General features: G+C 50.3%; 41 protein-coding genes, 3 tRNA genes and 1 pseudogene. 20 read left to right on the forward strand and 25 right to left on the reverse strand.

What is annotated here, in order from left to right; translation table 11 throughout:
• Nucleotides 1-183, reverse strand: a 183-nt coding sequence (locus tag F566_RS0109395) for a transposase (protein ID WP_020405105.1), incomplete at its 3' end; no start/stop codon positions are given.
• A 42-nt stretch (nucleotides 184-225) separates the two neighbouring features.
• Between F566_RS0109395 and F566_RS0109400 the strand changes: the two genes are divergently transcribed.
• Nucleotides 226-1,629, forward strand: coding sequence for a methyl-accepting chemotaxis protein (locus tag F566_RS0109400; protein WP_157496719.1), 1,404 nt, complete (start codon nucleotides 226-228; stop codon nucleotides 1,627-1,629).
• A gap of 26 nt (nucleotides 1,630-1,655) precedes the next feature.
• Here F566_RS0109400 and F566_RS0109405 read toward each other — a convergent pair whose 3' ends face one another.
• The gene (locus tag F566_RS0109405; RefSeq protein ID WP_020406737.1) at nucleotides 1,656-2,561 is read right to left on the reverse strand and encodes a universal stress protein; all 906 of its coding nucleotides are present in this window, start codon (nucleotides 2,559-2,561) and stop codon (nucleotides 1,656-1,658) included.
• A 195-nt stretch (nucleotides 2,562-2,756) separates the two neighbouring features.
• Here F566_RS0109405 and F566_RS0109410 point away from each other — a divergent pair.
• Nucleotides 2,757-2,832, forward strand: a tRNA-Asn gene (locus F566_RS0109410).
• 8 nt (nucleotides 2,833-2,840) lie between these two features.
• Nucleotides 2,841-2,917 (forward strand) — tRNA-Pro (locus F566_RS0109415).
• Nucleotides 2,918-3,137: 220 nt separating this feature from the next.
• Here the strand turns inward: F566_RS0109415 and F566_RS0109420 are convergent.
• Nucleotides 3,138-4,442 carry a M18 family aminopeptidase gene (locus F566_RS0109420; protein WP_020406738.1) on the reverse strand — a complete coding sequence of 435 codons (1,305 nt, stop codon included), beginning with the start codon at nucleotides 4,440-4,442 and terminating at the stop codon, nucleotides 3,138-3,140.
• A 191-nt stretch (nucleotides 4,443-4,633) separates the two neighbouring features.
• Nucleotides 4,634-8,860, reverse strand: a complete 4,227-nt coding sequence (locus tag F566_RS0109425) for a hypothetical protein (RefSeq protein ID WP_020406739.1) — start codon at nucleotides 8,858-8,860, stop codon at nucleotides 4,634-4,636.
• 208 nt (nucleotides 8,861-9,068) lie between these two features.
• Between F566_RS0109425 and F566_RS0109430 the strand changes: the two genes are divergently transcribed.
• The 3 genes from F566_RS0109430 to F566_RS0109440 all read left to right on the forward strand — a co-directional run bounded on the left by F566_RS0109430 (nucleotide 9,069) and on the right by F566_RS0109440 (nucleotide 11,065).
• On the forward strand, nucleotides 9,069-9,560 hold the full coding sequence (locus F566_RS0109430) for a hypothetical protein (RefSeq protein ID WP_020406740.1): 492 nt from the start codon (nucleotides 9,069-9,071) through the stop codon (nucleotides 9,558-9,560).
• 174 nt (nucleotides 9,561-9,734) lie between these two features.
• Entirely contained in the window at nucleotides 9,735-10,307 is a 573-nt protein-coding gene (locus F566_RS0109435) for a hypothetical protein (RefSeq protein WP_020406741.1), read from the forward strand.
• A gap of 143 nt (nucleotides 10,308-10,450) precedes the next feature.
• Nucleotides 10,451-11,065, forward strand: coding sequence for a porin family protein (locus F566_RS0109440; protein ID WP_020406742.1), 615 nt, complete (start codon nucleotides 10,451-10,453; stop codon nucleotides 11,063-11,065).
• 97 nt (nucleotides 11,066-11,162) lie between these two features.
• Here F566_RS0109440 and rlmKL read toward each other — a convergent pair whose 3' ends face one another.
• Complete coding sequence (gene rlmKL, locus F566_RS0109450; protein WP_020406743.1) at nucleotides 11,163-13,358, reverse strand: bifunctional 23S rRNA (guanine(2069)-N(7))-methyltransferase RlmK/23S rRNA (guanine(2445)-N(2))-methyltransferase RlmL; 2,196 nt, start codon at nucleotides 13,356-13,358, stop codon at nucleotides 11,163-11,165.
• Nucleotides 13,359-13,788: 430 nt separating this feature from the next.
• On the opposite strand from rlmKL, the gene rmf reads away from it, so the two are divergent.
• Nucleotides 13,789-13,998, forward strand: a complete 210-nt coding sequence (gene rmf, locus F566_RS36275) for a ribosome modulation factor (RefSeq protein ID WP_026179888.1) — start codon at nucleotides 13,789-13,791, stop codon at nucleotides 13,996-13,998.
• A gap of 124 nt (nucleotides 13,999-14,122) precedes the next feature.
• Here rmf and F566_RS0109460 read toward each other — a convergent pair whose 3' ends face one another.
• Together F566_RS0109460 and F566_RS32425 are read right to left on the reverse strand one after the other, a co-directional pair.
• Entirely contained in the window at nucleotides 14,123-15,145 is a 1,023-nt protein-coding gene (locus F566_RS0109460) for a quinone-dependent dihydroorotate dehydrogenase (protein ID WP_020406745.1), read from the reverse strand.
• A gap of 647 nt (nucleotides 15,146-15,792) precedes the next feature.
• Nucleotides 15,793-16,059, reverse strand: coding sequence for a PilZ domain-containing protein (locus tag F566_RS32425; RefSeq protein ID WP_020406746.1), 267 nt, complete (start codon nucleotides 16,057-16,059; stop codon nucleotides 15,793-15,795).
• Between the two features lie 256 nt (nucleotides 16,060-16,315).
• Here F566_RS32425 and F566_RS0109470 point away from each other — a divergent pair, with 256 nt between their 5' ends.
• Complete coding sequence (locus F566_RS0109470; RefSeq protein ID WP_020406747.1) at nucleotides 16,316-17,518, forward strand: cation diffusion facilitator family transporter; 1,203 nt, start codon at nucleotides 16,316-16,318, stop codon at nucleotides 17,516-17,518.
• Between the two features lie 18 nt (nucleotides 17,519-17,536).
• Here F566_RS0109470 and F566_RS0109475 read toward each other — a convergent pair whose 3' ends face one another.
• The 4 genes from F566_RS0109475 to uvrB form a co-directional block, all read right to left on the reverse strand.
• Nucleotides 17,537-18,367: a DUF4126 family protein gene (locus tag F566_RS0109475; protein ID WP_020406748.1), complete on the reverse strand. Its 831-nt coding sequence runs from the start codon at nucleotides 18,365-18,367 to the stop codon at nucleotides 17,537-17,539.
• A 251-nt stretch (nucleotides 18,368-18,618) separates the two neighbouring features.
• Complete coding sequence (locus F566_RS0109480) at nucleotides 18,619-19,380, reverse strand: sulfite exporter TauE/SafE family protein (RefSeq protein ID WP_020406749.1); 762 nt, start codon at nucleotides 19,378-19,380, stop codon at nucleotides 18,619-18,621.
• 52 nt (nucleotides 19,381-19,432) lie between these two features.
• The gene (locus tag F566_RS0109485) at nucleotides 19,433-20,920 is read right to left on the reverse strand and encodes a DNA recombination protein RmuC (RefSeq protein ID WP_020406750.1); all 1,488 of its coding nucleotides are present in this window, start codon (nucleotides 20,918-20,920) and stop codon (nucleotides 19,433-19,435) included.
• Between the two features lie 127 nt (nucleotides 20,921-21,047).
• Entirely contained in the window at nucleotides 21,048-23,072 is a 2,025-nt protein-coding gene (gene uvrB / locus F566_RS0109490; protein WP_211210643.1) for an excinuclease ABC subunit UvrB, read from the reverse strand.
• Between the two features lie 164 nt (nucleotides 23,073-23,236).
• Between uvrB and F566_RS0109495 the strand changes: the two genes are divergently transcribed.
• The 10 genes from F566_RS0109495 to F566_RS0109540 all read left to right on the forward strand — a co-directional run bounded on the left by F566_RS0109495 (nucleotide 23,237) and on the right by F566_RS0109540 (nucleotide 34,918).
• Nucleotides 23,237-24,430, forward strand: a complete 1,194-nt coding sequence (locus tag F566_RS0109495; protein WP_342662540.1) for a pyridoxal phosphate-dependent aminotransferase — start codon at nucleotides 23,237-23,239, stop codon at nucleotides 24,428-24,430.
• Between the two features lie 99 nt (nucleotides 24,431-24,529).
• A tRNA-Asn gene (locus F566_RS0109500) sits at nucleotides 24,530-24,605 on the forward strand.
• Nucleotides 24,606-25,125: 520 nt separating this feature from the next.
• Nucleotides 25,126-25,881 (forward strand): response regulator, encoded by a 756-nt coding sequence (locus tag F566_RS35360; RefSeq protein WP_020406753.1) that lies wholly within the window; start codon nucleotides 25,126-25,128, stop codon nucleotides 25,879-25,881.
• Between the two features lie 3 nt (nucleotides 25,882-25,884).
• Nucleotides 25,885-26,247 carry a response regulator gene (locus F566_RS0109510; protein WP_020406754.1) on the forward strand — a complete coding sequence of 121 codons (363 nt, stop codon included), beginning with the start codon at nucleotides 25,885-25,887 and terminating at the stop codon, nucleotides 26,245-26,247.
• Between the two features lie 27 nt (nucleotides 26,248-26,274).
• A complete protein-coding gene (locus F566_RS0109515) occupies nucleotides 26,275-26,883 on the forward strand; it encodes a chemotaxis protein CheW (protein WP_020406755.1) in 609 nt (202 codons plus the stop codon).
• Between the two features lie 148 nt (nucleotides 26,884-27,031).
• A complete protein-coding gene (locus F566_RS0109520; protein ID WP_020406756.1) occupies nucleotides 27,032-28,276 on the forward strand; it encodes an ABC transporter substrate-binding protein in 1,245 nt (414 codons plus the stop codon).
• Nucleotides 28,277-28,304: 28 nt separating this feature from the next.
• Nucleotides 28,305-30,281: a methyl-accepting chemotaxis protein gene (locus F566_RS0109525; RefSeq protein WP_020406757.1), complete on the forward strand. Its 1,977-nt coding sequence runs from the start codon at nucleotides 28,305-28,307 to the stop codon at nucleotides 30,279-30,281.
• Nucleotides 30,282-30,379: 98 nt separating this feature from the next.
• Complete coding sequence (locus F566_RS0109530) at nucleotides 30,380-33,958, forward strand: hybrid sensor histidine kinase/response regulator (RefSeq protein ID WP_020406758.1); 3,579 nt, start codon at nucleotides 30,380-30,382, stop codon at nucleotides 33,956-33,958.
• Nucleotides 33,955-34,449 carry a hypothetical protein gene (locus F566_RS0109535; RefSeq protein ID WP_020406759.1) on the forward strand — a complete coding sequence of 165 codons (495 nt, stop codon included), beginning with the start codon at nucleotides 33,955-33,957 and terminating at the stop codon, nucleotides 34,447-34,449. The genes F566_RS0109530 and F566_RS0109535 overlap by 4 nt, the downstream gene beginning before the upstream one ends.
• The gene (locus tag F566_RS0109540) at nucleotides 34,379-34,918 is read left to right on the forward strand and encodes a CheW domain-containing protein (protein WP_157496720.1); all 540 of its coding nucleotides are present in this window, start codon (nucleotides 34,379-34,381) and stop codon (nucleotides 34,916-34,918) included. The genes F566_RS0109535 and F566_RS0109540 overlap by 71 nt, the downstream gene beginning before the upstream one ends.
• A gap of 21 nt (nucleotides 34,919-34,939) precedes the next feature.
• On the opposite strand, the gene pyrF is transcribed toward F566_RS0109540, so the two are convergent.
• The 13 genes from pyrF to F566_RS0109610 form a co-directional block, all read right to left on the reverse strand.
• Entirely contained in the window at nucleotides 34,940-35,647 is a 708-nt protein-coding gene (gene pyrF / locus F566_RS0109545; protein WP_020406761.1) for an orotidine-5'-phosphate decarboxylase, read from the reverse strand.
• A 94-nt stretch (nucleotides 35,648-35,741) separates the two neighbouring features.
• On the reverse strand, nucleotides 35,742-36,902 hold the full coding sequence (gene lapB, locus F566_RS0109550) for a lipopolysaccharide assembly protein LapB (protein ID WP_020406762.1): 1,161 nt from the start codon (nucleotides 36,900-36,902) through the stop codon (nucleotides 35,742-35,744).
• Nucleotides 36,903-36,907: 5 nt separating this feature from the next.
• Complete coding sequence (locus tag F566_RS32435; protein ID WP_020406763.1) at nucleotides 36,908-37,183, reverse strand: LapA family protein; 276 nt, start codon at nucleotides 37,181-37,183, stop codon at nucleotides 36,908-36,910.
• 112 nt (nucleotides 37,184-37,295) lie between these two features.
• On the reverse strand, nucleotides 37,296-37,592 hold the full coding sequence (locus F566_RS0109560) for an integration host factor subunit beta (RefSeq protein ID WP_020406764.1): 297 nt from the start codon (nucleotides 37,590-37,592) through the stop codon (nucleotides 37,296-37,298).
• A 131-nt stretch (nucleotides 37,593-37,723) separates the two neighbouring features.
• On the reverse strand, nucleotides 37,724-39,403 hold the full coding sequence (gene rpsA / locus F566_RS0109565; RefSeq protein ID WP_020406765.1) for a 30S ribosomal protein S1: 1,680 nt from the start codon (nucleotides 39,401-39,403) through the stop codon (nucleotides 37,724-37,726).
• Between the two features lie 147 nt (nucleotides 39,404-39,550).
• Nucleotides 39,551-40,240, reverse strand: a complete 690-nt coding sequence (gene cmk / locus F566_RS0109570; protein ID WP_020406766.1) for a (d)CMP kinase — start codon at nucleotides 40,238-40,240, stop codon at nucleotides 39,551-39,553.
• Entirely contained in the window at nucleotides 40,237-42,447 is a 2,211-nt protein-coding gene (locus F566_RS0109575) for a bifunctional prephenate dehydrogenase/3-phosphoshikimate 1-carboxyvinyltransferase (protein WP_020406767.1), read from the reverse strand. The genes cmk and F566_RS0109575 overlap by 4 nt, the downstream gene beginning before the upstream one ends.
• An 88-nt stretch (nucleotides 42,448-42,535) precedes the next feature.
• Entirely contained in the window at nucleotides 42,536-43,636 is a 1,101-nt protein-coding gene (hisC, locus tag F566_RS0109585; protein ID WP_020406769.1) for a histidinol-phosphate transaminase, read from the reverse strand.
• Nucleotides 43,637-43,810: 174 nt separating this feature from the next.
• Nucleotides 43,811-44,908 (reverse strand): prephenate dehydratase, encoded by a 1,098-nt coding sequence (gene pheA, locus F566_RS0109590; RefSeq protein ID WP_020406770.1) that lies wholly within the window; start codon nucleotides 44,906-44,908, stop codon nucleotides 43,811-43,813.
• Between the two features lie 45 nt (nucleotides 44,909-44,953).
• Nucleotides 44,954-47,590 carry a DNA gyrase subunit A gene (gene gyrA / locus F566_RS0109595; RefSeq protein ID WP_020406771.1) on the reverse strand — a complete coding sequence of 879 codons (2,637 nt, stop codon included), beginning with the start codon at nucleotides 47,588-47,590 and terminating at the stop codon, nucleotides 44,954-44,956.
• Between the two features lie 523 nt (nucleotides 47,591-48,113).
• Nucleotides 48,114-48,545 carry a CBS domain-containing protein gene (locus F566_RS0109600; protein ID WP_020406772.1) on the reverse strand — a complete coding sequence of 144 codons (432 nt, stop codon included), beginning with the start codon at nucleotides 48,543-48,545 and terminating at the stop codon, nucleotides 48,114-48,116.
• Between the two features lie 172 nt (nucleotides 48,546-48,717).
• A complete protein-coding gene (purU, locus tag F566_RS0109605; RefSeq protein WP_020406773.1) occupies nucleotides 48,718-49,572 on the reverse strand; it encodes a formyltetrahydrofolate deformylase in 855 nt (284 codons plus the stop codon).
• Between the two features lie 230 nt (nucleotides 49,573-49,802).
• Nucleotides 49,803-51,326 carry a fumarate hydratase gene (locus tag F566_RS0109610; RefSeq protein WP_020406774.1) on the reverse strand — a complete coding sequence of 508 codons (1,524 nt, stop codon included), beginning with the start codon at nucleotides 51,324-51,326 and terminating at the stop codon, nucleotides 49,803-49,805.
• Nucleotides 51,327-51,824: 498 nt separating this feature from the next.
• Here F566_RS0109610 and F566_RS0109615 point away from each other — a divergent pair, with 498 nt between their 5' ends.
• Nucleotides 51,825-53,948 carry a hypothetical protein gene (locus tag F566_RS0109615; RefSeq protein WP_026179890.1) on the forward strand — a complete coding sequence of 708 codons (2,124 nt, stop codon included), beginning with the start codon at nucleotides 51,825-51,827 and terminating at the stop codon, nucleotides 53,946-53,948.
• Between the two features lie 53 nt (nucleotides 53,949-54,001).
• Nucleotides 54,002-54,649 (forward strand): hypothetical protein, encoded by a 648-nt coding sequence (locus F566_RS0109620; RefSeq protein WP_026179891.1) that lies wholly within the window; start codon nucleotides 54,002-54,004, stop codon nucleotides 54,647-54,649.
• 75 nt (nucleotides 54,650-54,724) lie between these two features.
• Here the strand turns inward: F566_RS0109620 and F566_RS36280 are convergent.
• Nucleotides 54,725-55,001: pseudogene (locus F566_RS36280) on the reverse strand (IS4 family transposase); the annotation flags it as partial.

A 55,001-nucleotide genomic window follows, 5' to 3' on the forward strand; every position in this document is an offset into this window, starting at 1 on the left:
AGAGCCGAGTTTCTTCGCGTCGCTGATCCAGCGTCGAACCAGATTGGCATTGAGCCCGTTATCCAGAGCGATGGCAGAAACAGAGACCCCCGGCTGTTGGCAGGCAGCAATAATCTTAGCTTTAAATTCTGCGGAATATTGGCGACGTTTTCTGGAGGAGCGAGGTGCGCTTATGACAATCATAACAAGTGTCCACTAAAAAATAAGTGGACACTATCCAGTCAGTTGGTAGCGCGCTCAAGATGGGGTTACCGGACGCTTACGATTGACGCCTATCTGATGGAACTCTACGGCGCACAAAATGCGGTTTTGGACCTGCAGGACAGGCTACGCAAAGAAGATCATGTCCGGTGGATCAAAGAGATTGATACCAACCTCTCCCAACTGGCCGCGGACACCCAGCGAGTCTTCGAACTGGTCAGGCAACAACAGGATATTCTGCAGCAACAAATTACACCGCTGACTCAAAGAGTTCTGTCAGATGTTGCCAGTGAACAAGAAATGATTTGGGGAGATTTAAGCGAAGCCAGCAACAAGATCCGGGACGCTCTGACCAATGAGATTGCGACCATCATGATCTTTTCAGTCGCCATTATTGTGATTGCAGTTGTCCTTACCCTGATCATTTCACGTTTTATCACCAGCCCCATCAAGGCAGTCGTAAGCACGATGGAAGACATTGCTCAGGGCGGCGGCGACCTCACCAAACGACTGAATTACGTCGGAACCGACGAACTCGGCAGGTTGTCAGATGCTTTTAACCGGTTTGTGGAATTAATCCGCAATATCTGCACTGGAATCAATACCACCACCTCAGACCTTGGGGAGTCCTCCCATCAGTTGCAAAACGCCGCGTCCCTGGGCGAAGCCAGCCTCAAACGCCAGCAGGCAGAGTTCCAGACAGTTGTGAGCGCAACGGAAATTATTTCTCACAGTTTCCGGGATATTGCAGAACAGACAGCCCGATTGCAGGAGATTGCCAACTCCATTGCCAGCGAATCGAGCGAGGGACAAACTTTGCTGAACGACAATACCACTATGCTGAACCAACTGGCTGACCAAATGCAGATGTCTGCCTCCACCATGGAACGCCTGGCGACCAGTAGCGCTAAGATTTCTGAAGTTCTGCTGGTCATCAACAGCATTGCCGAACAAACCAATCTACTGGCCCTTAACGCCGCGATAGAGGCGGCTCGGGCGGGAGATCATGGCAGGGGCTTTGCGGTGGTCGCCGATGAAGTCAGGCAACTGGCCATGCGCACCCGGGACTCTACTGATGAAATCCGTGTCATCATGGAGGAACTGCAGAAAGATGCCCAACAAGCCGCCAGCATGATGACACAAAGTAACGAAATGACTCAGGACAGCCTGAATCAGATTCAGCAACTGGGCACATCCGTTACACACACGAACGACCAGATTGGCAATGCCACCGCATTAATAGAACAGGTTGCCCGAACCACCGATGAGCAGGCCAAGCACGCGGAGGGAATTGCCAACAGCATGCATACTTTGGAAGAGCTGCTGGAGGAGAGCTGGAAACAGGTCAACACCACCTCGGAAAACAGCTCAAATATCAATCAGCTGGCCGGACAACTGGAAACCAACGTATCCAGGTTCAAAACCTGATCAGAGCTCCAGCTCGATCAGAATCGCTACTTAACAACGAGCACGTCGCACTGAATGTGCTCCAGTACACGCTCTGCCGTACTACCAATAAACAGCCGGTCGAATCCATCCCGGCTGACTGCCCCCATCACAAGGATATCGACCCCTTCCCGGTTGACACAATCGGGAAGGAACCTCTCTGGAGCGCCTTCCTCGAAATAGACTTTTGTGGTGGCTTCAACGTGCTGCTCCAATAATCTGTCCAATGCCTGTTGGTGTTCCGCCTGCACCTGATCCCGATAGCTTTCATAGTCCGAGACGACAGTATCAAACTCCAGCAACATACCGGTTGGAATCGGCTCATAAGCATGCCCCACACTGAGCGTTGACGGAAGATTGCATGAAACTTTGTGCGCCAGTTCCAGTATTTTGGGATTAAGTTTTTCGGCCTCTTCACTAAATGATAATGGATCCACCGCGGCCATCAGCTCAAGGTGACTTCCCCAATCATGCTCTTCCCGCACAAACCAGAGCGGTACATTCGCCTCCCGGATCAGGTGCCAGTCCGTATTGGTAAAGAGTGCCCGATTAAGCAAAGAGTGATGATGAGTAGCCTTGATTATGATATCTGCCTGAATCTGTTCCGCCCGTGTCAGAATCGCTGTATACAGCGGTCTCTCCCAGCAAACATGAACCGACGCGGTCACTCCCTCTTCCTCCAGTTTTTCAGCCACGCCTCCCAATACTCGACGACGCTTTGACAGAAACGCCTCTCGAGCCTCATGAAGTGCATGAGTATCAAAAGGATAGCTGGATTCCAGCGCGGTTCTGAATTCCGCCTCGAACAATTCAACTCTGGCGCCAAATGCTCTTGCTATGCGAATACAACGCCCAATGATCGGCTGATCAGTCTTGGTGGGGTCCATCACCACCAGAATGGTATTAATCTCCATAACGACCCCTCCACAATATTGGGAAGCATTCTGAAAAACAGTCTCATCAAAGCTTATTTTTCAACCAGTTATAGTCTTTTACGAGCCAAAATCCAGCACCGGATGAAAAAAATAGCATTTGTTTGTTTAATTAAGCATAGAAAAGGTTGACGGGATTAGTCCAAATCATTATTATTCCGGCCTCGAAATTGACGTTCCCCGATAGCTCAGTTGGTAGAGCAAATGACTGTTAATCATTGGGTCGCTGGTTCGAGTCCAGCTCGGGGAGCCATTTCTCTACGGGGTATAGCGCAGTCTGGTAGCGCGCCTGCTTTGGGAGCAGGATGTCGGGAGTTCGAATCTCTCTACCCCGACCACTTTCTTCTTTCCTAGTTTGTATTTAATTCCCTAATTAGTCTTTAACCCAAAGACAGCTTATCAATACAATATCTTCTGACGACCACCTGCCGTTACACGCGCTGCAGTAAAAGCTCAGCAATTTTCCATTGCAATAACATCCACTATCCGCTCGCGCCTTAATAAAGACAACCAACAAAAGACAGGGCGCACAAAAACGTGCACCCCATCTCCGATTCGCTATACCATCGGCAGACTCTCTGTATTGAAGAACGCCTGGGAAACCTTGAACAGATGATAGGCATCATCGGTGCCACACATCTCCCGAATGGAGTGCATCGCCCACTGAGGAGCCCCGATATCCAGCGTTTTCACACCCAGTTCAGCAGCCGTCAGCGGACCAATGGTACTTCCACAAGCCATATCCGTTCTCACCACAAAGACTTGATACGGCACCCCCAATTGTTCACTTAATTGTCGGTAAAAGCTGCTGGTTACGCTATTGGTGGCATAGCGTTGATTGGCGTTCACCTTAATGACCGGCCCCTGATTGAGAACTGGCCCATGATTATCATCATGCCTGTCCATAAAGTTGGGATGAATACCGTGAGCATTGTCTGCCGAGAACATAACCGACCGACTCAAAGTCTGCCCAAGCCGTCCCTCTTCTTCCGTCAACCTGAGCAGGAGAGATCTCAAAAATGGCCCTGAAGCCCCTTCAGCAGAAGTGCTTCCCACTTCTTCATGGTCGTTACATACCAATACTGCCGGGTAGTCTCCATTGCTGGCCAGCAATGCCTGCATCCCGGTATAACAGCTCAGCAGATTGTCCAGACGCGCGGAAGTAATAAACTGCTCACTCATTCCCACCAGACTTGCCCCCTGAACATCATACAAACAGAGTTCAAAATCCAACACCCTGACCACATCCGCAGCATCATGCTCTTCTCTGACCCGATCCAATAAAAGCTGCCTGAAATCAACTTTCTGATCTTCTCCCACCTGCATAAGAACAGCAGGTAGCTGAGTTTGGGGGTTCACCGTTCGGCTATTATTGGCCTCACGATCCAAATGAATCGCCAGACTCGGAATAGTGGCAACCGGGCGCTGCCAATCAATCAGAAGGTTGCGGATATTACCGTTCGAATCCAGACAGGTTACCCGACCCGCTATGGACAAATCCCGGTCAAACCAGGGATTTAACAACGCCCCGCCGTACACCTCAACGCCCAATTGAAGATAACCTTTGCGATGAATTTCAGGCTGAGGCTTGAGCTTCAAGCAAGGACTGTCAGTGTGCGCCCCAAACAAGCGCACCCCGGTAAGCTCCATCGGTGTTTTGATTCCGGAAAACGCAACAATGGATGAACCATTACGAATCACAAAATAACGCCCGCCCGGCTTCAGCGACCACTCATGAGACTCATCCAATCGCTTAAAACCTTCTGCCTGCAGACGTTCTGCCATAGTGGCTACAGCATGAAAAGGTGTGGGGGAAGCATTAAGGAATTTGAGCAATTCCTGATTAAACTGTTCTTTTTTCATCAAATCACTACCAAATTTCAAAGCAGGACAAAGTGATCTCTGGATCACGGAGCGAGACTAGACCTTGTAAACGCCGCCTGACCATTGGGTGTATCAGCGCCAGATCAATCTCCATTCCCAAAACAAACTCTCGGAGACCTGCGACAATGCGGTGCTCAGTTTAACCAGCCACCGGTTAATTCGCCAGAAAGTTACCCGTCATTATCTGACCCTGGCTTATTCAAGGGTTTGTCAGGGTCCGGGCTTTCCGCGCCAGTGGCTTCACTTTGAGCTGATTCAGGGTCCGTTGACGAAGGCCCGCCACCCCCGAATACATCTTTATTCGAATCTTTTTCAAGCTCAGGGGAACTTAATGATACCTCCTTAGTGCCGACTCCATCTCCTACTTCAAGCGACTCACTAAACTTCTGCCACCCCCATTGCAGCCAGTTCAGCATGGCAAATGCCAACCATAGCGCCCACAACAGAATTGCCAGACGGTATAACATGACAGGCACCACAATAACCCGAGCATCAGGCAAGCCGCCCTCAGCCACATCAGCGTACCAACGCATCACATTCATGGAGGAGCCGTTACCTGCAACATAATCCATAGGCCGGCCAATCAGTCCCTGCGGAATACTACTGACAACCCATCCAATGGTGAGCAGAGTCAACAACACCAACCAGACCTGATACCCCCTGCGAAGCCATTTTCCCCGCGACATGGTCAGGCCTTTACGGTATTGCAGAGAATAAAACCAGACCACCAGTATCAACAGCCCCTGAACCCAGCCCAAAGTAGCTCCCAGGGCCAGAATCACCCAGGATACCCGGCCCAGGGGATTTCCCTGGTGACCACCTAAAAACCAGGCCACGGCAAGCGTGACAAACAACACCCCCCAAAACAACACTGCCGGGCCTAGCGCCGGACCACCGGTCCATACAGGCCATACCGCACCAGGCAAAACAGTTGTCAGGTTAATGTTGCTTGAGGCGACCGGCAACTGCAGTTCAGGTGTAGAGTACTCCCAACCAGATTCACCAAGTGGCATGGTCCAGACAACCTGGAGAGTCTCGTGTCCGTAGCCAAGAACAACGTCCACCTCCCCAGAGTTGTTACCACGAGGAATGTCTTCGCCACTGAGAATAACGCTCTGCAGCTCAGCCCCTGAAGGCAAATCAAATCGAAACCGTTGGCTCTTGGAGCTGCGAAGCTGAATACTCAAATCCACTCTTTTGGATTTGCTCCTGATATCCTGATGCAGATCTACGCGATCAACCGTTAACAACTGCCCGGATACTGGCACCGGCTGACTCACCTCCAGCAAGACAGACTCACCGGGACGCGGCTGCCAACGAGGCTGCCAGACTCCCCTGGAAACAATCTGGTAAGGCGCCAGCCCTGAGAAATTCAGCCGCCAATGAGGACTGACCGACACTTCCCAGTGCTCGCTCCAGGGCACACTGACAGGCGCCATCAGATCAATCCGGTCAACACCGGACAAGGTTGACTCCCACTCAATCTGAGAGGACAGATCAGGCAGCGTAAAATGCGCATATCCGTCTTTTGCTGAGGCAGCCCCCTTTACCACACTCTCCCCCGGCAACAGCGGCACAGCCAGAGATACAGCTCCCCGCAATGGCGCGATACGACTTACCCGGGTTCTGACCCGCCATCGGAGCCCAAGCTCGATAATTCTCTCAACCCGGACAAAAGCAGGCGCCGATTCCTGAAATAACGAATGCCGACTTTCTGCTCTCCGCTGACTGACAGAGGTTCTTTCAAATCCAAGCTCAGAGCCTTGCATCCCCTGCTCATTCGCCCCACTCATTACCCAATCTGTCACCTGACTGGTAAATCGCTGGGGCTGAAGAGGAAAAAACAGCTTGAACTGATCCTTCTCCCGCACACTCCCTTCAAGCACCAGTTCATGCACTCCGGCTTCAACCGACACCATCCAGTTTCCAACAGCCCCCTCCCCCTTGGCTGCCGACAATGCCGTCGCAAACTTCACTTCGCGACCATCAAGAAATACCCGCTTAGGCACCCAGTACCCAGCTTTGGCAGGCACTGGAATAACCACCTCCTCCAGCGCACTTAACTCCATTGATACCGTGAGGCTGTATCCATCAAGAACCAGCTCCACACTATTCAGATCCGCACAATCTGGCATACACTCTGGCGCCTGAGTCAAGCGGCTCTGCAACTCCCCCAACAACTCCGGGGAAGGAAAGTTGTTTGCCATGGCCTCCTGAGAAAACAACGGCAGGAAAAGCAAAGCACAGACAAGCAGAATAGGAACGCTACCAGCCCCCTCAGAGGGTGTAGAGGGTGGCTCAGGCTGTAAATCGGAAGGACGCCGCCTGTGGCCCAGCAGCACCACTACCAATCCGACCAGAAGACCAACATGAATCACCCGGACCAACCGGGTCTGCGCAGGAGTCAGAACCATTAATTTTGCCGCCTGCCCCTCCGTCATTCCCCCATTCCAACTCAGACTGATAGTACGCCAGCGCCAGTCAGGAATACCCGGACCTGTCTGCCATGGCTCATCCAGCAGGCTTTGGGACATGTCCCGCTTTTCCATTTTGGCTGGTGCCATAGGTGCCTGGTAGAGCTGTCTGGCCGAGGAAAGTTCGTTAGATTCGGCTACCGAGCCCTCATAAAGCGGCTCATGGGCCGGCTCATATTCCTGCTCAACCTGCCCCACCATTTCCAGTTGCGGATATATACTCATGCGCAGTTGACTCACACTGTAGTTCAGCAGCAACGCTACCACCGCCAGGAAGGCTCCCCAGCGCCAAATGTTCAGCACACCCCGCCAGAGAGGATGATCCACGACCCGCAACAGTGCCAACGGAATCAATACTGCCAACCAGACTACCACTGGCGATGAAATCTCGTGATAGGCAAAAGCCAATCCTATCGCAGCCGCCCCTCCTGCCAGCCACCCCTCCATTCGCCAAAAGGCAGCAACAATGAGCAACCAGAGAAACACATCCCATAAAGTCCACTGATCCAGCCAACTTCCCTGACTTCTGTCAGCCCCGGTCACGGCCACCGGCCACCATCCCGGAGGCAAATTGGCCCGAGTGTTAATATACTCAAAGTCCCCACTCTCCAACCACCCAGAGGCGGGCAAAGTGATCGACCAGCCATTCTTGATCACCGGCATAGTACTAACCGCTTCGAGGGTGGTCTGCTGATGACGCACCTCTGCTCCCCGCAGTCCTGCTCCGGAAAGCTGGGTAATCAGCTGTGGCTTTCCATCCACTTTGGTATGACCGAGCACAAAAGGCGCCGCCTGCTCCAGGCGCCAATCGCGACTTATCTGCCCCTGCAATGAGTCTCTCCAGAACCACCGATCCGCCGCAAAAGACAACCAGATTTCCGAATCCTGCCGCAGCCGGTTCTCTCCTGTTTGCTGCTGCCCCCGACTCAACTCCCTCAGATAAAGCCTGTCGCCATCACCAAGACGATATGCAGGCAAAGATTTCCACGCTTCTGGCAGCGTGGTTTGCTGCGGATCAACAGCCTCCCCCTCTATGGCAATTCGACGCAGATCAGGTCGGCTTTGAACCACCCATATTTCCTGCGTCGGCCAGCCACTGGCAGCATCAATTCGAGGGCGAAAGACATTCAATCGATTGTGTTGACGAAAACTGGATTTAACCTGCCATATCCCAGGCCGAACCTGCATTCTCAGAGCACCACTGTCTTCAATTCGGGCCGGCAACGGCGACTGAAAATCCACCAGGGTCCAACCCGGTAGCTGTAGCGTCTGCAGCATGACTTCCCGCTCACTACCGGACACTTCCAGCTGTATTACCACCTCCATATTCTTGGGCTCGCTATCGACCAGCTTACGATACACCCGCGCTGTGAGGTTTTCAGTCTGAGGCTCGGTGCGGACCTGTTCCCTGACTAACCACAGTCGGTTTCTTTCATCGATATAAACACGCCCTTCCAATTCTTTGTCTGGCTTGAGGTCGATCATGGCAAAGGAAAGAGGTAAGCGAATACTCTGAGGCAACGCTGACCATCGGATCACTCCCTTGATGGTATGCGTTCCAGAATCAAGACGAACATAAGGAACCCCCTGCCGACTCACCACCGGCGCCCGATTCCCACCGACCCGGACTTCCTGGGGCCAGAGTTCGTCTGTTCCCGGTAGCGATTGCCAACCTTCTTCCAGCATCCTGACGGAAAACTGAAACCGCAGGCGCTGAACATCAATATTCAAGGATGCAGCTCCCACCCAGGTACAAACTTTCCGCTCGGCGCTATGGTAGAGAGGAGTGCAATCCAGGTTTTCAACCCTGTCCAACACCCAGGATGTCCAGGGCTGAAGCGGTGCAGGCACCAGTGCCTTGGCATATACCGACGGAATCAGGAGAAGTAGTACGAGTAATATAACCAACCTGGCGATGAGCATGCCTGATATCCCTAATCATTATCAGCTAAGGAGAAAACCCGGAAGGGTACTGCCTTGTTCCGGCAATAGGTCGGGCACAATCACCCTCCTAATTTCATGTACTTATACTATTGCACAGACTCGGCTACCGATGAAACCTCAACAGACTCTAGCCAAATCACTATGAACAAATATAATGTAGGGTCAATCACTTACTGAGCTCCGCCACATGAATGAACCAGCCCTGTTTATCGATATCGAAGCGAGTAGTCCTGACGAGGACGGCTACCCGATCTGTATTGCCTGGTCAACCGAAGACGGCGTCATCAACACGGCATTGATCATTCCGGAGGACGACTGGGTCGACTGGGACTTCAGCTACCAGCACAGCCACGGCCTGACCCGGGAGCACCTGTTCGATCAGGGCGACACAGCTTTGGATGTCGTTAAAGCATTGGCCCAGGATCTGGGTGACATGACCGTCTATGTGGACGGCCTTGATCTTGATGAAGATTGGCTGATCAGGTTATTCGACAGCTTTGAAATGGAGCTGCCATTTAACATCCAGCCATTTACCCGCTTCCCTCCAGGCTTGGGGTTTGAGGAATTCCTTCGTTACCGCGAGGAATTACTGCAGGAGCATGGAATCTCTGGTTTTAATGCCGAGAACAATGTCTACGTGATGCTGCAGATCGCCAATCAGTGTCAGACACTGGAGTAGAGCTAACGCAACCCTGTCCACCTGAGGACCTCGCTGGCAAGCGAGGGCTACATTATTCTGACTGGTTAACAAAGTCGACAAATGTATACGCTGTTCCCCTTGTTGAAGACTGTGATCACTGCTAATTTTTTGAAACAGGCTGATTCAGGGTGACTCCGATCATATGGAATCAACATGGAAATAACACAACAAAATAATTCCGATCTGATCTGGGATATTGATCGGATGCGCGACCGGGACTGGGCACAAAAGTTTGTGCTGCAGTTTGAAAATGTCCTTTGCGTTTTTTCCGGAACCGTTGGCCAGATCTACACCAACTACAGCATGCACTTCCCTGAAGACTACAACCGTAACCTGGTGATACTGCCCAATCCGTACGCATTCCATGACACCTTCAACCATGTTAACGAAGAATCCGTCACCGCAACCGGTTTTCACATCATCCCAGGTAAGGTCATCAACAAGCAGGGTTTACTGATGCTGATCAAACCCAAGGATCCGGATGCGCCAGCCAAGCCTATTCCCATGAATCGGGCGATGCAGGTGCTGAACAGCATGCGCACTGAAGATGATCCATTTTTACCGGTATTGGTCAAAGGCGATCTCAAACCGTTTCAGGACAAGGTTCCCTGCCTGCATTTACACCGACTAAGACTCCCTTTCCTGTCTCCTCGCATTACCGGATTTGAAAAGAAGGAACTTAAAAGAGTCATCCAAACCAAAATGCAGGCACTGGCAAAGATGTAACCCTCCCGGCCTTCCGCACCCAGCCGGAAGGCCACGACTCTACCCGTTTGAATTGTGACGTTTTTCCGTGACGGACGTGCCAGCATCCGTCAGAATGCCGAGGATAATAACGACGAAACCTCACTTCAAGGACACCCACTTTAATGAAAACACTTTCAGCCAACCTGGCACTGTGGCCACTCTTGGCGGGCATGCTGACGCTAAGCACCCAAGCTGGGGCAGAAGTCTCTAAAGAGGATCTGACTTATATCGGCGTCAACTGGACTCAACTGGAGTTCGAGCGCATCCTTGGCCATCGCAAGGGCACAGCCTATGCCGGCACCCTGGTCCTGGGGACTTATATCACAGATTACGTCAAAACCGAGTTTCGGGCCGGATTGGGAGTAAGTGATGACGAGATCAACAGCTCAACCAGGACCGACGCCTTTGGCCAACAGGAATATATCTCCATTGGCGTGGAGGATTACTACAGTTGGTATATGGGCGCCCAGTACCCTGCCACCGATTACATGACGGTATTCGCACAGTTTGGATTTACGCATATGATCGGTAAAGTTGAGTACCCCGACCCTGACCAGCCTAGAAGACTGCCGGACGATCTCACCGACAGCTCATTCAGCATGAGCTACATCCTGGGTGCAGATATACGCATATATGGGGATTTCTGGGGAACCCTGGAATACGGCCGATTGCACCGGGACTCAATTACCGACATCCGCACCAATCAGATGAGCGCTGGCATCAAATACGAATTTTAGCGTCTTGGATCAGGCAGAGTCTGGCCCTGGTTAAAGCGACGACCGGGGCTGTTCTGCTGATCCCTCAGCCTGCACAGCTCCAGCCCCATGCCTTAACTCATATCTCGCTTCGGTGCCGTATAAACCAGCACTGATGTATGCGTCGGTTCCGCTCAAAATCTTCCGGCAGACTCTCCCGGGTTTTATCTTCAACCTGATAGTTTTTCTCAATATCAGCGTCCATTTTGAAGCGTCGATAGTTGTTAGAAAATATCAGCAAACCACCTTCCGATACCAAAGCCATGGTCTTCTTGATCAACGCCACATGATCCCGCTGAATATCCAAGACAGAATCCATTTTCTTGGAATTTGAAAATGTCGGCGGATCAAGAAATACCAGATCATAAACCCCCTGACCTTTTTCCCGGTCAAGCCACTCCATGACATTATCGCGAACAAAACGATGATTTTTACCGGCAAGGTGGTTTAGCGCAAAGTTTCGCTCCGCCCAGCTGAGATAAGTCTGGGACAGATCGACACTGGTTGTGGCAACCGCCCCACCATGAGCCGCATGCACAGAGGCACTGGCGGTATAACAAAACAGATTGAGAAACCGCTTGCCACGAGCATGTTTCTGAATCCAGTAACGCATGGGACGATGATCCAGGAAAAGACCGGTATCCAGATAATCGGACAGGTTCACCCAAAACTTACAACCATGCTCCAGAACCCCCAGCTCACGATGACTGCGGTCCACCTTTTCATACTGCTCTGCGCCCTTTTGTTTTTTCCGCTGCTTCAGAAAAACGGCTGACTTCGGAATACCGCACACATCCGGCACCACTTCCAGCACGTCGAGTAGACGCTGATGGGCCTTATTTTCATCCACGGACTTTGGCGGCGCATATTCCTGAATACAGACTGCGCCGTTATACCAGTCAATCGCAACCGCATATTCGGGCATATCCGCATCATAAAGCCGGTAGGCTTCCAGGTTTTCCTTTGCCGCCCATTTACGGCGTTTTTTCAGATTCTTGGCAAGACGATTGGCAAACATCTGTGCCTGCTCGGAAAAAATACGTTTTTCGCCCTGAACCTGGGCCTCTTCATGGGACGGAAGGTTCTGGGTATACACATCAAACAGAAACAGCGTTGTCGGCAATTTGCCGTTAAAAAGCTTGTACTGCTTGTTAGCCCTTACCCCCAACTCTCTGGCAAGGTTTGCATTGGAGGTGAATATGCCTGCTCTCCAACCATGGAACTCACGCTTCAACTGCCGGCCCAGATTCTGGTACAGCGCTCGTAGCTCAAGCTCCTGCCCCAACCTTTCCCCATAAGGAGGATTAGATAGCAACAACTTAAATACAGATTCTGCCGGCCCGTCAGAATCAGTGTTATGTGGTGGGGTCGCTTTGATAGCATCCCCTTTACTGAAAGTCACCCAGCGATCCAATCCCGCCCGCGACAGATTACGTTTGGCGGCCTGGATCGCCTTAGGGTTGAGATCAGTGCCCGCAATGGTGCCGGCCCAGCGCCGCTTACCAATAACTGCACGCTCTTGTGCCGCCCCAAGCTCTTTTATCCAACATTCTTTGGTAAACCAAGGTGCTTTCAGAAAGGCAAACTGAGGGCGAATCAATCCAGGCGCAATATCCAATGCCATCAAGGCAGCTTCAATGACCAGCGTCCCTGAACCACACATGGGATCGAAAAACTCCCCCTCCTCTCCACACAGCTCAGGCCATCCTGCACGCATAAGCAACGCTGCCGCCAGAGTTTCTTTAAGAGGTGCGGCCTCCCCCTCCTGGCGATATCCACGCTGATGCAGGCTGCGGCCTGTCACATCGATCCCCAGCGTTGAGTGCTTGCCAATATTCAATTGCAGGGTCTGCCCCGCTTCTTCCCGGCTGATGGCCGGCACTTCAAGCTGCTGATCTCTGAAATAATCATTAATCGCATCTTTGACGACCTGAGCCCCAAACCGGGAATGCCTGATCTCACCCCAGGACCCAAACGCAGCAATCCAATAGGCCTGCCCCGGTTCCAGATACTCCTTCCAGTCAACGGATCTGGCAAGCTGGTATATGCCATCCCGGTTAGCCTCCCGGGTATCTCCCAGTTCAAGTAATACCCGGCTGGCAACCCGTGAATTAAGGCAGATCCTCATCATCTCTGCCTGACCCCCGGAGACATAAACGCCGGCAGGAGATGTTTTAGTGACATTAACTTCCAGATTCAGCAATTCCTTTTCCAGAAGATATTCCAGCCCTTTGGCACATGAAACGAAAAAACTGAACACCGATTGATTGGTCATATAAAAATACAGGCCTATGGGGTTTAGCGGTTATTTCCGCTTTAAATATTGGTAATGTGGGCTAGGACAGACCCTAACCGGCCACAGTTACAAAAAATATCATTTCCCGGAAGCAGCGGTAGATACAGTATGATCAAAAACTTATCCCCGCCTAATTCCACAAAACTATAAAAAAAACGTCACATAGATGAAATAATTTGTGTACTTACGATTTTTTTTTGGCTTAACTTACTTGTGTAGCACATTTTTAAACGTGCAATTCAATTAACTAATACGCGTATTTATTTCCACGACGCATCCCACCAGGGATATAAAGCAACATCGAGCAAAAGGAGACTCTTAATTCTTTCTCAGCCAATGAAGCAGGCCAATCATGCTACTTGCTATTGGTATTCCTGTTAAACCCAGAACACAATGAGGTTCAAGAAGAATGAGAAGACAGAAGCGCGATATGTTCGAAAGAGCGTACCTCAAGGGTTACAGAGCTGGCATCAGCGGTCGATCAAAGGACCTGTGCCCCACCGGGAACCCGCAAATGCGACAAGAATGGATTAATGGCTGGCGAGACGGCCGTACAGATCATTGGGATGGCTACGTCGGCGTCTCCGGATTACATAAATTACCCGGTATCGCGTCCTAACCAGTTTCCATATTTTCAGTTCACCCACTGGGGCAAACACTTCGCCCCTTTATAAGGCCCGCTAGGCGGGCCTCTTCATTTCAGCCCAAGCCGCCCTTCCTCAACATCAGCATATCTACTGGTTTCATGATGATTTCGCCATCGCCTCGACGATTTCTCTAACCAATGCCGGGCCACGATAAATCAGCCCGCTGTATACCTGAACCAGACTGGCTCCCGCAGCAATCTTTTCCATGGCATCATTCGCTGTCATGACCCCCCCTGAAGCTATTACCGGAATTTTCCCTTCAACAGCCTCACACAACACTTTTACGACATGTGTTGAACGCTTGGTCAGTGGCGCACCACTCAACCCACCCTGCTCTTTGCCATACTCATTTCCTTCTACGCCCTCACGTGACAGCGTGGTATTGGTGGCAATGACGCCGTCCATGCCAAACTCCAAAATGGTGGCTGCTACCATTTTAATTTCATCGTCCGACATATCTGGGGCGATTTTCACCACAAAGGGGACATAGCGCCCAAACTGGGCATGACACTCCGCCTGGCATTCCTTGATTTCCTGCAACATGGTCTTCAGCGATTGACCAAACTGCAGCGCTCGCAGACCGGGCGTATTCGGCGAGGAGATATTGATGGTAATGTAAGACGCATATTCATAGACCCGCCTGATACAGGTAACGTAGTCTGATGCAGCCTCTTCAGCAGGGGTATCTTTGTTTTTCCCGACATTGACTCCCACGATGCCCTGGAATTTTTTGCTACGAAGGCGCTGCACCATGTGCTCTACCCCTTCATTATTGAATCCCATACGGTTAATGATCGCGTCTTTTTCCTCTAGCCGGAAAAGTCTCGGTTTGGGATTTCCTGATTGTGCTCTTGGAGTAACGGTGCCAACTTCTATAAAGCCAAAACCAAATTGGGCCAGGCCATCAATATAGTCGCCGTTTTTATCCAGGCCAGCAGCCAGACCAACGGCATTTGGAAATTTGAGCCCCATAACTTCAACCGGTTTCCCACTGACCGAGGGCACCATCAAAGGAAGAATCCCGGTCGCGTTAGCCAGCTTTAGAGCTTTTAGCGAGAGATCATGTGAGGTTTCTGCGGGCAGGCGGAATAACAATTTCCTGGCAAGGGGATAACTCATGGAATACATCCGTTGGTTAGGAGCACTAAGGTGAGAGAATGCAATGGCGCGCTATTATAACCAACCTGACTTCTATTAAAAGTCTCTGGCCCGCTTTCATAACTTCCAAATAGTTACTCACAAGCCATACGAAACTTTATTCACAGCCCCAGGAAAATTTATTCACAGCCCCAGGAAACTTTATGCACAACCCTAAAGTTATTCAATTCTTCCCCTCCTAAATGCTCATTTTGAAGCCAAACCCTATTTATCAGCTGCAAATCCGAGAGTTTTTTAACCAAAAAGACCACTTTATAAACGCTTTTTACAGCAATCCAATGCACGAAATTCGAGCAATATGACAGGCCTGTCACTTATCCACGAAATCTGTGGATAAGTTTGTTAATATCATCAGGGAAAAATCCGGGAACCCTTAGAGTCGTTAGCCCCACAGCAAATTGTACACTTTTTAACCAGTTATTTAACCCTTTAAATATCAACAACTTATAACTGTTTAAGCAGTAATCATCCCATTTAATAACGATCAAATTATGTTATATCTGGTTGTTATTAATCCAATTGGCAATGTGACTGGCTTGTCACATGCAAAAAAAAGCACGCATGGGATATGCGCGCTTTTTAATTGTGGATGAATCCAACTTTGTGGATCAGTAAAACTTCAGACCCACACCTTCCTGAGTTTGTCTGACAACCTCTAAAAACACTTCTGGACTTGAAGCCAGTAAACCATTGACCCTCAGAGAAACTCGGTCTCCGACCTTGGCAGAACTCAGGGAAGGATCCTCGATAAATACTCCACCTTCTGACAGATCTGTTGCTTTTACGACATAACGTCCTGAAGAGGGATGATCGAGAATTACATTCATTGACGTGCGAAGGCGCTCAAAACGCCGACGATCTTGCTGTGAACTCATAGTCCCCACCCTTATTATTGGTTATTTTTTGACCAGCATAGCAGAAGACTCCGACTGACAATATGCCGCCTCCAATTTCATCCTTAACTACACTTAGGAATGGGCCGAAACAATAGAGCCCTTATATAAGACACTATACAGATGAGGTGAGGCCAATGACTGGCAGCCACAACATGCGATTATCTATATACAGAAATCTGCATCCCCACTATATTCCAACTGATAGGAAAGTTTTTCAACATCAATAAGATAAAAAATGACCAGTCACTCCGCCACACTGACAAGAACCCAAAAAAGCCAATTGGCCCAGCGGGTCACGATCGTTGGCATGATTTTGGATATCATTCTGGGAGTCCTCAAGATCACGATTGGACTGTTGGCCAATTCCTACGCTTTAATCGCGGACGGCATTCACTCTTTTACCGACGCTGGCAGCGATATTCTTGTCATCCTGATTACACGTTTTTCACATCAGGCCCCAGACGAAGAGCATCCTTACGGGCATGGTAAATTCGAAACACTGGGGACGGTCGTTCTTGGGAGCCTGTTAATAGCTGTCGCCGGCGCCATGGCCTACGACAGCACCACCCGCCTGATATCTGGCCAGGCCAATGTAATACCCGGCTGGCAGGCCCTGCTGGCGGCCCTGTTATCCATCGCGGGTAAGGAATGGATATACCATTACACCCTGAAAGTGGGAAAACTTCTGAATTCTGATCTGATTATTGCCAATGCCTGGCACTCCCGGACAGACGCCCTGTCCTCTATCGTTGTTCTGATGGCCCTGCTTGGAGCTCTCGCCGGCTATCCGTGGCTTGATGCCGCCGCGGCCGTTATTGTCGCCCTCCTGGTTGCCAAAATTGGCTGGGATCTGGCCTGGAACAGCATTAAGGAATTGGTCGAAACCTCTGTACCCAACAAGAAGATGGAGGAAATAGAGCGCGTTCTTGGCCAGGTGGAGGGTGTTCGGGATACGCATTTTATCCGGGGGCGCTATGTCGGACCAGAGATTGTCCTGGACCTCCATTTACAGGTGGACCCGACGATCAGCGTTTCTGAAGGGCATCACATTGGCCTTTGTGCTGTTGCAGCATTAAGGCAGAAAGTGCATCAGATCTCGGATATCACGCTGCACATCGATGCTGAGGAAGATGGCTCACTATCTGAACAAATGGCAACCGTGTCCAAACTTCCCCAACGTAATGAGCTGACCGAACTTCTGCATCAAAGATGGCAGTCAATTATCCCAAAAAGCTCGGTTAAACGATTGTTGCTGCACTATCTACGAGACAAGGTTCATATTGAAGTCATGCTCAACAGCACTTCAGCGATTGAGAGTCTTAACCAGATGAATGACCAAGAACTTAAAAACAGGATGCTGGCAGAGGTCGCCGACATTGCATGGATCGGCTCCCTCAGGATCTGGAAATCCCTCGACCAGGATGGACCTGCCAAATAATCTTTATTCCTGACAACCTCAGTCTTCCAGCAACCGTTTTTTCTCCTTCTCGTACTCCTCGGGAGTAATCGCCCCAGCGTCGAGTAATGACTTCAGTCTCTGCAGGCGGCTATAACGGTCTTCTATCGTGGCAGAAGCTGGCTCGCTATACGTCGCCTCTCCCCGGTCAACCAGGTTATCCATGGCAAAGCTTCCTACTGATGAATCTGCTATGGGAGATTCCGTTGAGGGCGCAGGTTTGTCGAGTACACCCAGAAACTCCCCGATCTTCCGAAATACCAACTTGATAAACCGCCACAATTTGGGCAACAGCCAAGCTGCCAGACATAAAAAGCCGATGGCGAGCACAATAAACAACCAGGGGTGATTCAACGCCGTCCACAACCCCGCAATGACCATCACATCTTCCAGAATAGATGCCGTCCAGTTGGTCACCGGCTCAGGAGAAGTATTGATGGCTAGGCGTGTTCCGGTCTTGGTCGCGTGTGAAGTAGCTGCGATTCCTCCACCCACAATCCCGGCAGCTATCGACAGAGCCGGAGTCACATCCCCCACCGCACCAGCTGCCAGAGCGGCCCCTGCAGGTATTCGGATAAAGGTATGCAGGACATCCCAGCTGCTATCCACGCCAGGCGTTTTATCTGCAAAAAATTCAATAAAGTACATAAAACCGGCAGCGGCGATCACCAGAGGCTCCTGAACTACTGCCAATTCCGCCGGCAATGCAATGTTGCCGCTTGCTCCGCCCAACCCCAGCACCAGGAGGGCGGCATAAAGATTAATTCCGCTGGCCCAGGACACTCCCATCGTCAGGGCAATTGTTGTAACCAGGGCTTCATAGCTTTCCATTGGTTGTACCTACTTCTATGTTCATATACACCCGTATGCCCGGGATGTCGCTTTATGTGTCCCGGGCACAGACTATTAATAGTGTCAAATATGGGCTCAATATAGCCCCATCAAACCATAGAATCACTGAACGAAGGCTGAACATTCAGTAACCTGTGAAAGTTTCAAAGCCACCCTGTCGCGAGCCATTCGACATAACCAAAGGATTTTAAAGAGTTATTCAAACAACAAGTGAGGATAAGCCGGGAAAGTCACACCAACCACTTCCATAGCACTCGCAAGGCCAGAAGCGTCAACAGCCAGCGAAACACCGTTCGGAAATGTTTCTCAGGAAGCTTACCCAGGATTTTCAAGCCTACACGGGTTCCCAGATAGCCACATATCACCATAAGGACCATGACTGGAATCCAGGGGGTAAACACAAACCCAGCAAATCCAAAGGCAATAATTTTCATACTGTGCTGGAGCGTCATACAGGATGAAAAGTTCGCGGTATAGACCCAGCGGTCCACTCCTGAACGGCCCAACCAGGCAGAAACCAGTGGGCCCGAAGCTCCGACCAGCATGGTGGCAATGGTTGTCAGAAAGCCTCCAGAAAGTAGTCCTGCCGCTGTCTTGCCCAACCCAATCTGAGGCATAGGTCCCCAGCTCAACCAGAGAATAAATATTGCCACCAGAACCGGAATCCAGGTGGGATTGATATTGGCCAACAAAAACACGGAAGCCAGAGAGGCTACCAGCGCGCCAACAAAAAAGAGCCCCACAACCCGGTTATTCCGGTGTTTACGGGTAAGAATCGCCCGACTGGCGTTTGACCCCAACTGCACAATGCCATGCACGGGTATCAATGCCAGCGGTGGAACAATATCAGCCATAATGGTAATGAGAAATGCACCGCCCCCCACTCCCAGAGCGGCGGTCATCAGAGAGCCGAGAAAACTGCATAGAAGCAGAAGAAGCAGTTGCCCGTAGCCCAGTCCGGCAGACCAGTCACTATAGGAGAACCATTCCATTTTTTAACGCCAAGTTAAATAAAAGAAGCTGCCAAATGGGAAACAAACAACTTCACATAGAATCTTCCTCTTCCGGCTCAGCCAGAGATTCCTGGGCGGTTAGAGACTCCGGCAACTGTTTACTTGCACGAGCCCCCAGTTGCTTCAATTTCTCAACCCTCGCCACCAGATTCCCCCGCCCGACAGACAGTTTACCCATTGCGCCGTCATAAGCCTTTTGAGTCTGTTCCAGACGTTGCCCTATCGCTTCAAGGTCCGTTGTGAAATTGACGAACTTGTCATATAGATTGCCCGCCTGACGAGCGATCTCTATAGCGTTCTGAGACTGGTACTCATAGCGCCAGATATTATGAATGGTTCTCAGTGTCGCCAGCAGTGTCGACGGCGACACAATGACAACATTCAGCTCAAAGGCATCACTGAACAGATTCGCATCCTGCTGCACTGCAGCAAACGCTCCTTCGATGGGAACAAATAACAGGACAAAGTCGAGTGACTCAATCCCAACAGCATCCTGATAGTTTTTGCTGCTGAGATTTTTCACATGCTGACGTATAGAAGCCAGATGTTGCTTCAGAGCTGCAGCCCGCTCCTCATCACCTTCGCCGTTGTGATACTGTTCATATGCAAGCAGACTAACCTTGGAATCAATAATAACGGATTTGTTATCCGGCAATCGTACCACGACATCCGGTTGCTGACGCCGCCCGTCCGCACCTGTGTGACTGACCTGCACGTCATACTCTTGCCCTTTGGTGAGCCCCGAGCGTTCAAGAATACGCTCCAGCACCACCTCGCCCCAATTACCTGCAGTTTTGTTTTCTCCTTTCAGGGCATTGGTCAGTGCAATAGCATCTTCGCTGATCCGCTCATTCAGCGTCTGCAGTTTCTTGACCTCGCTTGCCAATGAAAAGCGCTGCTGGGATTCCTTTTCATAGACGTCTTCTATTTTCTTGCGGAAGTCCTTCAATTGATCCTGTATAGGGTTCAAGACCAGCTTGATCTGCGACTCACTGTGTTCAGAAAGTTTTCGGGTATTGGTTTCAAAGATCCGGTTAGCCAGAAGCTGAAACTCCTGTGTCAACTTTTCCCGTGATTCTTCCAAAAGCCTGAGTTTGTCAGCATGGTGCTGAGACTCTTTCTCTCTGGCAGTTTGCAAGGTGGCCAGCTCGGTCTTGCTGGCATTCAGCTCCCGCAACAATTCCTGGGTCTCTTCCCGTTGACCGGCCAGTTGCTGTTCCAGTGACTGCAATTGCCCTTGCCGGTCTTCAGCCCGGGTCTTCAAAATCACATATTCCTGCCGCAACTGATGAAAGTCGTCCTGCAAATGCTCCAGACGCTGTTCCTTTTCATCTATCTTACTCTCCATCTGTTCAGCCTGTTCGCGACTGGATGTCAACGCCAGCTCAAGCTCTGCGATACGTTGTTTTTCAGAGGCAAGCGTGCGGCGCAACATTAAAGCTGTCACAGCCAGGAGAACCACCAGTGTTGTCAAGCCAACGATTGCCCACTCCAATTCGTTGACAGGTAATCTAATCATGTAGTTTCAGATCCTTGGGTCTGGAAGATTGTCTTGATGTCGTTCACAACCGATTCCTGTTATTTGCATAGCATAGACTTGCCACTTACTTGTCGCTTACAAAAGGATATCGAAGAAAAGCGGCAACTTACTGTGCCGCTTTCAGGCCACGCTCTTTCAGCTCATGTAACTGATCTCTTAACCGAGCAGCTTTTTCAAACTCCAGATTCCGTGCAGCCTCGTACATATCGTCCTCCATCTTTTTAACCGCTTTGGCAAATTCCTGAGGAGATCTGGCGGCCAGATCAATACCATAGTCGGCTTGTTTCTCTGCCACCTTACGCTGTGCACTTTTCTTTTTGGAGCCTGGAGCAACAGCCCCTTCCATAATATCGGCAATGGATTTGGTCAGCCCTTTCGGTGTAATACCATGTTCCTTGTTAAAGCTAACCTGTTTGGCCCGGCGTCTTTCCGTCTCCTCCATGGCCCGCTGCATGGAACCGGTCACTTTGTCCGCATACAGAATTGCCTTGCCGTTCACGTTCCGGGCGGCACGGCCAATGGTCTGAATCAGTGAACGATCCGAACGCAAGAAGCCTTCCTTATCCGCATCAAGGATTGCCACCAGGGATACCTCCGGCATATCCAGACCTTCTCGTAACAGGTTAATGCCCACCAGGACATCAAATTCCCCGAGTCGAAGATCACGGATAATTTCTACTCTTTCCACCGTATCGATATCCGAATGCAGATAACGAACCCGGATACCGTGCTCCATCAGGAAGTCGGTAAGGTCTTCTGCCATACGCTTGGTCAAGGTTGTCACCAGCACCCGCTCATTCTTGGCGGATATCTGATGAATCTGATCAAGCAGATCATCAACCTGAGTACTGGCAGGCCGGACTTCCACTTCCGGATCCACCAGACCTGTCGGCCTGACAACCTGCTCCACCACCTGCCCTTGATGGTCTTTCTCATATTGCCCCGGTGTCGCGGAAACAAATACCATCTGCGGCGCCAGTCGTTCCCATTCATCAAATCTCAAGGGCCGGTTATCCATGGCTGACGGCAACCGGAAACCATAATTGACCAGAGTCTCCTTTCGGGACCGGTCGCCTTTATACATCGCCCCTAACTGAGGGACGGTGACATGGGATTCGTCAATAAACAGCAAAGCATTGGGAGGCAGATATTCGAACAAGGTCGGAGGGGGCTCGCCAGAGTCTCTGCCGGAGAGATAACGGGAATAATTCTCGATGCCATTGCAATAACCCAGCTCCAGCATCATTTCCAGATCATAGCGGGTACGTTCTTCCAGGCGCTGAGCCTCCAGTAACTTATGGTTACTGCGGAAATGCTCGAGCCGTTCTGCCAGTTCGTCTTTGATACTTTCAGTTGCATCCAGAATAATCTGGCGCGGGGTAACATAGTGAGTCTTCGGATATATTGTGGCCCGGGGAACCTTTCGATAGACCTCCCCTGTCAGCGGGTCAAACCAGGACAGGGCTTCAATCTCGTCATCGAACAGTTCAATACGTAACGCCTCACTTTCCGATTCCGCAGGAAACACATCGATGACATCACCTCTTACCCGGTAGTTCGCCCGGTGCAGTTCAACATCGTTGCGCGTGTACTGTAATTCGGCCAGACGACGGAGCAACCCTCGATGGTCTATTTTATCGCCACGATCCAGATGCAACATCATCTTCTTGTATGACTGGGGATCACCCAAACCGTAGATCGATGATACCGTTGCCACGATCAGAACATCCTCACGCTCCATCAATGCCTTGGTGGCTGAAAGGCGCATTTGTTCAATGTGGTCATTGATCGAAGAGTCCTTCTCTATATAAGTATCCGATGAAGGAACGTAGGCCTCTGGCTGATAATAATCATAGTAGGAGACAAAGTACTCCACGGCATTGTCCGGGAAGAACTCTTTAAACTCGCCGTACAACTGGGCCGCAAGGGTTTTGTTATGAGCCAGAACAATCGTCGGACGCTGAACCTGCCCCACCACATTTGCCATGGTGAAGGTTTTACCGGATCCGGTTACCCCCAACAGCGTCTGATGCAAGAGGCCATCTTCCAGGCCTTCCACCAGTTTATTGATCGCTGCAGGCTGATCGCCGGCGGGCTTATATTTTGATTGAAGTCTGAATTTTTGCATGATGGGAGCTTACACACACTTTCCAGTAGATGATAGTTTCAAGTAAATGTTAGAATCAGACGGTTTGAACTTGGTATGTCGTCTTGGTTTCACCTGTAAAATTGTCAGCCAACGTACCGCAGACCAACTCTGATTTCTTCATCATCCGCACAGCAAAAAATCGAGGAATGACTTCTTTGGAAACTGAACTCTCTCGTCGCGTCCAAGCCATAAAACCTTCCCCAACTCTCGCGGTCACTAACCGTGCAGCTGAACTCCGTGCCGCCGGTAAAGATATTATCGGACTGGGTGCCGGTGAACCAGATTTTGATACTCCTGCACATATTAAAGCCGCTGCCATTGATGCCATTAATGCCGGCCAGACAAAATACACGGCGGTTGACGGTACCCCGGCACTAAAAAAAGCCATTATCGATAAGTTCCAGCGAGATAACCAGTTAAGCTATCAGGCTAACCAGATTCTGGTATCCTCCGGTGGAAAACAGAGCTTTTTCAATCTGTCCCTGGCGCTGCTCGACCCCGGTGACGAAGTCATTATCCCCGCGCCTTACTGGGTCTCCTACCCAGATATGGTCCTGGTGGCGGAAGGTAACCCCGTCATCATTGAAACCAAAGCTGAGGCTCAATTTAAAATGACAGCCGAGCAATTGTCGGCGGCCATTACCGATAAGACCAAGCTGGTGACACTCAATAGCCCTTCCAACCCCACCGGCATGGCGTATACCGCCGATGAGTTGAAAGCACTGGGAGAGGTACTGAAAAAGCACCCACAGATATTCATTGCGACAGATGACATGTACGAACACACCCTGTTCAATGACGCACCTTTCGTCAACATTCTGAATGTCTGTCCGGAACTGTATGATCGCACCTTTGTTCTGAATGGAGTTTCCAAGGCCTATTCCATGACCGGATGGCGTATCGGCTATGCGGCTGGGCCAGCTAAAGTGATTGGGGCAATGAAAAAAATCCAGTCTCAAAGCACTTCTAATCCAGCATCTATTTCCCAGGCAGCAGCCGTTGCGGCATTGAACGGTCCGCAGGACTGTATCCGGGAAATGGTGGCAGAATTCAAGAAGCGGCATGACTTTGTTGTCGAAGCGCTAAATGCTATTGATGGCGTTAATTGCCTGGCCGTTGATGGAACATTTTACGCATTCCCCGGCTTCCAGGATGCCATCGAAAAACTGGACGATATCAACAACGACGTTGAGCTGGCTGAATACCTACTCAACAACGCAGGCGTTGCACTGGTTCCCGGGTCAGCTTTTGGCGCTCCAGGTCACCTGCGACTTTCCTTTGCCACCAGCATGGAAAACCTGCAGAAAGCGATGGATCGTATCGCCAAGGCCCTGAGCTGAGCCTGCCCGGAAAGGAGTTTCATTTCCCAAGCCTCAAAGTGTTTTTCGGGGCTTGACCTTCCCAAAAGAGGCGATTAATATACGCGCCTCTTACGCAATTCCCTGATAGCTCAGTTGGTAGAGCAAATGACTGTTAATCATTGGGTCGCTGGTTCGAGTCCAGCTCGGGGAGCCAAAATTCCAAAAAAGCCGTGACTTCAGGTCACGGCTTTTTTATTTTTAAACTCTCGCTTTTGGTATTTTTATACCAAAAACCTCGTTCAGCCCAGTCTGGGCCTGCCTTTAGAAGCCACACATGTCGGCGCTTCCGAGGAAATTCACACAAATTTATTAGTTTTTTTTCTCATAAAAAGCGATGGCTTAATCTGATTTTAAAATGACGTTGTTCGTTGTTTTTGTAACCCCCCCTATCGAACAATTTACTTTAGTCACGACAAACCTAAATTTTATCTGACATTTTTTACAATCCGTGCATTTGTCACATTTTTACAAAAACTACATATCGTTACACAAATAGCGAATATTCAGATTCAGGCCCTACAGAACGAAATATTCTCTTTACTGCGTGTTACACCAGAAGCTTTGACTCATGATCACCCTTCCCATAATACTTTGATCACATTCTGATCAATCACAGATCAGCTTGTGGCATCCCGAGCCACGGAATTTGATTGCCTCGACGGAGTGAGGTCATTATGGACAAAATTGTTATCTCACATATAGGACTGTCGCCGAAGGATCTGATTCTTCTTAAGAACCTTTCCCGGCTTGACGAAACCTGGTTTGGCAACTTTCAGCTTGCCAAAGAGCCTAACAGCGCTGAAGGACAAATATTGATCATGGATGTGGATCATCCTGACAGCGCCGCACAATGGGAACGCCTAAAGCCCATCGCCTACTTTGAAAACACCATTGTCCTGAGCAGGCGACCACAGCAAGTCGTTCCTAACACAATACACCTGACCCGACCATTACAGTTCCGGCGACTTACCGAAGCTTTGCATGCGGCCATCGTGTCTGACGACAAAAAACGGCATGACCGAAACATACTGATCGTCGACGACACACTGCCCGTGCGGACTTTCATGACCCAGAAGCTTCACGAAATCCTCACCGGTGACATTGGTGTCGAAGTAGCCGAGTCCGGTGAGGAAGCCGTTACCAGAGCAGCCAACCAGTATTACAACCTAATCTTCATGGATGTCATGATGCCGGGAATGGATGGCTACCAGGCCTGCCGCAAAATCAAATCACTGTCAGGATCGAAAGTGGTGATGCTGACCAGCAAGTCCTCCACCATTAATCGGGTGAAGGCAAAGATGTCCGGTTGCGACGGTTACATCACCAAACCTCCGGAAGATCGCGAACTTGTACAGGTAATCAGGCGATATCTAATGCCGCAAAGAGCCGAGTTACCTCAGACCATGCAACTTGCGGCTATCGGGAGATAGATAATGAGCAAGAAAATTCTGATTGTTGATGACAGCGAAGCAGATCTGACGCATTTGCAGTCGATCGTCGCCGAAGCCAAGTACCAGACGGTTCTGGCCCGTTCTGGAGAGGAAGCAGTCAATAAAGCCAAAGTGGAAAAACCCAATATGATCCTGATGGACATCATCATGGGCGAAATGGACGGCTTCAGCACATGCAGAGAGCTCTCCAATTCGCCGGAAACCGCCAACATCCCGGTGGTATTCGTGTCCAGCAAGAATCAGAAGGTTGACCATATCTGGGCGGCGAAACAGGGAGCCAAAGCACTGATTTCAAAACCCTATCGTCAGGAAGACATCCTGAATCAGTTGCAGAGCTACGCTTAAACGAGCGCCAGCCCAAGGAGCAAAGCCATGAACAGCGTCGTAATTCCCTCTCAGAACAATCGCTTGCTAACTCCATCGGAGGCCCTGGCCGTTCTGCAGAAGTTGGATGGGGCCGAAGCTCAGGACGATGTTGAAGTGTCCAGCAGCCATTGGTTTGGCCTGCACCTTTCCCAGTCGGAGCAAAACGGGGCCTCTCTGGGACTACTGATCCGTGAGGATTGCAACAAAGAGTTGATAGAAGAGCCGTCCATCTGCCAGGTGCCTTTTACACCGACCTGGCTGTTGGGCTTCACTAACGTTCGGGGGCAGATTACCCCAGTGGTGAACCCCTACGATTTTTTCCATCTGGAAGACTCCGATGGTCAGACAGCCAAAACGCACAGCAGTATCAGCAGGCAGTCCGACTCTTCTTACATTCTCTATTTTGACCATGAAGGTGACTCATTTGCCATCGCAATACATCACATGCCCCGTAAATTCAGCGTTAACAGCAAGCAGGCGATGAGTCACCCCCCCATTTTGACAGCAGAGCTTAAAGCCTGTGTCGACACCTGTTATCACCAAGAAGGCATTTGGTGCGAATGGAACCTTGCCAAGTTTAAACGGAGGTTAACCCAAATGTTGACGCCATCCTGAGCCCAAACCCAGCGGGACAACACCGACAGCAGTAGCGGTTTCTCCCTGCATCCGACTACAGGAAGTAATAACGCCCGACAGTATTACCTGCCGGGACAGGATTAGTGCGCCCTGACTCAGGGCCAAAAGTCATATCCAGGAGAATGATATGCACCATATAAACCGTCACAACAAATTTACTCTGCTGACAGTTGTACTGACACTTTGTTTGGCTTCGGCGGGCTTAAGAGCCGCTTCCCAGACCGAAGGCGTCTACCGGGACAGGATCGTCATTGGCGGCGTTCTCGATCTGGAGGGCCAGTCCCGGGGGCTGGGGATCGGCATGCGGGACGGTATTCAGGCCGCGTTCGCTGAAGAAAGAATACAGGGCAAGCAGTTGGAGTATGTGGCTCTGAACGATTCCTACACGCCAGAACTGACCGCTCAGCAAACTCAAAAGCTGATAAATGAAGGCGTATTTGCCATGGTAGGTAATGTCGGCACCCCTACAGCCAAAGTCGCCCTCCCTCTTCTTGCCAGTCACGATGTTCCGGCCATCGGATTTTTTACCGGCGCGGGCATCCTCAGGCCGGGAACCGGTGAAGTGATTAACTTCCGAGCAAGCTATGTCCAGGAAACCGCCAAGGTTATTGAACAAAGCCTGCTGGCTGGATTAAGTCCCAGCCAGATCTGCGCCTTTGTCCAGAATGACGCCTACGGTATGGCCGGTGTTGAGGGCATTAAATTGGCATTGAATTCCAAAGCAGGGACCTCTGCCATCATCGCCAGGCTCGACCAGATTCTCGCCATGCCCGGAGAGAACCCTGCCCGGAATGGAGTGGGTCCTGTCGGCGTCTATCAACGCAACACTTTGGCTTCACGCCCTGGTTACGAATCCCTGAAAAAGTGGGAACAACAGGAAAATGTGCAATGCCGACTGGTGGTAACCGTTGGCACCTATAACGCCATCGGGCGCTTTGCAGCCTATGCCAGACAAAAAGGCGACGACTGGATGATCAGCGCCGTTTCTTTTACTGGCGCTGATAACTTGCTTGCCGTACTCAGTCAGTATGGCGTCAATGACAAAGTGATCGTGACCCAGGTTGTACCCGACCTGGACTCTGATCTGCCTATTGTCCATCAAGCCAGAAAGGCACTTGGTGAACGTTTGAATGTTGTATCTCTGGAAGGCTATATCGTCGGCAAAATGACCATGGAGCTACTGAAGAGAATTGACGGCGAAATCACCCGGAACGCATTCCGCAGAGCCACCAGAAACAGCCTTATCGAAGTCGGCGGGCTGAGGCTGGATTTCAGGGGAGACAATCAGGGATCAGACCTGGTCATCATGACTTATCTCAACAATAAGACTTATCAGACGATCGGCGATAACCAGATCGCCCAGCTGTTCTAGCCCACTCTCAGATTCATAGGAGCCCGAGATGAAATTTCAACGCTTGAATCACTTTTTCTCCATCGAAAAACTGAGTGTGGGTAAAAGGCTCACACTGTTGACCGGGGTAACCGCCCTGGCCCTGCTGGTCGTCGCATCACTTGCGGCCTTTGCTCTAACCTACGCCACAAGATCGGCGGGCGAACTGCACAATCAGGTGGAAAACCAAGCCAACCTGTCCGAATTGATCCGGACAATCGATACTGGTGTGGTGGAAACCCTCAATGGCCTTAACAGCGGCAGCATGATCTGGAGCGAGGCGGACCAGCGGATGAATGAAGCCAGAAGTAACTTCATGCAGAACTGGCAATTGCTGGTGGACAAAGTCCAGGAACAATCCGCAGACCAGCAGGCACGCTTCCAGGCCATGGAAAGTACAGTCAACGGCGTTATCTCCATTTTTGACCAGTTCAATGACATGGGGACCAACCAGTCTCGTCCAGCTCTGGAATTGTTTTTGCTGAACGATCTGGGTTATCTGCTTGATCCATTCCGGGCTGCCACCAAAAACTATGCGGATCTGACGCAACAAATTGCACAGGCAAAGTACGAAAACACTCAGACGACTTTAAGCTCAAGCGCAATAGTGGGCACCATTCTGATTGTATTAAGCTTGGTGGGATCATTGATTCTGGCACGGTTTATCCTAGGATCCATTTTGCAGCCGGTTACCGCCATTGCGAACACAGTAAGCAAGGTAAAACAGGGTGACACAGATGCCCGTACCAACATTCAGGGGACCGATGAGTTGTCGAGACTGGGCGAGGCACTTGACCAACTGCTCAATGAAAAAGTGGCCACACTGATCCAGGCAGAAAAAGAAAATGAGGTTCTCAACAACTCGGTTATCGAGCTCCTTGAAGGAACCGCCAAGCTCAGCGATAAGGACCTCACCACGAAGCTGACAGTACGTGAAGACATTACCGGCCCTGTTGCTGACGCCCTTAACATGGTGACCAAAGAAACCGCTGAAGCTCTGGGTAAAATCACCCACATCAGTAAAGCTGTTGGTGTATATAGCGTCATGGTGGACGAACAGACCCATAAGGTGGTTCACGTGGCCGCCGAGGAACGAGCTGTTATCGAAGACACCATTGATAAACTGGAAGGCCTGTCCAAACAGATGAACCTGATCGCGAAATGGTGTCAGTCCTGTAACCAGATTGCGAAGACGACGGCGGAAACCACTGACAAAGCCTATGAGGCTGTGGGAAACACTGTCGACAGTATGGGTGAAATCCGTGAATCCATCAGTGAAACAGAGAAACGCATCAAGCGACTGTCTGAACGTTCTCAAGAGATCAGCAGTATCATCGACATCATCAACAACATTGCTGAACGGACGCATGTACTGGCCCTCAACGCCAGTATGCAGGCAGCAGCAGCCGGTGAAGCAGGTCGAGGCTTTGCGGTTGTTGCCGATGAGGTACAACGTCTGGCGGAAAGCTCGCGTAATGCCACCTCCCAGATCAGCGCTCTGGTCCGTAACATCCAATCTGAAACTGCTGACGCAGTGGACAACATGAACAGCAGTATTACCCAGGTAGTAAGCGGTTCCAAACGTGCAACCCAAGCCGGCCAACAAATGCAGGAAACCCAGAAGACTGCGGCTGACCTCCTCGATGCAGTCGAGAAAATTGCCCGCAGCTCCCTAACCCAGGCCAAAGAGGCACAGTTGGTCCGGACTCAGGCAGACAGTATCGAGAAGAGCACTCACATCACTGACCAGGAGCTAAAACGTCAATCACTCCATACGGAACGCTTGAGAACGGCCTCCGCATTGCTGCAGCAAACGGTTGAAGTCTTCCGGATTCCGGAAAATGCGTTGCTGCAGATTAACCTGCCGGAGTTGTTGCAGGCACTACCTGAGGAAGAAGCTAAAGAAACATCTCCCCGGTCCAGTGAACCAACGATCCCCGGTTCATTCATCCGTCAATCCAAAGAGGGATTAAAACAAGCCAGTTGATGAGAGCAGGCTTCTGCCGATAGTGCCAAATCACTGTTGGCAGGAGCCTTATGACGTAGCGAACAGTTACCGTATCTCCCTATGCATGGAGAGCATATATGGATGCACGAGACCAAAATCACGATCCACTTCAGGATCAAAACATCGCGATGACTTCTCTGGCGGATGTATTCAGAGATGATCTGATGCAAATACTTCAGTCCGACGAGCCATCATCGGAAGAGGTGCTGGCGATGATGGACAATATCGGAGCCATGCTCGATATGACTGAAAGCCATCAGCACTTGGCTCGACTGGAGAGACTGCGCTCTCAGATCATGCCCAACGGCGGTACCCTGGAAGGAGAGCCGCAATCATTGCCCCAAGCCAAAACGCTGACCATCGCTCAGTGGCTGTTACGCCTTCTGGATTCATTGGATGACCCCGAGATTAGCAAGTTTGCCTCCATCAAACCTCATGAGAAGCACCATGAAGAAGATTCAGAACAGACATCGGAGATCCAGCAAACAGAAAACACTTTGGCAGCCCCCCTCATTGAGGACCCCATAGCGAATCAGCACGCCGAAGAGCCGTTAGAGGTTTTTCATGACGAATCTACTGATGATGACCTTCAATTCAGAGAAGCAGCCAAAGATGTGGGCTCAAGCCATTTAGCAAGTCATATAAAGGAAAACTCCCCAACTGACGCTGCAGCCGAAATAATGCTGCCTGAAGCCAACGGAGAATCGCCCATTCCCATGCTGTCGCTAACCGATATCCCCCCAGATTCAAATCTGTCAGACGAGCAGACTGAATTAGTGGAAGCCTTCTGGGCGGAAATCTGCGAGCTAGAGGATGATCTAACCGAAGCTCTAGACGTGATAGCAGCGGCTGACCATAACCGACGCCCCTATATTGATTTACTCCAGAGTCTGGCCGAGACCAGTAGCTACGTCGGCATCACCGGACTACAACATTTCTTTGACAGCCTGAGCATCCGTTTACAGAGTGAGGAAAATATTGGTGCTCAGCAGATTCAGCATCTGAAAAAGTGGCCACTACTTGTCAAAGACTATTTATACGAGCAGGCTTCGGAAAGCAGCTGCCTGGCCATGCTGGAATATCTAGAGGATGCTTCCTGGTCCGATGCAATTGATTCCGAAGATCAGCAAGCCCTGCTGTTTGCGCTAGTGGAGTTTGACGTCAGCGGCGAAGCACTGGAGCAAACACCCGCACCAGTTTACACGGAGGCCGATGTCGCACTGGACATTTCGGCTGACGTTACTCTAGAGGTTAAACATGCCTTCCTGCAGGATGCACCGCTGCACACTCACGCCATTTTTGACGCATTATCCAATATCGCCGATGACGATATTCCAGACAAACAATGGTTGATAAAAGCTCAGCGCGCCAGCCATAGCCTCAAAGGCTCAGCCAATCTTTTGGGCATCAAGGGCGTCGCCAATATCAGCCATGCGCTGGAAGATATTTTCGAAATTCTGGCTCAGGGATCAACACCCGTCTCAGAGCAACTTTATGACCTGTTAATGGAAGCTTCCGACTGCCTGAGTACCATGGTTGATTTTCTGGGTGGAAGAGACCAGCCTCCCAACAACAGCTTTGCGGTGTTGCAACAACTTGTTCACTGGAACAATCCTGATGGCATCGACCTTTCGTCCTTCCCAGCGACACCAGATAACGCCGATACCGATATGGTCTCTACTGATAACCAGTCTGATGCCAATGCACAACAGGTAGCAGCTGATCATAAGAGGTCATCTGATCGTCCAGAACATCCTGATAAGACGCCTCCAGTTCCTTCTGAAGAAGCAACTTCCTCAAAAGACGACAATGCTGCCACAGTCGGCTCCGAAGTCCCCATATCAGACTTTGACAGTCTGGTACTGCTCGCTGAAGAAATGAGCATCAACAATGTCCAGGGCAAAGAGCTGTATAAAAAGATTCAATCTACCAGTGAAGACATGTCCAAGCACGACCATCTGCTAAGCCAGCGTCGATTGCAGCTGGAGGGATTGATTGATAACCGTAGCATGGACCGGCATACCCCCCAATCCGGTTTTCAGTCGCCACAAACCGACGATACAGAAGACGCTGAATTCGATCCATTGGAGATGGATCGTTATGACGAGCTGCACGAATGCTCGCATCAACTGTTCGAGTCTGTCGCCGATGTCCGGGAACTGAACCATAAGCTTCAGGACCAGTTACTAATGCTCGACAGCCTGATGCGTCAGCAACATCGCTACATTGACAAGCTTCAACACCAATTGCTTTCCAAACAAAAGCTGGCCGCATCGGAGCTGACCGGGCGTCTACAAAGATGTGTTCGCCAGGCTTGTCGTGCCGCCGGCAAGTCTGCTGTATTGGATGTGATCGGAGACGACCTTGAGGTAGACCGTCTTCTCATCGAACAACTGGCCGATCCTCTGATGCACCTGCTTCGTAACGCCGTGGACCACGGTATTGAAATTTCTGCCGAAAGAGAACAGTCAGGGAAGAACCCACGGGGCAGAATCCAGGTTCAATACGCCCAGGTCGGTCGCTTTCTGCAGATTGTCATTGAGGACGATGGCGGTGGTCTGGACTTTGAACGGATCTTCAGGAAAGCCCTGAAATCAGGCATTTTGGCAGAAGACTCATCCAGACCGACAGACCAGGAGTTGTCACAATTCGTCTGGCAACCCGGCTTCACAACCCGGGATAAAGCCACTCAACTTTCAGGTCGCGGCATCGGCATGGATGCAGTTAGAAGCCAGATTGAATCCATGGGAGGAAACATCCGTTTTGACACGGAAACCATGGAATCTCTCACACCGGGAACCCGGCCACTGGGTTGCCGGCTGATCATCCGGGTTCCTGTCAGGGAGATTACTCAATACATGCTGTTGGTCACCGTATGCAAGCAACGCTTTGCTATCCCGTCTTCCAGTCTCTCTCAGATTCTGGCTACCGGTGTAGGAGAGCTTGAGGATATTGCAGGACAGACTTATTTATCCGCAAACGACGAACTATACAGATATGTGGATCTGGCCAAATCTTTGTTTGGGATAGAAGAAACAGAATCTGCCAAACCGCTGATTGTGGCCGAGGTGAGCGGTGTACTGACGGCAATTGCCGTTGATGAAATAAAATCCGGCGAGCAATTGGTTCTTAGAACTCCCGGACGCATGATTCCGGGGCTCCCCGGCCTCTTTGGCATGACGATTCTGGGTGATGGAACCCTGGTTCCCGTGCTCAACTTGGTTGAATTACTACAAACCGGCAATAAATCCAGCCGGTCAATGAATTCACCGGTGACATCATCGCAAGACATCTTCAACAAGATTCTGGTGGTCGATGACTCTCTCAGTGTCAGACAAACCCTGAAACAACTTTTGCAGGACTGTGGTTTTACTGTAGTCACCGCTTGTGACGGACTGGAAGCCATTGAAAAGATTCAGTCAGAGACCCCTCACCTCCTGCTGGTGGATATGGAAATGCCCCGAATGGACGGACTGGAGTTGACTCGTCAGCTACGCCAAACCCCTGAGCATAACCAACTTCCCATTCTAATGCTGACCTCTAGAAGCCAGCAAAAACATCGGGAACTTGCTCAAAGAGCAGGTGTTAACGGGTATACAACAAAACCCTATAACGAGAACGATCTTATGGACAAGATACAGGAGCTGCTGGGATGAATCATCAAACTGCCTATTACCTGGTCACTTGTTCCGGCAGGTCACTTTGCCTGCCGGCCGAAGATATTCTTTACCTAGCGTCAGCCGACGAGGTGACAGAGAAACAACAAATCGTATGCGTACGATTCTCAGATCGCTGGTATCCGGTTTATGGCTTTAATAACAATTGGATTCCAGCATCGGGACTTCAGCCGGAGGAAAAGAAAGTTATTCTGCTGCGGGACACCTACGACAATGTACCCGCCATGGCATTGAGCTGTCATTCGCTGTTTAAATTACGTACCGCCTCCCGAATACATTCTCTTCCGACTTGCATGCGACGACTTAGCCCGGTCGAAGGATTAATCAGGCAAAACAACGACTGGCACCTCTTCGCCACCGCACAGACCATCACACGCTATTTTGAGAGGGTACTAAGCTATGGAGCTGCAAAACCAAAAGAAGCTATCGGATACACGCCCATCCAACGACATGCTGGTTTGGCTGGCTAACCCCCTGGATGGAACAACGATAGCCCTGGCATCAAATTCGGTCGAAGAGTTTGTCCCTAACGCTCGTCTATTATCGATTCCTGCCAGTGAGCCCTGTTGCCAGCACATTACGATCTGGCATGAACAACCGGTACCGGTCATCTTCACCCGAGCCTGTCATTACATAGTTAATGCGAACATTGTCGTACTTAACAGCAATTCTGCTGACTCCCCATATATTGCATTGGCTGTAAGCACCGCTCCGGTTAAAAAAATGGTTGAAGACCAGGGTTTTGCTGGCTTCTGTTCTTCTGACTGCGGAATTTGGCAGGCAGCTCTGATCTCGGGGTTTTGTCGTAACGGAGAATCTATCCCGATTATTGACCCCAGCAAGCTGATGTCACCAGAAACTGAGTTTATTACCAACGCCAACAATGCCTGTATCAAGCCGGGCAAGTTCTTTGCGATGCAAAGACAAAAGGCCGGTTAGAATTACCGGCCTGGGAGAGCATCAAGCGCCTTCAATTTCCTGACGTACAAGATTCAGGGCTTGCAAAGGATCCTCGGCCCTGGTGATAGGTCGGCCAATCACCAGATAATGACTACCGTCAGCGATTGCCTGCGAAGGAGTCACTATTCTGGTTTGGTCGTCTCTGGTGGCGAATAAAGGCCGGATACCCGGAGTGACCAAAGCAAAACCTGCCCCCAGATCTCGACGCAACATTGGCGCTTCCTGAGCAGAACACACCACACCGTCCATCCCGCAATCCTTGCTCAAAGACGCAAGCCTGTTAACCATCTCCTGGGCCTGCCCATCATATCCAATTTCCTGAATTTCAACGTCACTGAGGCTGGTCAAAATAGTCACAGCAATCAACAAAGGAGGCTGGTTGAATGGTTGAAGGATTTCCCGGCAGGCCTCCATCATACGACGGCCACCGGAAGCATGGACATTGACCATCCATACGCCCATATTGGCTGCCGCTTTTACTGCCTGTGCTGTTGTGTTGGGAATATCGTGAAATTTCAAATCCAGAAAGATCTCGAACCCTTTATTTTGCAGCCAATGCACAATCTCTGGACCAAAGGTCGTAAATAATTCTTTGCCAACCTTGAGTCGGCACAGAGACGGATCGATCCTGTCCACAAAACTCTCCAACGCTTTGCGTTCAGAAAAGTCCAGTGCCACAACAATTCTTGGGTCCGTTGGTTGAGTCATTTGATTTTATTCACCTGCATTCATTTGATTGGACGACCATCGTCCGGTTGTACAAATTCTGAAATCCCCATTTGAATACTGGGATAAGTCTTAGTTACACCCAAGGAATTGGCTTGATATTGCCCCAGGTTTTACAGCTGGGACACTGCCAATGCATGTGGCGGCCGGAAAAACCACAGTTGATGCAGCAGTAGTCCTGGTTTTTTTCCAGCAGAGACTCGAGCACTCCCTTGATGATCTGCACCCAACGTTTCGTTTCCGGTTCAGCATAGGGGGTAAGCAACTCGAGTAAAGTTCGCACTCCACCCAGTGTCGGATGCTCATCAAGCTGATGTAACAGGAATTCAATAGCATTCTGAGAATCAGTTCCCTGCCCCAATTGAGCAGCCAGCGTCACCATTACGTGAGCAGACGGTTGTTGTTCCCATATGCGCTGTAGAATACGAACTAGTTTGTCCTGCTCCTGAGTCACCATACAAATCTCAACGATGAGATCGACAGCTTCTGTGAGGAAAACCGGATCCTGCTGCTCAATTCTTTTTAATTCGTTTAACGCCTCAGCGAACTGTTCGGTGGCAATGCAAACCCTCGCCATTTGCAAGCTTGCCCGGACACAGGTCTTATCATGACCCAGCGCTTCCTTAAGAAACTGCCTTGCCTCAGCATAATCCTTACGGCGAATGTTTCTGTCGGCCAGTTCGCAGCAATACTGGGCTATTCGCTTCTGAAGACTTCTATCCCGTTTAACATCCAGGGAAAGTGCACGTTCCCTTGCGATATCCCAGTCTTTCTCGTGCTCGTATATTTCCAGCAGGCTTTCGATACAACGCTGCTTCCACTGTTTCTCGCCGGAAAGCTCAATGAACAGCGCCTCAGCCCTGTCATAAAGACCAGCCACCATATAGTCCTGAGCCAACTCAAAGGTCAATTGGCTGGCATGTTGTATACGAGCTTCGGGGTGGGATAACAGGTTTTGATGTATGGCTGTCGCCTTCTCAATTTCACCTTTGCGGCGATAATAATTGGCGATGGAAAGATGCAGTTGGATGGTATAGCGATTAACTTCAAGTTCCTGCAGAAATGAATCCAGTGTAGGTGCGTCGTACGCTTCAAACAGATACTGAAGGGTTTTGGGGAACTTGCCTGAATGGGTATCAACAGCTTTGGAGTTGCTTCTCCTCGACTGCTGATAACCGATAAACCAGCCAATGCCGATGGCGGCCGCCACCAGTAACCACTGCCCGATGAATTCCATAAATATCAGCTATTCGTGGCCAGTGATTGTCCCGATTTCGGTGCCTTAGCTTTTGGCCCCACCACTTTCCGCTTCAGGAAAGCAAGACCTGTTACCATCATTCCTAGAATCAGGCCAACCCCAAAGGCAGATATCACCAGAAGAGATACATCAACTGGTGGCGTTTTTATCACGATCAAATCTAATTGGACAGCATCTTCATTGGAGAGCGAAAACACCACTCCCACAAAAATTGCCGCCAATACCAGTATGATTAGAAGATATTTCTTAATTTTCGCCATGCGTGTACTCGACCCCAATCTCCATTGGGTGCTTATCTTAACACAGATAACGACAATGTCAGGATAATAGATAACGACATTGTCGAGTCAGATCGAGGCAGGTTTGACGAAATTAATACCCGGCTTTCAGGCTGGCGTTTACTTCATCACGCAATTCTTTCCCTGGTTTAAAGTGAGGCACATACTTGGCCGGTAAATGGACGGTTTCTCCCGTTTTGGGATTACGCCCTACCCTAGGTGCACGATAGTGCAGACTGAAACTACCGAATCCGCGAATTTCTATGCGCTGACCCTGAGACAAGGTTTGCGACATGTACTCTATGATCGTTTTAACGGCGAGCTCAACGTCTTTGACTGATAATTGTGGTTGTTTGGACGCAATAATCTCGACTAATTCTGACTTGGTCATAGAAGTTTCCTTATCAAAGCCATCGTCAGAAGTGTAGTTAAAGAATTAAAAAAACACAAAAAAAACGGGCATATAGCCCGTTTTTTCTATAATCAAACCGAAGTTTGACATTTAACATTGCAACTGAGTGTTTAGCTCTGTTGTTGCAACTGCTCCTTGATCAGATCACCGATGGTGGTAGGACCTTGAGCTTCGGTTTGCTTCTCTTTCACATCACGGATCGCCTGCTTCTCTTCGTCGATGTCTTTAGACTTGACAGACAGGTTAATCACGCGATTTTTACGATCAACGCTGATGATCTTCGCTTCAACGTCATCGCCTTCGTTCAGCACATTGCGAGCGTCTTCTACTTTATCACGGCTGATTTCAGAGGCTTTCAGTACAGCTTCAACTTCATCATTCAGAGCAATAACAGCAGCTTTGGCATCTACAGATACCACTTTACCGGTAACGATAGTGCCCTTGTCATTCAACTGAGTGAATTCAGCAAACGGATCGCTTTCCAGTTGCTTGATACCCAGAGAAATACGCTCACGCTCAGGATCGATGGACAGGATAACAGTTTCCAGATCATCGCCTTTCTTGTACTTGCGTACAGCTTCTTCGCCTGGCTCGTTCCAGGAGATATCAGACAGGTGAACCAGACCGTCAATTCCGCCATCCAGACCCAGGAAGATACCAAAATCAGTAATAGATTTGATCTTACCTGAAATACGATCACCCTTGTTGAAGCTTCCGGAGAACTCTTCCCAAGGATTAGCGTGGCACTGCTTGATACCCAGGGAGATACGACGACGCTCTTCGTCAATATCCAGAACCATCACTTCAATCTCGTCACCCAGTTGGACGACTTTGGAAGGATGAATGTTCTTGTTGGTCCAATCCATTTCGGATACGTGAACCAGACCTTCTACACCTTCTTCCAGCTCAGCAAAGCAGCCGTAGTCAGTCAGGTTGGTTACACGCGCAGTAACACGGGTGTTTTCAGGATAACGATCTTTGATAGCGACCCATGGATCTTCGCCCAGTTGCTTCAGACCCAGAGACACGCGGTTGCGCTCACGGTCAAACTTCAGAACTTTAACGGAGATTTCGTCACCAACGTTGACGATTTCGCTTGGATGCTTGATACGCTTCCAGGCCATGTCAGTGATGTGCAACAGACCGTCAACACCACCGAGGTCAACGAACGCACCGTAGTCAGTCAGGTTCTTAACGATACCTTTAACTTCCATACCTTCTTGCAGAGTCTGCAGCAGGGCATCACGCTCTGCACTGTTCTCCGCTTCCAGAACGGCACGACGGGAAACAACAACGTTGTTGCGCTTTTGGTCGAGCTTGATGACTTTGAATTCCAGGTCTTTGCCTTCAAGATGCGCAGTGTCACGGATAGGACGCACATCTACCAGAGAACCTGGCAGGAACGCGCGGATACCACCCAATTCAACAGTGAAGCCACCTTTGACTTTACCATTGATAACACCCATAACCACTTCATTGGCTTCGAAGGCTTTTTCAAGATCTTTCCATGCTTCCGCACGCTTGGCCTTCTCACGCGACAGACGGGTTTCACCGAATCCATCTTCCACCGCATCCAGAGCAACATCAACTTCGTCTCCGATGCTCAGGTTCAGTTCGCCTTTTTCATCAAGGAACTGAGAAACAGGGATAACCCCTTCAGATTTCAAGCCAGCGTGAACAGTAACCCAGTCTTGGTCAATGTCTACAACGGTCCCTTTTACGATGGAACCGGGCTGCATGTCGATTTCTTTTAAACTTTCTTCAAAAAGCTCAGCAAAGCTCTCGCTCATTGTGTTTCCTGTAGTGAATATATACTCCGTGCGGCCAGCTAACACGGTCAGTTCTATAATTGACTGTTAAATTGGCAATACTGGCTTACACCAAAATTAACAATCACCTGATGAAGTTTTACAAACTTCTGAAGCTGAAGCTCTTGCTCAAGCCTGTTTCGTGGACCAGATTTGAAGCACTTGTTGCAGCACTTCTTCTATCGGGAGCCCAGACGTATCAAGGGTTACAGCATCATCAGCGGGTCTCAGGGGCGCGTTCTCGCGATTCATATCGCGGTCATCACGAGCCTTGATCTCGCTTAAAAGGTGCGCAATTTTAACACTCTGCCCCTGTTGCTTCAACTGCTCGTATCGTCTCTGCGCTCTGACTTCAGCACTGGCGGTCATATAGATCTTGCAGGGAGCATCAGGAAAAACCACCGTTCCCATGTCACGACCATCCGCAACAAGCCCTGGGGATTTCCGAAAATCTCTCTGCCGCTGCAACAGAGCTTCCCTCACAACAGTATGTGGAGCGATCTGCGAGGCCTTATCACCACAGGATTCTGTTCGAATCTCCTCAGTAACATCCTCCCCCATAAGAAACACCGACACAGGCTGCTCAGCCTGACCAGAACGAAATTCAACATCGAGATTCTGAGCAACTCTCGCTACTGCCTCAGGATCATTCAGATCCACATCCTGCTTAACAGCGCTCAAGGCGGTTAACCGGTATAGAGCTCCGGAATCAAGAATACTCCACCCAAGGCGTCGAGCCAGAAGCTTGGCGATGGTCCCTTTTCCGGAACCCGAAGGACCATCGATAGTGATGACAGGCGCCTTTGAAGTCTCCGTCATACCTTCCCCGCCGGCTTGAGATTAAACCCAACCTCGTTGGCCAGCTCCCAGAAGTTTGGAAAAGAGGTAGCCACATTGGCGCAATCCCTGATAGTGATATCGTCGGTGGCAACCAAAGAAGCAACCGCAAAGGCCATTGCAATGCGATGATCCCCATGACTTTCAACACTGCCGCCACCTATCTCAGACTTGCGCAACACAATTCCGTCCGGACGCACCTCTGTCTTTACGCCAATAGCTTCCAACCCGTCGGCCATAACCTGAATGCGATCACTTTCCTTGACTCTTAGCTCTTCCGCTCCACTTAGCACAGTCTCGCCTTCAGCGTTAACGGCAGCAATAAACAGCACAGGGAACTCGTCGATAGCCAACGGAACCTGATCCTGCGGTATTTCAATCCCCTTCAGTGGGGCATATTTGACCCGGATATCTGCAACCGGCTCTCCACCAACCTCTTTCTCATTAAATATCTCGATATCAGCTCCCATCAGGCGCAAAATATTGATCACACCTGTACGGGTAGGATTAACCCCCACATGACGCAAAGTCAGATCAGATCCCGGGGTAATACTGGCAGCCACCAAAAAGAAAGCGGCAGAAGAAATATCGGAGGGTACATCAATTTTCGTAGCCGTCAGATTTCCGCCCCCGTTAACTGCAGCCCTGCTGCCTTCAACCGCCACATCATAGCCAAATCCTTTCAGCATTCTCTCCGTATGATCTCGGGTTGGTGCAGGCTCAGTCACCGATGTCTCACCCTCTGCATACAGACCAGCCAACAATAGGCATGACTTTACCTGGGCACTGGCTATCGGCATATCATAGTGAATAGCGGAAAGCTTATTGCCGCCTTTGATAATCATAGGTGGGCGTCCCTGGTCACCAGTTTCAATCACCGCTCCCATTTCCCTTAAAGGCTTGGCCACCCGCTCCATAGGGCGCTTGGATAAAGACTCATCACCCGTTAGCTCTACAGTAAACGACTGCCCACTCATCAATCCGGCCAGCAGTCTCATGGATGTTCCGGAGTTTCCTACATAAAGAGGTCCATGAGGGGCTTTCAACCCATGCAACCCCACCCCGTGGATTACCACCCGACCACGATCAGGACCTTCTATAACGACTCCCATATCACGAAACGCCTGAAGGGTCGCCAACGCATCCTCCCCTTCAAGAAAGCCTTCAACCTCTGTAACCCCATCAGCCAGCGAGCCAAGCATGATGGAGCGATGAGACATGGATTTATCTCCAGGGACACGAATATCACCTTTAACAGCGCTACCCTGGTGCGCCATGTAGGTCAGATTTTGACTAGTCATGTTGCTATCGTAAGCCTTACCTTCAAGCATTTTGGAAAAATGTTCTCGAGCAGCCTTGGCACGGGTAAACACCCCCATCAAGGTCTCACCGTCACCCCTGTCTATCGCCTGCCGCAATATTTCAAGATCTGAGGTAAATTCATCTATTACGTTAAGTACGGCAGTTTTGTTACTCAGAAAAATGTCGTGCCACATAATGGGATCACTCGCAGCAATGCGAGTAAAATCTCTAAAACCACCTGCGGCATATCGAAAGATCTCTTTGTTATCATCTGCACCGGCAAGCGTGTCTACCAGCGAAAATGCAATCAGATGAGGCAAATGACTGGTCGCAGCCAGCACCTCATCATGACGCGGAATCGACATCATCAGAACTTGCGCGCCGGTCTCACGCCATAACTGCACCACCTGATCCAAAGCTTCCATGGAAGTATTGGCCGCTGGAGTCAGAATAACTTTGTGATCCCGGAACAACTCAACGTTGGAGGCAGACACCCCGCTCTTTTCGGAGCCAGCAATCGGATGCCCGAGGACAAAGTTAGCCGGTAACTCACCAAACACCCTGACCGCGGCATCGGCAACAGCCCCCTTCACACTCCCCATATCCGTCAGTATGTGCTTCCCGGTCAAATGAGGCGCCAACTCACGCAATACGGGCTCAATCGCCTTGACCGGTGTCGCCAGCACCAAAACCTGGGCCTTACGGGTCAGCTCACCCAGACTTGAACAAGCCTCATCAATCACCTGCAGCTTCTCAGCAAGCCGGGACTCCTGCGTTCGGGTATCATATCCGAACACTTTCCCAACAGCCCCTGCCTGTTTAAGTGCCTTGGCAAAAGAGCCACCTATCAACCCCAGGCCGACAACACCGATGCTTGCTACCTGCATTCCAGACCTTTCTTTATTTGCTCATCCAGCCAGAGGGCGGAATGAAATAACACATCAACCTTGAGGAGTTCCCCAGATACGTCCCCCATTAATTACCTGCCAGAACATCTTTAAGAGCCGTCAGAAAACGTTCGTTTTCAGATTCCAGCCCGACAGATACTCGCAGATGCCTGGGCATGGCGTAATTCGCAACCGGGCGAACGATAACACCTTTTTTCAGCAACCCCTGATAAATATCACCCGCATTATCACCAACTTCCACAGCAATAAAGTTTGCTACAGATGGAATATAGCTTAACCCCAACTGATCAAAACCGGCTACCAACTGTCTCAGGCCTGCAGAATTCACTGCAACAGATTTCTCCAGGTATTCTTTATCCTGAAGGACAGCCAGCCCAGCTTCCTGTGCCGGCAGATTCACATTGAAAGGCTGACGAATCCGGTTCAGTAGATCTGCCATTTCGGGACTGGAAATTGAGTAACCAAGACGAAGGCCCGCCAATCCATAGGCTTTGGAGAATGTACGGGTAACAATCAGATTTGGATACTGTGAGATATAGGAAACGCCATTAGGGTAATCCGGCTCATTCAGGTACTCTGCATATGCCTCATCAAGAACAATGATCACTCTTTCCGGCACGTTGGCCAGAAACGCCTCCAAATCACCTTTTGAGATCCAGGTGCCGGTCGGATTGTTGGGGTTGGCAACAAAAATTACCCGAGTCTTCTCGGTAACAGCATTCGCCATAGCATCCAGGTCATGCCCCCAGTCTTTTGCAGGAGTCACGACAGCCTTGGCACCGACTCCCATAGTGGCTATCGGATAAACGGCAAATGAATATTCCGAGAATATGATTTCAGACTCGGCATCGGCGAATACTCGCGGCACGAATTCAAGTATATCGTTCGAACCGTTCCCTATCGTTAACTGATCCGCCCCAACTGACAACTTCTCAGCCAAAGCCTGCTTCAACCGGAAAGCATTACCGTCAGGATATCGAGACAACTCAGACACACTGCTAGCCAGCGCTTCAGCGACTTTCGGGCTGGGCCCAAGAGGGTTTTCATTACTGGCCAGCTTGATGATTTCTGAAAGCCCCAGCTCGCGTTGCAATTCCTCTATTGGCTTACCCGGTTGATAAGGGGTGAGTTTTTGGATCCCTGCATTAGCTAACGAAAGAAAATTCATGTTGAAAACACTCTATATTGTTTTAATCACTGAAAACGCAAGACCTGTAACGATAAAGGACATTCCGATTGAACCTTATTACGTTACAGCCTGCCTCGACTGAAAGTCTTCTGCACCCTGACCCAATGCGTCCCAAACAATCTGCCCGGACGCATTGTGATTGTCGCCTCCCGGCTACAAAACACCCAGCGGGTAGGACCCCAGGTGACGGACATCCAGCACAACGCTGGACAACTCCTGAATCGCAGCCACCACATTCTCGTCATGCCAGTGGCCACTGAAGTCAATAAAGAAATGATAACGCTGTTCACCGCTCAGCGCTGGCCTGGAGTCCAGTCGCGTCAGACTCAAGCTGTGTTTGTAAAAAGCCCCAAGCATTCGATACAGTGCGCCGGGCTCGTCTTTAATCGTGATGAGTACCGACGTGCGATCATTACCGCTCGGCGCAATACTTTCGCGTCCAATCACCAAAAACCTGGCCACCTGATTTGGCCGGTCTTCTATATTTCCGGCCAGAGACTTGACACCAAATAGTCCGATGCAATGCTCTCCGGCTATGGCCGCTGCATTCTTCTGTTTGGCCGCCAGCGTGACAGCCTCCTCATGGGACGAGACAGCCACCCGCTGTGCTCCCGGCCATTTTTCATCCAGCCATTGACGACAGCTCGCCAATGACGATGCCTGGGAATATATCACCTCAACATCTTCCGCCTGAGTGACAGGTGAAATAAGGAGGTGGTAGTGCGTACGAATCTGTACTTCACCACAGATATTCAACGGCGAGTTTACGAAAACATCGAGGGTGTGATTGATCATCCCCTCACTGGAGGTCTCCACCGGCACTACACCATAGTGGGCAGTTCCAGCGTCGACTTCACGAAATACCTCATCAATAGCAGCATGCGGCAAGGTCACGACCGAATGGCCAAAGTGCTTCAGCGCCGCTGCATGTGTAAAGGTACCTTCAGGACCAAGGTAGGCAATGTGTAATGGATTCTCCAACGCCAGACAGGCAGACATCACCTCCCGGAATAACCGGGCAACCTCTTCATCACTCAAAGGCCCTGAATTCAACTCCATCACCTTGCGCAACACCTGCGCTTCCCTCTCAGGGCGATAGAATACAACATCCCCTTGCGACCCGGAGCTGAGCTTCACCTCAGCAACACTTTGGGCACAGCGGGCTCTTTCGCTGATCAGCTCCAACAACTGGCGATCTATCTGGTCAATGCGATCACGCAGCTTTGATAATTCAACCTTCTCATTAGCCACGAGAATTATCCCTCACATTTTGAAGTGACGAGTGACAAAAGGCGCTTATTCAGCGCCCTGATCATCTTCGGTCGATACATCCGGTGCGGCGTCTGTCTCACCAACATCCGCGCCCTCTTCTGCCCCCTCCTCGGCCTCGAGCGTATCTTCCTCTTCAGGCTCTGCGATTCGCTCAACACCAACCAGTTTTTCGTCCTCAGCCACTCGGATAAGTCTCACACCCTGAGTATTACGACTGACCACAGAGACCTCGTCAGAACGGGTCCGCACCAGAGTTCCGTGATTACTGATCAACATTAGCTGGTCACCATCAACAACCTGGACAGCGCTGACCAAGCCGCCGTTACGGTCTGAGCATTGGATAGCGATAACACCCTGGCCACCCCGTCCATAAACAGGGAACTCCTCAACCTGAGTACGCTTGCCGTACCCTTTTTCGCTGGCTGTCAGAATAAAAGCTTCATCCTGAGGGATAATCAGAGAAACCACCTGATGGCCTTCCGCCAACCGGATACCTCTGACACCTCTTGCAGTACGGCCCATTGCCCGAACATCGTTTTCATTGAAACGAATGGCTTTACCACTACTGCTGAACAACATGACATCACGCTGACCATCGGTAATTGCTGCACCAATCAGCGTATCGCCTTCATCCAAACCTAAAGCGATCAACCCACTGGAACGAGGGCGCGAGAAATTTTCCAACGGCGTCTTCTTGACTGTACCGTTACGGGTAGCCATGAACACGTAGTGATCCTCTGCATACTCGTTGACCGGCAATAATGTTGTCACTCTCTCGTCTTCCGCCAACGGCAGAATGTTCACAATCGGGCGACCTCTGGCGGTCCGACTGGCCTGCGGAATTTCAAATGTTCTTAACCAGTACACCTTACCAAAACTGGTAAAACACAGAATCGTATCGTGAGAATTGGCAATCATGAGCTTTTCGATAAAGTCTTCATCTCTCATCGACGTGGCCGATTTGCCTTTTCCACCCCGTTTCTGAGCCTGATATGCCTCCAGTGGCTGAGTTTTGGCGTATCCCTTGTGCGACAGAGTGACCACTACATCTTCTTCAGCAATCAGATCAGCTGTGGTCAGATCCCGTTTGGAACTGGTGATTTCCGTCATACGATCATCACCAAACTCATCACGAACAGCTTCAAGCTCTTCCGTGATCACTTCCATCAAACGCTCAGCGCTCTGGAGTATTTCCAGCAACTCGGCAATACGATCCAGAATTTCGCGGTATTCGTTGATAATTTTTTCAGTCTCAAGACCGGTCAGTTTTTGCAGTCTTAATTCCAGAATGGACTGTGCCTGAGCTTCGGAGAGGTAATATTTACCATCCCGTAGGCCATATTCAGGACCTAAGTCTTCAGGTTTGCATGCATCGGCCCCGGCGCGCTCAAGCATGCCGACAACAGCACCCGGCTCCCATGCTTGAGCAAGCAGCTTTTCTTTTGCTTCTGCAGCGGTGGGAGATGCTTTGATCAGCGCAATAACCGGATCGATATTGGCCAGGGCAACTGCCTGACCTTCAAGGATATGACCACGCTCCCGAGCCTTGCGAAGCTCGAAGATTGTACGCCTGGTCACCACTTCACGACGATGCCTCACGAAGCACTCAATAGTGTCCTTGAGGTTCATAATCTTGGGCTCGCCGTTGACCAGTGCCACCATATTGATACCGAACACGGTTTCAAGCGGTGTCAGAGTAAACAGGTTGTTCATAATCACTTCAGCGTTTTCTCCCCGCCTCAGTTCAATAACTACCCGCATACCTTCTTTACTGGACTCATCACGCAGTTCGGTGATGCCCTCAATTTTCTTATCCTTGACCAATTCGGCGATCTTCTCTACCAACTTGGCCTTGTTGACCTGGTAAGGAATCTCGGTGATAACGAGAGTTTCCTTACCCGACTTCTGGTCAGCTTCAATCTCATAACGGGCACGAATATATATTCTGCCGCGCCCGGTCCTGTAAGCCTCCACAATCCCTGCACGTCCATTAATAATGGCGGCAGTTGGGAAATCAGGGCCCGGAATATATTCCATTAACTCATCAATGGTTATATCGGAGTTTTCAATATAAGCCAGGCAGCCTGAAATGACTTCTCTCAGGTTGTGAGGAGGGATATTGGTCGCCATCCCCACTGCAATCCCGGAGGAACCATTGACCAGCAGATTAGGCACTTTGGTGGGCAAAACCACGGGAATTTGCTCGGAACCGTCATAGTTCGGCGCAAAGTCAACCGTCTCCTTTTCCAGGTCCGCGAGCATTTCATGGGCAATTTTGTCCATGCGTATTTCGGTATAACGCATGGCCGCCGCACTGTCACCATCGATTGAACCAAAGTTACCCTGCCCATCTACCAAGGTGTAACGCAGCGAAAACGGCTGTGCCATACGAACGATAGTGTCGTAAACAGCAGAGTCACCATGCGGGTGATATTTACCAATAACATCACCAACAACACGGGCAGACTTTTTATAGGCTTTGTTCCAATCATTGCTCAGCTCGTTCATGGCAAAAAGCACACGACGATGAACCGGCTTAAGCCCGTCCCGCGCATCGGGTAAAGCTCGGCCGACGATTACGCTCATGGCGTAATCTAGATAGGATTGTTTGAGTTCATCTTCGATATTGACGGGAAGTATTTCTTTGGCGAGTTCAGCCATATATAGCTTTATCCTGTTCTCGAACGGATAGGGTTTGTTGTTCTACCCAGTGTCAATCTTTCCGCTCCACCGGGCTAAACCACCGGAAACTGCCAATGCACGGACATTCGGCTATCACAGACCAGCCTGAAACTGATCATTCCGAACACCCCAGAGAAGCCCATGACAAATTATCTTGCCTGAAGGTATGCATCGAACAGATTAGCCTCTGCAAATGGCTATTTTTTAACCACTCAACAGGGCGTCAGAGCAGATTTCGCAAGCGGTCAAGGATAACACAATTGACTTCAGCATCGAAGCAAATTGCAGCGCATGAGAAACATTTTTGGAGGAAATATGGAAGGAGACCAGTAAGCGCTCACCCAAAACTTCGTTGAACGCCACTCCAGCCTTTAATCGAACACAGCCAACTATTTTATTCTTAGGCTGCCGACCAATTATTCTGTTACTGCCAACCAGGAAAACAACACCGTAAGTCAGTCAAAAACCGATATTCAGCCAAATAAAGATATTTCCCAATCAATCAGGCTAATTTATGCACAAACTGATCCGGAGAAACAAAATCTTTCACTGCGCGCAACACATCTTTACGACTGATCTGCCCAATCAGTCTGCCTTGCTCCACCACAGGAAAACGACGACGACGCTCTTTGATAAAGCGCTCACTCACAGAAAGAATATCCTGATCAGCCTCAACTACATCGACATTTGTCGCCATATACTCGGAGACAACCCCACCGAGCGACTCGTAGTCGTAGTAACTGCCACTCAGAATGCTCTTCAGACAATCCACTTCAGACAACAGTCCTACCAATTGCCCCTTTGCATCGGTCACCGGAGCTCCGGAAATACTATTCTTGAGAAGCCGGTCAATTGCGACAAACAAATCAGTATCAGGATGGAACACGACGAGATTGGTGGTCATGTAATCGCGCACTTTCACAGATTTCAGCATAGATAGCTCTCCTGCTTTGTTTTCCCTAACAATACGCCGACACACGAACCCTGCCAAGCACCTTAAGAGGAATACGCCGGAAATTAGACACAGATCAGATCCCGGCCAGCGATATGGACCGGGAGAGCACATACTGACCAGGCATGAGAGGTAGCGTCAGCAATAAGCGGCGTTACCCAAACACCACCGTCTTGTTTTGATGCACAATAACCCGGTCCTGGAGATGATATCGCAGACCTCTGGCCAGAACCTGCCTTTCAACGTCTTTACCCAATCGAACCATATCTTCAATGGTATCGCTATGATTGACGCGAATGACGTCTTGCTCGATGATCGGCCCCTCATCCAGGTCTTCCGTCACATAATGACAGGTTGCCCCAATCAACTTAACCCCACGCTGATATGCCTGGTGATAGGGCTTGGCTCCAGCAAATGAGGGTAGAAAACTATGATGAATATTAATAATCCGCCCAGCCTGGGTATGGCATAGAGCTGGCGGCAGAATCTGCATGTAGCGCGCCAGAACAACCACATCCGTCTGATACTCTTCGATCAGCTTTTCAACCTCGGCAAATGCCGGTGCTTTATCCGCCGGATTAACTGGCACATGATGAAAGGGGATTTCATACCACTCCACCATCCTGCGCAGATCATTGTGATTGGAAATCACTGCCACCACTTCACCGTCCAACTCTCTTGCCTGCCAACGATGCAGAAGGTCAGCCAGACAATGGGACTCCTTACTCGCCATCAGAACAATTCTTTTCGGCTGATCCGTATCCGCGATATGCCAGTGCATCTTGAATTCCTTCGCGATTGGCTCAAAAGCCATGCGGAAAGAATCGATATCAAACGGCAATGAACTGGCCTTAACCTCATTGCGCATGTAAAACCAGCCATTCGCGGGGTCCGCATGATGGCTCGCTTCAGTAATCCAGCCATTATATGTCGCCAGAAAAGTCGTGACTTTGGCCACAATTCCCACCCGGTCCGGACAGGCCATCACAAGTCGAAATGTTCTTTCCATTTTTGCTTCCTTTATTATTACAACAGCTCCACTGCCAGCGCCTACCTGCTGGCCGAAATCTCACCATCGGCAGGCGCTTACAAAAAAGGCTGAATCACCACTGTTGCGATGATTCAGCCTGAGTCCGCTTCAAGCTAATAATCCCTTAGTACCATATGTATTCAGAACCATCTGTCTTCAGGGCTCTCCTCCTTCAGAGCAATCAGCCTCTGGAGCAGCCGGCTCTTTTTCTAGCCCATAATATTAATAGCCTGCTCTTCTATTCGTTTGCGCCACTCTGCAGGACCAGTCTGATGCACAGATTCTCCGTTGACATCCACCGCCACAGTCACAGGCATATCCTGCACTTCAAACTCGTATATCGCCTCCATCCCCAGTTCCGGGAATGCAACAACATTGGAGGATTTGATCGCCTTGGATACCAGGTAAGCTGAACCGCCCACCGCCATCAGATAGACCGCCTGATTATCACGGATGGCCTCTATAGCTGTTGGGCCCCGCTCAGCTTTCCCTATCATTCCTATAAGACCGGTTTGCTCAAGCATCGTGCGTGTAAATTTATCCATCCTGGTGGCTGTCGTAGGACCTGCTGGGCCAACGACTTCGTCACCAACAGGGTCCACTGGACCCACGTAGTAGATAAACCGACCAGTCAAATCAACGGGAAGCTGCTCTCCCTTAGCCAGCATATCCACCATCTTTTTATGGGCAGCATCACGACCAGTCAGCATTTTACCCGATAACAACACCGTATCACCCGGCTTCCACGACTTAATGTCTTCGCGGGTTACGGTATCCAGGTTCACCCGCTTCACATCCGCACCGACCTCCCAAGTAATTTCAGGCCAGTCATCAAGGCTCGGTGGTGTTTGCAATGAGGGGCCGGATCCATCCAAAACGAAATGAGCATGACGGGTAGCCGCACAGTTAGGAATAATGGCAACCGGCTTGTTCGCTGCATGGGTGGGGAAATCTGCGACTTTAACATCCAGAACCGTCGTCAGACCGCCGAGCCCTTGGGCACCGATACCAAGTTTGTTCACTTTCTCAAAGAGTTCCAGCCTTAGCTCTTCAGATCTTGTCTGTGCGCCGCGTTTTTGCAGATCCTGTATATCAATCGGCTCCAACAAAGCTTCTTTGGCAATCTGCATTGCTTTTTCCGCGGTACCACCGATACCAATTCCCAGCATTCCTGGAGGGCACCATCCTGCTCCCATCTTGGGCACCTGTTCCAACACCCAATCAACGACAGAATCAGAGGGATTCAACATGGCAAATTTGGATTTGGCTTCTGAGCCTCCGCCTTTGGCCGCGACATGAACATCCACCGTACTCCCAGGCACCAGCTTCATGTGAATAATCGCCGGCGTGTTGTCCTTAGTGTTCCGACGAGCGCCATCCGGATCGTCAAGCACAGAGGCCCGCAAAACGTTGTCCGGATGTAGATAGGCACGACGAACGCCTTCGTTCACCATATCCTCAATACTCATATCGCCTTCAAACTTAACATCCATGCCGATATCCAGAAACACAGACACAATACCAGTGTCCTGGCAGATGGGACGATGCCCCTGAGCACACATTCTTGAATTGATCAAAATCTGGGCCAGCGCATCCTTGGCAGCAGGAGACTCTTCCCGCTCGTACGCTGCGTGTACAGCTTTGATAAAGTCCACTGGGTGGTAATAGGAAATAAACTGGAGCGCATCAAATACGCTTTCAATGAGGTCTTCTTGCCGAATTACGGTGGTCATGCACACTCTCTCTTTCATTTTCGCCCGGACGGGACAAGTGACGAACTTTCAACTTCCCAGCGCCAACTGAGTATAGTCTCGCCACTTCACTTCGTCCTTATGCCCCAGGCTTCACAGCGGGATAATATCCAGGGCAGGTATTGTATCCTATTTCCCAACGTGTAATCAGCTTTGATATCTTACGAGCTCGACAGCTGAATCACCGAGGTGTATAAGCCTAAGGATTACACTGGGAATTACTGTGCCTCCAAAGAATAAAATTTTCGCTGTTTCAACTTCCCTATTTTGGTCTAAACTACTGAAGACTCATAGAAAATGTGGGCACCGACATGCCCGGAGAAAAATCCACCTAAACATGGCGCGATTCACCTTTCGAGCTTTGTCATTTTCGCCTATGCTTGAAGAAGTTTTGGCGAGAACGGGTAACAACAACAAATATCCGCTTAGTCCGGAATTCATAACTAGAAAGCAATAATAAAAGGAAGAAGGTCCTATCTTATGTTCAAGAAAACCTTTTTAAGTCTAGCGGTCGCTTCCGCCGTCACGCTCGCAGGCTGCGGGAATAATGACGGTGGCAATGCCAATGCGGGTGCACGAAATGATATTGAGGGTCCTTTAGTTGATCAGGTCAATGAGATAACAGGTGCCACACAAGCTATCTTTAATCCGGCACTGAGCGAACTGCCCGTGCCAAATGACATCCTCTTCGCGACAGAAACTGCCGGGGATGGCACCATGTCAGGAAGCACCGCCAATCCGATCACATTAGCTCTGGATTTTTTGGACGGCGCATCCACTGTAGCCCCGATTGACGTTAAATTCACTGGCGCGCTCGGCACAGATGCAGGCAATGTGGACGGCAACACCTTTATAACCGGCACTTCAACGCCAAACCCCAACCAGAATGTTTTCCTGCTGAAACTGACTTACCCGAGCGGTGACGCACTGACACAACCGGAAGGCGAGCTTCCAACATTTGCTCTGGGTGTCGCTGTCCAGGCGAGCGATGCAACAGAAATAGCCAAATTAACCAATACCCGTGCAGAGATTGTCAGCCTGGACGGTATTAACAATGTCATTCGAATCACACCTCTTGAACCGCTGGATCCCGCGTCCAAGTATCTGGTTGTGATTACGGAAGAAGTTGAAGACGCCGACGGTGATCCAGTATCTGAATCCGTTGCTTTCAACGAACTCAAAGGGACAGGCGAACTGGCCTCCCCCTCTCTTGTAGCAGTGAGAGAGGCTGTTAATGGCTGGCTCTCTCTTGCAGAGGGTTGGTTTGACGCATCCACAAACCTGAGCAGATCAGCATTCGGCCTGGATGAACTTACAGCAGATGATGTAGCAATTGCCTACACCTTTACCACCGGCGGTACAACAGGTGTCCTGAGCTCAGTTGCTGACCCCAAAGTCTTTTTCTCTTCTGCAGCCGCCACAACCGCCAAAAAAGAAGCGGTTACATTACTCAACAGCGATACTTTTGACCTGGACGGCCCCGTCGCCGATGTGCTGACAAACGCAGACCTGTCCACTGATGAGAAGTGTATAAATGTCGGCCTCCTGAGCGCCATCCCAACGCTAGGGTTAACAGACACGTATAGTAGCTTCTCAGAGGTAGCCAATAAAACCGACATATACAAACTGCAGGCTGCCGCCGCGACTGTAAATAACAACATTGCCAATCAGGATGCTGCCACCATAGCGGCATTAGCTGGAGCAGGCCTGACCTGTGGTGACGGTGCAACTCACGCGCAGGAAGCCACAGCAACAGTTGCCGCACTGGAGGGATTGGGTGCAGATTTCCCCACCCCGGAAGCCCAGGATGTAGATTTCTATACAAGCGTATCCAATGCAGCTCTTGGGCTCACCAATGGCGCCACCGTATACCTCGGGCAAATTTCTCTTGATTACTTTCTCAAGAAACCTACGGACACCAATCCCAGCAATCTGGCGTCGACCTGGGAAGCTTCCACTTCTGTAGGAGATGCGATCGATACAGCAAACAGCAACGAAGAGGGCACCACTCCTCCCTCAGACAAAATCACCTACCGGTATCCGTTCCCAGCAGAGCAGACGGAAGTTAAGGCTCCAATTTTGGTACATGTACCAACTGCGTGTGCTGGCGGCGGCTGTCCTGCGATCATTTACCAACACGGTATATTTGGAAACAGGACTCATAGTCTGGCAACAGCGAACAATGTCGGCAACTTTGTAACCGTTGCGATAGATATGCCTCTACATGGCATAGCGCCTCTGACAAAGACAGACATTCTCGATCCTTCTCTCGCCCTGAGCGTTGATGTCGATGTTAATAACAACTTTGCTGAGCCTGCTTTTAAGGCAGTCCCAACCTTTGAGGATCTGGAAGAACGCCACTTCGGCTGGGGTAACCCCACAGGCGCATCACCATCCCGCATGGTGTACGCAGCCACAGAGGATGATGCTTCAGGAGCTTCGGGAGAGAACTTTATCAATTTGAGCGTTCTTCCAAACATCAGAGACAATGTTCGTCAGGCTGTCGTTGACCTCCTTAACCTGAGCGCTTCCATGGATAACGTAAGCTCGGCCCTAAATACATTTGATGTGTCACATTTGACACATCAAATGTCTTCTTTGTAGGGCATTCACTGGGCGGTATCGTAGGCACCACTTTCGTAGGTGTAAACAATGCGATGGTTAGCGGAAACCCGGACCTGTCTACAATTTCTGGTGCAGCCCTGGTGACGACTGGCGGGGGCCTTCCCAGACTGCTTGAAAACTCTCCATCCATTGGTACGTCACTACTGGAAGGCTTGGCAGCATCAGGCCTGACTCAGGGCTCAGCCAACCTGGAGACTTTTTTATCCATCGCGCAAGGCACTGTGGATTCTGGCGACCCTCTGAACTTTGCCAGCCTGTACAGCACTACTGGCACACCAGTTTATCTGAATGAAATCTACGGCGATGCCTCTGACCAATCGACCAGGGACCAGACCATCCCTATCGCAGCTGACACCCTGTATGGCGGCGACTACACCGGTCCATTGAACGACGCACTCCCGGCACCGCTGGCTGGTACCGAACCTTTAATCAATGGAATCGGAGCAACTTCAATTACCACACTTGGAGCAACTGCGACCGATGCGGGTGTCGTGAGGTTCACAGCCGGTAGTCACAACACTATCATTCAGCCAGCAGATGCTACTGAAACCGCTGTCTTCACCCAAATGATGACCAACATTGCCTCGTTCTTTGGCTCCATTGTTGGTGGCGGACCCGCAGCAGTTTCCATATCCGATACGACTTACGTTAAAACCAACGAACCTGCGGACGACATTTAAGTCCGCAACATACTCACCCATCTTTAACGGATGGGTTGAGTAAACTAAAAAAAGCCCGCATTTGCGCAATGCTGTTCACTTAAGAGGAGCAGCATTGCGATCTACTGGATATCGGGTCTTTGATATCTTAACCGTCCGAGGTGTCGTAGGCCTCGGACGCCTCTCCAAAAACAGACTACTAATTCCCGATCTTAACTCTGACAAGCGCCGACCTGTTCCAGATATCGGATTGGAAGCCGCCATCACAATTAACTGAACAGCAATATAATCACACACTGGTTTGAAGCGAATGTCAGACGGGGCTCGATCAAAGCTTACCGCCGCAATCGATGCTTCTCGCCTTATGATGTTG

The sequence above is a fragment of the Hahella ganghwensis DSM 17046 genome (assembly GCF_000376785.1).
GTDB classification, from domain to species: Bacteria; Pseudomonadota; Gammaproteobacteria; order Pseudomonadales; family Oleiphilaceae; genus Hahella; species Hahella ganghwensis.

Bases quoted from the DNA above. Each gene is read 5' to 3' on its own strand.
- F566_RS0109530 (WP_020406758.1), top strand. From the start codon at position 30,380: ATGGATGCACGAGACCAAAATCACGATCCACTTCAGGATCAAAACATC.
- F566_RS35360 (WP_020406753.1), top strand. From the start codon at position 25,126: ATGGACAAAATTGTTATCTCACATATAGGACTGTCGCCGAAGGATCTG.
- F566_RS0109540 (WP_157496720.1), top strand. From the start codon at position 34,379: ATGGAGCTGCAAAACCAAAAGAAGCTATCGGATACACGCCCATCCAAC.
- cmk (WP_020406766.1), bottom strand. From the start codon at position 40,240: ATGACGGAGACTTCAAAGGCGCCTGTCATCACTATCGATGGTCCTTCG.
- gyrA (WP_020406771.1), bottom strand. From the start codon at position 47,590: ATGGCTGAACTCGCCAAAGAAATACTTCCCGTCAATATCGAAGATGAA.
- rmf (WP_026179888.1), top strand. From the start codon at position 13,789: ATGAGAAGACAGAAGCGCGATATGTTCGAAAGAGCGTACCTCAAGGGT.
- F566_RS0109615 (WP_026179890.1), top strand. From the start codon at position 51,825: ATGTTCAAGAAAACCTTTTTAAGTCTAGCGGTCGCTTCCGCCGTCACG.
- F566_RS0109620 (WP_026179891.1), top strand. From the start codon at position 54,002: ATGGTTAGCGGAAACCCGGACCTGTCTACAATTTCTGGTGCAGCCCTG.
- F566_RS0109535 (WP_020406759.1), top strand. From the start codon at position 33,955: ATGAATCATCAAACTGCCTATTACCTGGTCACTTGTTCCGGCAGGTCA.
- F566_RS0109560 (WP_020406764.1), bottom strand. From the start codon at position 37,592: ATGACCAAGTCAGAATTAGTCGAGATTATTGCGTCCAAACAACCACAA.
- purU (WP_020406773.1), bottom strand. From the start codon at position 49,572: ATGGAAAGAACATTTCGACTTGTGATGGCCTGTCCGGACCGGGTGGGA.
- rlmKL (WP_020406743.1), bottom strand. From the start codon at position 13,358: ATGACCAATCAATCGGTGTTCAGTTTTTTCGTTTCATGTGCCAAAGGG.
- F566_RS0109475 (WP_020406748.1), bottom strand. From the start codon at position 18,367: ATGGAAAGCTATGAAGCCCTGGTTACAACAATTGCCCTGACGATGGGA.
- pyrF (WP_020406761.1), bottom strand. From the start codon at position 35,647: ATGACTCAACCAACGGACCCAAGAATTGTTGTGGCACTGGACTTTTCT.
- F566_RS0109480 (WP_020406749.1), bottom strand. From the start codon at position 19,380: ATGGAATGGTTCTCCTATAGTGACTGGTCTGCCGGACTGGGCTACGGG.
- F566_RS0109515 (WP_020406755.1), top strand. From the start codon at position 26,275: ATGAACAGCGTCGTAATTCCCTCTCAGAACAATCGCTTGCTAACTCCA.
- F566_RS0109495 (WP_342662540.1), top strand. From the start codon at position 23,237: ATGACTTCTTTGGAAACTGAACTCTCTCGTCGCGTCCAAGCCATAAAA.
- F566_RS32435 (WP_020406763.1), bottom strand. From the start codon at position 37,183: ATGGCGAAAATTAAGAAATATCTTCTAATCATACTGGTATTGGCGGCA.
- F566_RS0109435 (WP_020406741.1), top strand. From the start codon at position 9,735: ATGGAAATAACACAACAAAATAATTCCGATCTGATCTGGGATATTGAT.
- F566_RS0109420 (WP_020406738.1), bottom strand. From the start codon at position 4,442: ATGAAAAAAGAACAGTTTAATCAGGAATTGCTCAAATTCCTTAATGCT.
- F566_RS0109440 (WP_020406742.1), top strand. From the start codon at position 10,451: ATGAAAACACTTTCAGCCAACCTGGCACTGTGGCCACTCTTGGCGGGC.
- F566_RS0109485 (WP_020406750.1), bottom strand. From the start codon at position 20,920: ATGATTAGATTACCTGTCAACGAATTGGAGTGGGCAATCGTTGGCTTG.
- F566_RS0109610 (WP_020406774.1), bottom strand. From the start codon at position 51,326: ATGACCACCGTAATTCGGCAAGAAGACCTCATTGAAAGCGTATTTGAT.
- F566_RS0109460 (WP_020406745.1), bottom strand. From the start codon at position 15,145: ATGAGTTATCCCCTTGCCAGGAAATTGTTATTCCGCCTGCCCGCAGAA.
- F566_RS0109510 (WP_020406754.1), top strand. From the start codon at position 25,885: ATGAGCAAGAAAATTCTGATTGTTGATGACAGCGAAGCAGATCTGACG.
- F566_RS0109405 (WP_020406737.1), bottom strand. From the start codon at position 2,561: ATGGAGATTAATACCATTCTGGTGGTGATGGACCCCACCAAGACTGAT.
- lapB (WP_020406762.1), bottom strand. From the start codon at position 36,902: ATGGAATTCATCGGGCAGTGGTTACTGGTGGCGGCCGCCATCGGCATT.
- F566_RS0109430 (WP_020406740.1), top strand. From the start codon at position 9,069: ATGAATGAACCAGCCCTGTTTATCGATATCGAAGCGAGTAGTCCTGAC.
- F566_RS32425 (WP_020406746.1), bottom strand. From the start codon at position 16,059: ATGAGTTCACAGCAAGATCGTCGGCGTTTTGAGCGCCTTCGCACGTCA.
- F566_RS0109520 (WP_020406756.1), top strand. From the start codon at position 27,032: ATGCACCATATAAACCGTCACAACAAATTTACTCTGCTGACAGTTGTA.
- F566_RS0109470 (WP_020406747.1), top strand. From the start codon at position 16,316: ATGACCAGTCACTCCGCCACACTGACAAGAACCCAAAAAAGCCAATTG.
- F566_RS0109525 (WP_020406757.1), top strand. From the start codon at position 28,305: ATGAAATTTCAACGCTTGAATCACTTTTTCTCCATCGAAAAACTGAGT.
- F566_RS0109575 (WP_020406767.1), bottom strand. From the start codon at position 42,447: ATGCAGGTAGCAAGCATCGGTGTTGTCGGCCTGGGGTTGATAGGTGGC.
- rpsA (WP_020406765.1), bottom strand. From the start codon at position 39,403: ATGAGCGAGAGCTTTGCTGAGCTTTTTGAAGAAAGTTTAAAAGAAATC.
- F566_RS0109425 (WP_020406739.1), bottom strand. From the start codon at position 8,860: ATGCTCATCGCCAGGTTGGTTATATTACTCGTACTACTTCTCCTGATT.
- F566_RS0109600 (WP_020406772.1), bottom strand. From the start codon at position 48,545: ATGCTGAAATCTGTGAAAGTGCGCGATTACATGACCACCAATCTCGTC.
- hisC (WP_020406769.1), bottom strand. From the start codon at position 43,636: ATGAATTTTCTTTCGTTAGCTAATGCAGGGATCCAAAAACTCACCCCT.